Raw genomic sequence first — 57,472 nt, 5'->3', positions numbered from 1 at the left:
GTCGCCCAGGGTGATGGTGTCATTGCCGTCGCCGCTATAGACCTGGTCGTAGCCTGCGCCGCTGAAGATGATATCGTCGCCGCTGCCGCCGTCGATATGGTCGTTACCCTGGCCCCCGCTCAAGGTATCGCTGCCGGCGCCGCCACTCAGCGTGCTGTCGTCGTCGCCGGAGGTGATGACGTCGGTGCCGTCGCCGCCGTTCAGGTCGTCATGGCCGGCGCCGCCCTGGATGGTGTCGTTGCCGGCGCCGCCGTCGATATAGTCGCCGCCCTCTTCGCCGAAGAGGGTGTCGGCGCCTATGCCGCCCAGAATCGTGTCGTCGCCGGTGCCGGCGTGGATCGTGTCATTGCCGATACTGCCGTCGATCGTATCGTTACCGTCGTCGCCGGTGATCGTATCGGCGCCGTTGCCGCCGTGGATGTCGTCGTCGCCCGTGCCGCCGGAAATCGTATTGCTGCCGTCGCCGCCATCCAGCGTGTCATTACCGTCGTCGCCGGTGATGGTGTCGTTGCCTGCGCCGCCGTTGATGTAGTCGTCGCCGGCCAGGCCCTGCAGGTTATTGACGCCGTAATTGCCCAGGATGACATTATCGAGGGCGTTACCGGTGCCGGCCAGCGGCGCGGTTCCGGTCAAGGTCAGGTTCTCCAGCGCGGCGCCCAGAGTCCAACTGACCGTGGCCACGACCGTGTCATAGCCGGAGCTATCGATAAGGGTATCGCCGGCATTGTTGACCATATAGGTGTCATCGCCGGCCCCGCCGTACATGACATCGGCCCCGGCGCCACCATCCAGCGTGTCGGAGTCGACCGTGCCGAAGATCGACTGCGTCCCGTCCAGCGTCGCTGTTTCATGAAAGACGCGTTGTTCTATGCCATAGCCCGAAGCATCGCCATGACTGTTGTGCCATGTGACGACAAAACCGCCATCGGCCAGGGCGCTGACATCGGGATCCCCTGACAGGTCGCCCGTGGTGTCGACCTGCCATTCCGGCCCGACCTTGTTGCCGTTGGAATCCATGACCTGTACATAGATACCGGCCAAGGTGGCGGTCCCGGCCGACCAGACGACGACATAACCGCCGTCGCGCAATGCCGCTACTGATGGCAGGTCGTCGCGCGGCGTGGTCGTCGTGTTGATCTGCAAGTCGCCGGTAACCGCCGCACCCGAGGCGTCGAACTGGCGGGCCATGAGCCCCGCCGTGGTTACCCATGTTGCGACATAGCCGCCGTCGTGCAAAGCCGTAACGGCGATGTCCTGGGTCAAGTGGGCAGTCGCGTTGAGAAGGACCTCGCCGCCGATCTTGACATTGTTCCAGGCATATCTTTGCCCGTAGACTTTCTGGCCGCCATCCCAATAGGTCACGACGTAGCCACCATCGTCGAGGGCAGCGACCGCGGGCGCAACGCTGCTCGGTATGCCGGAAGTGCTGACCTGGAACTCGGCGCCGATCGTGCCGCCGCCGCCAGCGTACTTCTGTGCCCAGATACCGGTATGGCCCGACGCCGTGCTGTTCCACACGAAGATATAACCCCCATCCGACGTGCCGGCGACGGACGGATTGATCTGGTTGCCGGTGTTGAAGGTGTTGACTTGCATCGTCCCGCCGGCCTGGCCGCCATTGGCGTCAAAACGTTGCGCGACGATATTGTTGCTGCTGCTGCCGGTCGTGTCGGCGGCTTCCCAGGCGATGACGAAACCGCCGCCGGTCAAGGCCGTGATTGTCGGCAAGGTCTCGCTGATCGTGCTGCTGGAGGCGTTGGTATAGTGGTATTCGGGGAAAAGTTTCTGGCCGCTGGCGGAATATTTCTGGATATAGATATCGAAGCCCCCGCCTCCGGTCACCGCACCCTGCCAGGTGACAATATAGCTGCCGTCGGCCAGGGTGGTAACCGACGCGTCCAGTTGGCCGCCGGTCGTGGTGGTGTTGACGTCGGTTTCGGATCCGATGTTGAGACTGTAGGTCATGGCCGTCCCCTGGCTGAAAGGAAGGTCTGTCAAATATCACGTAGCGTAGGGCAAAACTGTTTCATTTGAAACGTGATCAAAAATGTTCCACTTCATGACAAGTCTTGTAAACCCCCTGAACAGGGGTTGCGGTGCGGGCGACTCTGAGGGAGCACTTTTCCATGTTATAAAGGCTGGGTCATAAAGGCTGCGGGGAGAGTGGGTTGCGTTTCTCAAACTTGTATATGGCGATAGGCCTGATCCTGGCCTGCCAAATCGTGGCGGTTCAGGGCGCCCTGGCCGCCGATAAGGCGCCGTCGGCCTATGACGGTTCGCGCGACAGCGCTATCGACAACGGCCATCAGAACATGCCGTTCGTGCTGTATGGCGTGGCGATCAAATGGGATGCCGCTTGCCGTGGCGGCGACACGGCGCAATGCCTGCATCTCGGCGAAGCCTTCCGCAATGGTGAAGGTGATTTAAAGCCCGACCTGCGCGTCACCCTCGGTTATGCCAAGCTCGCCTGCGCGCAAGGGAGCGGCGATGGCTGCGCCCGGGCGGCGGCGATCATCCTCGACGGCACCGCCAATTTCAGCGACCCCAACCTGGCGCTGACGACGGCGCGGCGCGGCTGCGACCTCAAGAACCAGACGGCGTGCGCCCTGGTTGCGGCGGCGCTCAAAGCCGGCGCCGGTACGGCCGATGAACAGAGCCAGGCCGGGCAAATGATGCAATCGTCCTGCGATCAGGGCGCCGACGAAGGGTGCCGCCTGGAGGCCCGTGCACTGTTCTACGACAGCAGCGACGCGGCCTCGCGCGCCCAGGCCATTCCCCTGTTTCAAAAGGCCTGCGCAGCGAAACGCGCCTGGGGCTGCAACGGCCTGGCCGATGCCTATGACAGGGGCTGGGGTGTTGCCGCCGATCGCACCCAGGCCATGGCCTATGCCAAGACCGGTTGCACGGAGGGGCAGGGGAGCCTGCTCGAGGTCTGTCGCCAATATGGTACCTATCTGACCTATGGCAGCGACAAGGCCGGTATCAATAAGGGCGAACAGTATCTCAATACGGCCTGCATGGCCGGCGACGCCGGCGCTTGCGTCTGGCTGGGAAAGTTGGGTCTGCGCGACAAACAGGGCGCCACGACGACCATGCTGGAGGGGTTATTCTATGAACGCCGTGGCTGCGATCTCGGCGACGCGGCGGGCTGTGACGAACTGGCCCTGGCCTATAGCCTGGGCAACGGTATCAATCCCGATTCGGCGGTCGCTATCGCACTTTACGACAAGGCGTGCCGGATGGGCCTCAGCGATTCCTGCCAGGCGGCCAACGACCTGTTGCAGCAGGATCCCGGCGCCCGGGCCGCCATACCGGCCATCGATCCGTCGCTTCCGGCCATGCAGCAGATCGGCCTCGGCATCCATGAGGTCGACAGCGGGGACCGCATGCTTGGCGTGACCACGGTCTACCGCCTGACCCAGGAGGGCAATGACGAGGCCGAATGGATATTGGGCGGCTGGATGTATTACGGCCTGGACGGCGTCTTCGACCCGCCGCGCCAGGACGATGGCGTCATCCTGATCGAAAACGCTGCCCGAGTCGGCCATGTCGAAGCGGCCATGTGGATGGGCATGGCCTATTGGTATGGCGATGGGGTACCGGAAGACCACGACAAGGGTGAACACTACATGGCGATCGCCTCGATGCGCGGCAGCGACGAGGCCAAGGCCATCTATCGTTCGATGCTGAACGAACCGGCGCGTCAGGAAATGGCCGAACGCCAACGCCGCATGGAAGAGGCCATGATCGACCACCGCAGCGTCTGGGAAAAAGCCTTCGACGCCTGGGACGCTGCTTTGGCCAGCGGCGCCTGGACATCGAGTTACGCGCCGTCCTCCGCCTATTCCGGCCCCAGCACCTCGGACATCATGCGCGAAAGCAACTGGAACCAGGCCTTCAACTACCTGTCGGGTTCGACCACGGCATGTCCGCAATCCAATCCCTACTGCAACTAATTAGGAGGAGAGCCGATTTGAAAACGATACTTTTGGCCGGCATGGCCGTGGCCACGATGCTGGCTGCTGGCGCAGCGACGGCGGGCGAACCAGAAACCTACGCCTTTCAATTCAGCCTGGGCAAAACCACCTGCACGGTCGACTATCCGCGTTCGGACGACACGACCTTGTCCTTTCTGTACCGGCCGTCGGACGGCCTGTTCAATGTCAAGGTAACGCGGCCGCGCTGGGAAATGGTCGACAACCAAAACCTCGACGCCGAGGATATGCCGGTCACCCTGGACTTTAAGGATGTCGGCAAAACATCGGCCGCCTGGGGCGGTTACCAAGACGGCTATGTCCAGGGCGTCTGGTCCAGTTGGGATGCCAAGGCCAGCGGTGCGGGATCGACAACCGAGGCCATGGCTCTGCTGCAAAAAGGGCAGGTCGTCACGGTCATATTCAAAGGCGAAACGCTCGGCACTTTCGACATGAAACAGAAGGGTCTTGCCTTCAATTTGCTCAAGGGTTGTCAGCCGACGGGTTAGGTTCACAGCGGCGCCTTGCCGCGCGAGTCGCGGTAACGGGATTCGCTTCAGATGGGAGCGCTAACATCGTTATCCTCCATCACGGCGTGCATGGTCTGGAAGGATTTCCCCTACGGAGCGATGTTACGTCAAAAAAACGCATCCTTATGAAAAATTTTTTTAATCACGGTATGAAACAGCTTGTGACCAATATGTTGGATTAACTATCGGACATGTTTGAACTTTTGCTTCACACTTTTATAAGGACTTATCTTTATGGGTCGCTCCGGCTCGAAAAGTCTGTAACTGACACCTTGACGTTTCAGGCTTTGCCGGATCATTTAGGCCCAAATCGCTAGGTTAAGGGATTAACTTCCGTTAACAAAGAGATCGCCTTTTGAATCGTAATGGTTCATAATGGCAGAGTTTGTGCTCTGGCGCAGAGCGATATGGACGTTAGATCCGTACGCACGGTTTTCAGGCACGAGAGGGCCGCTCAGAGACGATCCGGTAAGACGGACGATTTGGCGGTTCTATGGTTTTAACATGGGGTAAACGCTTCCCCTTTAGTCCTTGGTCAGCCCTTCGGTGGGTAAGGTCCATATTCAGGAATTGGCGAAAAATGCTCGAACACAAGAAACACAATCCTTTCATTGCTCTGCTGGGTGCCGCTGCACTGCTGATGAGCTCCCCGGTCATGGCCCTGGCGGCCACGTCCGCCACACCTGCGGCTTCCGCCGCGGCTCCGACGGCAGCCCCCGCGGCCTCTGCTCCGGCTGACGAGAGCAGCTCGTCCGCTGCCGGCAAGAAGGCCGATGTCGACATCGATTTCGTCAGCATGTTCGTCGGCGCCTCGATCGTCGTCCAATGCGTCATGACCCTGCTGATCGTCTGTTCGGTCATCTCCTGGGTCCTGCTCATCATGAAGCTGATGGACTTCGGTTCGCTGAACCGCGTCACCACCAACTTCCTGGAATCGTATCGCGCCGCGCGCTCGATCGCCGACATCAACCGCATCGCGGTTTCGGATGAATTCGCAGGCAACCCGCTCGCCGATATGGCGGCCGTGGCTACTGAAGAAGTTCAGTTGTCGAAGCAAGCCGGCCTGTCGATCTCGGGCGAACACCGTGAAGCCACTCTGCACCGCGCCGAAGCTTCGGTTGGTGCCGTTCAAGCCGGCCTGGCCAAGCGCCTGTCGGGCGGTCTGTCCTTCCTCGCCTCGGTCGGTTCGACCTCGCCGTTTATCGGTCTGTTCGGTACGGTCTTCGGGATCATGCGTTCCTTCATCGGTATCGCCAACTCGCACACCACCAACCTGGCCGTCGTCGCCCCGGGTATCGCCGAAGCCCTTATGGCTACCGGCCTGGGCCTGATCGCCGCTATCCCGGCCGTTGTCATGTACAACATCTTCAACTCCAGCATCACCAACTACGGTACGCGTTCCGAGCAATTTGTCTCTGAACTGATGAACTCTCTGTCGCGTCAACTCGACAAAGGGGCGTAAGCGATATGGGAGCCAAGCTATCAGGTGGTGGCGGCTCGAAGTTTCACGTCGAGGCCAACGCGGAAATTAACGTTACGCCGTTCGTCGACGTCATGCTGGTGTTGCTTATTATTTTCATGGTCGCGGCTCCGCTCGCTACCGTGTCGGTCGAAGTAACCCTACCTAAAGCCGTCGCCAAAGCTCAGAATAACCCACCCAAGCCGGTCTATATCACGCTCAAGCAAGATGGGAGCGTCTATATCGCCAATAATGAGACGTCGCTGGACGAACTGGGGGATGACCTCAAGAAGACCATCGGCGCTCGCAACCCCGACGAAGAACGTATTTTCATCCGCTGCGATAAACAGACGCGTTATGCCGAGTTTATGAAAGTGATGAACAAGCTGCAGGACAATGGTTTCTACAGCGTTGCGCTCGTCGGCGAAGACAATGCTCAGTAAGAGGGTCTGATATGGAAGAAACTCCCCATAGAAAACGTGACCCTATTCTTGATCCGCCGGAGAACAATAATAAAAGTTCTCTCTGGATCGGGATCGGCGTTGCCGCTGCTATACACATAGGCGTTGGCTATTATCTGCTGAAGACCAAGTTCGAACAGCAGGAAGTCAAGTTCGTCGACGAAAAGGTGAAGGTCGATCTAGTCGCACCGCCACCTCCGCCGCCGCCACCTCCGCCACCTCCGCCGCCGCCCAATACGCCGCCGCCCCCCGTGGTGCAGCCGCGTGTGACGCCGCCGACGGATATCGCGCCGCCGCCGCCGATCCCCGTGCCGCCTGTTCCGCAGGAAAAGCACGTCGATTATACGGCGCCGCCCGTGCAGATGAATACCGGTACACCGCCCCCAGTGGCGCCTCCGGGACCTCACTACGTGGCCGGTAACTGGACCTATCCGGGTCAGGATCAGATGCAAGATCTGTATCCAGACCGGGCGCTGAACGACGAAATCGAAGGCTCGGTCACGATCGACTGCGCCGTTAATTCCGCCGGACGCGTCACCTCCTGCGACATTATCAGCGAAACCCCCAAGGGTTACGGTTTTGGTGCCGCGACGGTCAGAGGCTTTATCAAAGGCGCTCGCGTCGACCCGAGTTCGGTCGGTGGCCAGCTCCAGGATGGCGCCCGCAAGAAGTTTATCTATAAGTGGCAGCTATAAGCTTTCACGGACTGCAAAACTGAAAACGCCCCGGTTCATCCCCGGGGCGTTTTTTATTGTGCTCCCAACAGCAGGCTGGAAAGGGCGAGTTGGAATCGGTGAGAACGCCTCGCAAAAACAATCTGTTGTGAAATGGCAAAAAGGGCGTATGCTACCCTTACAATAAGAAAAGTTATCGCTCCCTACTTTTGATGCAGGTGAAGTACAGCTTTCTTGACTGGGTGTGAAAGTCTGTAACCGCTTCTGCGTGATGTAATGTATCATGGAGGAGACAAAGTATGACTGATGCTGTTCACAGCTTCCACGCGCCAATCTATGCCGACACGTCTATTAAACGTCTGCCGCCGTCCTTCTATTGGGGTGTCGGATTCGCTATCCTGCTGCATCTCATTCTTGCCTATTACCTTCTCCAGCAAAATTTTACAGGACCCACGGTCGCCGAGCCGGAGGATCCCCGGATTATAGGGACGATCTATAATCCGCCTCCGCCGGAGCCGCCGAAGCCCGACCAGCCCCTGCCCAAAAAGGTCATCGAGGTCCATAAGCCGGTGTTGGAGACGCCGCCTCTCGTGCCGACGACGCCGCTCGCTCCCGTTGAGACCGACCATGCCTCCGGCAGTACCTCGACACCGCCGGCCATCGGCACCGCGCAAAGCAGCGCCGGCACCACGTCCTCTACTTCTGGCGGGGGCTTCGTCAAGGCGCGTTGGACCCAATTTCCGGACGGCAACGCCTTGGCTGAATATTACCCTGCCAAGGCCGCGGATGGCGAGCGCGAAGGCGTAGCCACCGTGCAATGCACCGTGCTGGACGCCAAGGGCCATGTCGGCTGCACGGTCGTGTCCGAGACGCCGGGCGGTTTCGGCTTCGGCGCCCAGACGGTGAAAATGGTCCAGGACAAAGGGCGCGTCGACATCACCCAGGGTGACGTCAAGATCGGCTCGGTCCTGCGCACCACGGTAAAATGGCAACTGGGCTAAAACTCGTCATCATCCGAAAAAGAAAAGGACATCCCGGACCGGAAGGTTCGGGATGTCTTTTTTATTTGCCTCAGTTTAGGGTGGCGGAACCTTTCACGGCGGAGATATTGAACTTATGACGCGTTTTTGGATCAAACCTGTACTGTGCCTGACGCTTTTGAGCGCCGGCCTGGCCATAAGCGGCTGCGAAACCAATGAAGCGCTCGGGCGCAAGCAGCTCATCCTGGTCGACGACAGTGCGCTCGAAGCAAGCGCCATGGCGGGCTGGCAGCAGCAGTTGAAGACCGCCAAGGTTTCCCACGATCCGGTGCTCAACAAACGTATTCAAACCGTCGGCGCGCGCATCGTCGCCGCCGCCGGCATGGGTAACCGGTCCTGGGAATATGTCCTGTTCGACGACGATCAACCCAATGCCTTCGTCATCCCCGGCAACAAGGTCGGCGTCAATACCGGCCTGTTCAAGGTCGTCAAGAACGACGATCAACTGGCGGCCGTCATCGGTCACGAAACCGGCCACGTCATCGCCAAACACGCCGCCGAGCGCGCTTCCCAGACCATGGCGACCCAAGGCGTGCTCGAAGCCGCACAGGGCGTGACCAAAGGCAATGTCCAGAAGGCCGTCGCCAACTATGGCGGCCTGGGCGCCGAACTCGGCATCCTCTTGCCCTATTCGCGCAAGCAGGAATCCGAAGCCGACCGTATCGGTGTCGACCTGATGGTCAAGGCCGGCTACAAGCCTAAGGAAGCCATCAATCTGTGGCAGAACATGATGGCGCTGAATTCGGGCGCGCCGCCTGAATTTATGTCGACCCACCCGTCGGACAAGACACGGATCAAGGACCTGCAGGACTATATTGCGTCCAAGGGATACAAGTAGGGGAAACCATGACGGTCGTCGCAGGCTATATTATCGCGGGCCTGCTGGTGGCCGGCACCACAACCACGGAAGACTATTATCCGGCGCGCGCCCTGAACGAAGAAGTTCAGGGCGTCGCGACGATCGACTGCGTCGTTCAGCAGAATGGCAGTCTGGCTCTATGCATTATCGTCAGCGAAGGCCCGCGAGGCTACGGTTTCGGTGCTGCGACGATCAAGGCGTTCAGCAAAACCTATAACGTCAAAGAGCACCCTGAACTGACTCAGCCCCATGATCCCGGTGATCACATTCAACTCACCTACCATTGGACGCTCTGATATGGTGTCCGTTGATCGGTTGCTTCAATCGAAACCGCGATATCGCATATTTTCCGGCATGGGGACTTGATAATCCCGTGATGTCGCGTTAGAGACTGCCCCCTCGCGATAGTGTGCCGCCTTAGCTCAGTTGGTTAGAGCGCCGGTTTGTGGAACCGGAGGTCCTCAGTTCAAGCCTGAGAGGCGGTACCATCGCCAGGCTTTATGCCGCATAGCCTGACCTTGCGGAATCGCGTAGGTCCACGTCATGGCAGAGACAAGCTCAACATCCTTGATCGTTATCGGCGCCGGCATTGTGGGCCTGTGTATCGCCGTGGTCGCGCAGGCAAGGGGCCATGCCGTCACGATCGTCGCCCGTGACAAGGCGGAAGATACGGCATCAGGCGTCGCAGCCGGCATGATCGCGCCGGTTTTGGAATCGCGCACCGACCCGTGGAACCCTGTCGGCCTTGCCAGGATGCGCAGGGCGCAGGACGCCTGGCTTAATCTGACCGACGCCTGGCCGCGGACTCTGACTCTCGCCTTGCGTCAGCAACAGGACAGGGCCCGCAGCGTCTTTATCTGGCGCGGAGATCAAACCGAAGACGATCATGATTTTCTTGGGTTTGCGCTGCAAACGGCGCGGTCGGATGCGCTCGACAGAAACGCCTTGCAAGACCTGCACGTTTCGCCGGCCTATTCGGGCGAACCGGTGCCGGGAGACTGGCTGATCGATGCTACCGTCACCTTGTCCGAGTTGGAAAGCGCCTTCCGCGCCCGCGGTGGCCAGTGGCTCGACGCCGAAGCGATCTCCGTCGCCAGCCATACCGTCCGTCTTGACGACGGCGCTACTCTGACGGCGGACCATGTCGTCCTGGCCGCCGGGTTCGGGACGGTCGCCTTCGCTGACGCCATTCCGCTCCTCGAACGGCTACACCCTATCAAGGGGCATATACTGGACCTCTCCGCCGATACGCCAGCCGGCGTCATTCGCGCCGCCGAAGGCTATCTGGCGAGCTATGGCGGTTCGGCCAAATTCGGCGCCTCGATGGAAGCGGGCAGGGATGATCTCGCCGTCGATCCAGCCGTTGTCGCCGATTTGAAAGACCGCGCCGCAACGATGTTCCCTGATCTGGACCTTAGCCCCGCCGTGCCGCGGACAGGCATTCGCGCCGCCACGCCGGACGGCTGGCCGATAATCGGGATGGACCCCACCTCCGGCGTCTATATCGCCACAGGCATGCGCCGCAACGGCTATGTTTTTGCGCCATTGGCAGCCCAAATCATCGTCGATCTGATCGAGGGCGTGGCCAACCCGGACGCGCACCTCTATCGCCCGGATCGCTTTTAAGGCGATATTAACCACGTATGGGGCAAAATCTGCCTATGCGTTTGTTCACAGCCCCAGTACCCGATCCCGCCCCATTCTTGAAGCAGATATCTGGCCTGACTCAGATGTCGAATCAAGTTGGCCGTTCCTTGCAACACGGGGCGCAAGGTGTCATGGGCTCGCTTCAGCGCGCCGCCAACGCTACCGGCGTCGACTTTGGCTACTTGGTCAAGACGGCGACCCGCGAAAGCTCTCTTAATCCCAACGCCCACGCGCCCACATCGTCGGCGGCCGGCCTGTTCCAGTTCATCGAGCAGACCTGGCTCGGCATGGTCAAGAACAGTGGCGCCAAGCACGGCTATGGCTCCTATGCCGATCAGATCGTCAAGGGACGTGACGGCCGCTATTCGGTGCCCAATGCCGCCGTGCGCAAGCAGGTCCTGGGCTTGCGCTACGATGCCGACGCCAATGCCGTCATGGCGGCCGAAATGACCGCCGGCCACGCCGCCTATCTCAGGGGCCGTATCGGACGCAACGCCACCCAGGGCGAACTCTATGCCGCCCATTTTCTCGGCCCCGACGGCGCCGCCGACCTGATCAATGCCAGCCAGACCCGCCCGCAGGCGACGGCGGCGAGCCTGTTTCCATCTGCCGCCCGCGCCAACCGCAGCATCTTCTACAGCCATGGCCGCGCCTTGAACGTCACCGAGGTCATGGCCAATCTGACGCGGACCGGCGGCTCGGCACCGATGGCGATCCCGGACGCCGAGCCCAAGATGGAAACAACGCCTTTGCTCATGGCGCGATGGGACAAGGTCAAGGCCGACGAGGCCGTGATGCAGATGGTGTTCGGCGGACAGGGCCAGGAAGGCCTGCTGTTTTCCACCCAGTTGATGTCGGCTTTTGGGCCCGGTGACGAAGCCAAACGTAAGGACGGCGGCGACGATGCCGACAGCGCTCTCAGCAAGATGTTCGGTGGCGACAACGCGTTAGGGTAACCGTGCTTAAAAGCTGGCCAGGGCCCGTCCGAGACTTTCTCGGCTTTGAGGCAGCAATAGCGGCTGAACCCCTAGGGCCTGCAGGTCTTCGGCCTGATCGCCGGCCGGCAACAGGGCCAGGATATTGAGGCGCGCCTCGGCCTGGGTAGAGCGCAGATTGCCGAGGAACTGATCCAGCTTCGTCCGGTTGTCCTGGTCTTCCAGGTCCTCGAACGCCCCCGTCGAAATCAAACAGGCATCGACAGGCGCCTTTTTCGCCAGGGCCAGGGCCCGTTCGCGTGAGGTCGAGGTCAGGCATTTATGGCCCAGCTTCTCCAGCGAATCGCGTAGCTGCGCCGAGCGCAGGCTGTCATTGGACAGCAGCAGGATGCGCAGCGAATGCTCGCTGACCCATTCGGTCTCTTCGACTTCCACCGGACGCGCCGGGGCGGTAGCCGTGGCGTCGAAGGGCAGGTCGAACCAGAACTTCGACCCGACATCGGGGGTGCTTTGGCCACCCATCCGGCCGCCCATCAATTCGCTGAGCGATGTCGACAGACTGAGGCCCAGGCCGGCGCCGGAATGGCCGGCCGATGTTCGCGCCACGCGCATGTGCGGCTGGAAAGCCTGCTCCAGTTCTTCGGCGCTCAGGCCGGGGCCGGAATCGACGACTTCGAGACGCAGGAAGCCGTCCGGAACCATGGTCAGTTTCACTTCGACCCTGCCTTGTTGCGTGTAAAGGACCGCATTACCCACAAGGTGCGACAGGATCTGTTCGACGCGGTGTTCGTCGCCCATGGCGGCGCCTGTAGTCGGCAGGCCCTGAACCGTCAGCGACAGGTGAAGCTCCTTGCCATGCGCCAGGCCAGAGAACGACGCAATCGTCTTCTGACACAACAGCTCGATATCGAGCGGCTGAATATTCAGTTCGATCTGGCCGGCTTCGGCGGTGTCGTTGTCGAGTGTCGTCACCAGGATCGTCTGCAAATGGTTGATTTCACTCAAGGCGGCGTCGACATATTGCCGCGGCGCCGGCGCGCGCGTCAGGACGGTCAGGCACTGAGCCAGGGTCTGTTCGACGCCTTTCAGGCCGGTCTGGACTTCGCGCGACAGGGTCTCCATCAGGGCGATCTTGGCATCGTTAAGCGCATCGGAAGCGGCGCGGGCGGCTTCGCGTTCGGCGGCGATCTCGCTTTGCCGGTACTGCAGCAAATAGTGCTCGCGCATATGGCGGTTGAGCACGAAACCCATGGCCAGGCCGAGCGCCAGGCCGCCGGTCATCAACTGGCTGAGTTCGGGGCTTTGGCCGAGGCCGTTCAGGGCCAGGATCGGTCCGGCAACGGCGAGGGGGCCCAATATCAGGAGATAGATCAGCACGGGCGACGAGAAGAAGATGATACCAACGGCGGCGCCGGCGCAAATCATCAGCAGGATTTCCGGCGTGACGCCCCACTGACCCGCGGTCAGCGAGATGGTGAGCAAGACCGCGGTCCATACTGCGCCGGCAATGCCCTGGCGATGGAGGCGCGACTTGATATTGGCAGCGCGATCGCCGTCGTGCCGGTCTTGCAGACGCTCGCACTGTCCCTTCAAGACCATGAACACGGTCCAGGCAACGACGAATAAAGGCAGGTAGAGCGCCAGCCACCATGGCGACAGGCTGTGGCTGGCAGCCCACAGGAAGATCGGCAAACCGATGCCGAAATAGCCCATGACATAGGGCGACAGTCGCGATTGCGCCATCAGGCCGTAATCGAGCACGATGGCATCGACGGACAGCGGCGTGGAAGCGGGGGGATCTTGCACGGGCGAAGTCTTCATGCTGCATGTCTTAACACGCAGACCTTGCTGTGGGGTTACCTTTGCGTGTGCTCACGCGAAATTGTCCGCCAAATCGCTGCTTTTTCACGGTAAACGGCGACTTAAGGGCGTCGATAAAGGATTCATTAGGACTCACGCGCGACACTGGAAAATCAAGGTTTTATTAGCAGGATTCGCACCCATGTCCGCCGCCACCACGATACCTTCGCGCACCGCCCTGTCGGACGTCGATATCAAGCGTCTGGTCAAGAGTGAAAACGCCGACGACCGTGCTGTCGCAACGCACAAAATCTGCCGCGTCATGGAAAAGAGCGATATGACTGATGCCGACCGCATGGCGGCTCAGGAAATCATTCGCATGCTGGCCCAGGATGCCGCCGAACTGGTGCGCCGCGCTTTGTCGGTAACCTTGCGTACCTCCGACCTGCTGCCGCACGACGTGGCTCTTAAGCTTGCCCAGGACGTGACGACGGTCGCCGTACCCGTCCTGACCCATTCGCCCTTGTTCAGCGATGAGGACCTTAGCGTCATCATCCGCTCCGGCGGACCGGTGCGCCAGGTCGCCATCGCCAAACGCGAAGCCTTGTCCGAAGTTGTGACCACGACCCTGGCCGAAAGCGCCGTCGAAGAGGCCGTGGTCATCGCCTGCGCCAACGACAATGCCAAGTTCAGCGACGGTGGCATGAACCGTGTCATGGACCGCTTCGGCACCTCCGAAGTCCTGCACAGCGTCCTGGTCAACCGCAAGCTTTTGCCGGTTTCGGTCAGCGAGCGTCTGGTCCATATCGTCAGTGCGGCGCTGCGCGAACAACTGATCACCCATCACGCCATCAAGCCGGAAACCGCCGTCGAAATCGTTCAGGCGACCCAGGAACGCGCCACGCTCGACATGGCCGACCAAACGGGCGCCAGTATGGATCCGCAAGGTCTGGCGCGCCACCTGATGGCGACCGAACGCCTGACCGCTTCCTTGATCCTGCGTGCCCTGGCGCGCGGCCATATGGGCTTCTTCGAACACGCTCTGGCCGAACTGTCCGGTGTGCCGCACGAACGCACCTGGCTGATGGTCCACGACGCCGGCAGTCTCGGCCTGCGCGCCATTTATGACCGAGCCGGTCTTCCGGGCCGTCTGTTCCAGACCTTCCGCATCGCGATCGATACCTGGCACGGCCTGATGAGCGAGGCCGGCCATCTCGAACCCACACGTTTCCAGGAGCGGTTGATCGAGCGCTTCCTGACCCAGGTACCGTTCGCGCCGCGCGAAGACCTGATCTATCTCTATGAACGTCTCGACCGCGACTCCAAGGGCAAGCGCTGGAACAAGATCAGCGAAGCCACGGGCGGCGATATGTTAGCCGCTTAGGCGCCGCAACGGCGGCGGGCAGTCGTCGTTGCCAAATGCCAAAGCATTGGGACCTCGTCATTTCAGACAACAAAAAGGGTGGCCGCATCATATGTGGCCACCTTTTAATTTTGTACCTAATATCAAGCCGCTTTTTCGAGCTTGTCGAGATGTTCCTTGACCCGGGCTTCCAGGGTCTCGGCCAGGATCTTGCCCATCGGATGGCCTTCTTCCTTGATCTGGTCGCGGACGACCGCGCGGATCGCGTCGAGATGGGCGTCTACCAGCAGGCGCGGCGCCGCCATGCGCTTGTCTTCGTCGTCGAGCATCTTACACAGTGAACCGGCGATGCGCGTGATCAGCGGATAGCCGTAGGTCGTGCCCAGTCCCTTCAGATCGTGGGCGCGATAGAACAACTGCTCGCTATTGACCAGGTTCAGACCTTCGGCCTTGATCAGGATCTGGACATCTTCCAACTTCTTGACTTCGTCCTGAAGCCATTCGCCGAACTGGCTCGACAGGTCGGCCAGGGCCGCCTCCGCCTTGGCGATCGCTTCCTGGTCCAAGGCGCCCAGCCGGCCGCCGACCTTAGCGCGCAACGTGTTGGGAACCTGAATGATCTGGGCTTTTTCCGACATGGACGAACCTCGAAGAACTATTTGACGCGACTCTTTGAGAGTCAATCTATTCGGAGGTGATTTAAGAAGCCCTAATAAGATTAACAGAAGTGCAAAATTTAAGAGGTGAACTGTTCGGCCAGCACGCGTTCGTCATAGCCGTTGCCGGCGTCGAACAACAAAGTCGCTTTCAAGGTCTCCGCCTCGCTGATATCGACACTGACGACGTCGCGGACATCATAGCTGTCGGCGGCCGCGCTGATCGGGCGCTTGTCGTATTCCAAAGCTTCGATACGCACCTGGGCGGTGTGCGGTAGGATGGCGCCGCGCCAGCGCCGCGGCCGGAAAGCGCTGATCGGCGTCAGGGCCAGGGCCTTGGCGGTGAGGGGAATGATCGGCCCGTGCGCCGACAGGTTATAGGCTGTCGACCCTGCGGGCGTCGCCACCATGGCGCCGTCGCACATCAACTCATCCAGCCGCACCTTGCCATCGATCAAGATGCGCAGCTTGGCGCCCTGATGCGATTGCCGCAGCAAGGAGACTTCGTTGAAGGCCAGCGCCTTGTGTTCATGGCCATCGCGCGACCAGGCGTGCATTTTCAACGGGCTGATCAAGGTGCTCTCGCTCTTCAGGATCCGCTCCATGAGGTCGTCCTCGGAGAAATCGTTGAGCAGGAAGCCGACACTGCCGCGGTTCATGCCGAAAATTGGAACCTTGTCGTGAAGGTATTTGTGTAGGGTTTGCAGCATGAAGCCGTCGCCGCCCAAGGCCACGACCACGTCCGGCGTGCTGGCGGAGCCATAAAGAGCCTTCAGGCGAGCGCAGGCCGATTGGGCTTCGGGGCGGTCGGATGCGGTGAAGTCGAGTTTCAGGGACATGGCTTGGTCTTTAGCTCAGGCAAGACCCGCTTGTAACGCCTTTACAGCGAAAATGTCCAAAAGAATCCGGCCCTAACCGCCGCCAATCTAACCGACTAAAGCGGCGAGGCGATGGCGGGCGGCGTCGGGCGACAGGGTGAAGACCGACAGCACCGTCGGCCGGTGGGCTTCATTGACCACGGCGAGGCCCTGTCGCGCCGCCTGCCAGGGCGGCAGTATGCCGAGAAAGACAGCGCGGTCGATGCCGAGCGCGCAGCACAGCAGGGCCAGCGGCACGGCGGACACGACCCCGACGGCCCGGTTCAGCTCCAGCGGATCGAGCTTGACGCGACGCGAGGCTTCGAGGACGAAGCGCTCGGTTTCACCGGCTTGCAGCAATTTGACCAGTTTCAGATTGTCATGGCTGATCGTATCCTGCGGCGACAGGTTGAGATGGCTTTTGGCCAGACGCAGCGACGGCCGGGCCAAAATCGCAGCGCGCAGGGCAGGGCGATCCTGCGCCAGCCGCGCCAGGCGAACCTCGTCCTCCTCGTCGAAATCGAGTGTCTCGTTTTCGACCGCGGTGATAAAGACGCTGTCGTGGTTGGACTTGAGCAAGGCCTTGATGACGCGCCAGTCGAGGTGCGAACGCTGGGCGATCAAGCCGTGGTGGGCTTCACCAGTGGTGGCGATGACGGCCAGCAGGGCGTGAGCGTCCAAGGCGGCCAGATTGGAGCGCAGTAGCGGGGCGGCCAGGTCGATCGGCATCTCGCCGAGGGTGACAACAAGATTGTGATCTGACCACCCTTGGTGATCCGGTCTGACCAAAAGGCGCGTTTCACACAGCCGTTTGACCGGCGTACGGAAGTCGGGCACGGCCGGTGCGGGCGGCAGGCGCAAGGTAAAATCAACCGCGGCCTTGTCAACAACAGCAAGGGTTTTCTGCTTAAGTGCCTGCACCAAAAGTGTCCGCTCAAACCTTGAAAAACGAGTCGATAAAGTGAGAGTCTGACGCGACAGGGTGAACACTTGCTTAATGCGCCGTTCTCTTTACGGTTGCTGAAAATAATGGCGAAAGTAAAAAAGGTCAGCCGTGTTAATCTTGTTTCAATGGACCCCGCCTAATCTGACCGTCAGTTCAGTAGCCAGAAGGGCAGTCTATGTCCGAGTCCGCTCAGGGGTTCCCGGAGCCACAAACGTCAGGTTCGGCCGTGCCCAGCGGCACAGCGCGCGCCGTTGGACGCGAGCCCTTGATGCTTGAGCACGAAGATGCCGTCATCGTGGTCGAGCGCTTGCGCGAAACCCATGTCGACGTCAACGGCCATGCTTTCCTGCTCAAGCTCGACACCTTGATCGTCCGCCTCGGCGCCCGCTGGGAGGCCAAGCAGGAGTTGGTTTTCGAACACCTTAAGACGGCGTTCGAGCGCGATTTCCCCGAACCCAACTGGTGCATTTCCCTCAATGGGGACGCCTGGCTGGCTATGCTGCCGACCGCAGGTTCGCGCAAAGGCGCCCTGGCTATCGCCGACATGTGGCGCGATCTGTGCGGTTTCTTCGTCGGCGACATGTCGGCCCTCGAAGTGCCGATTTATGACGTGCTGGTCGAAGATGTCGATCGCTTCTCGCTGAAAAAGATCGACCTCAACACCTATTACGGCCCCAGCGAGAGTGAAAACGCGCCCATCAAGGCACGCAACGGCGGTTTCCACGGCGAAGATGCGGCCCGCGCCGCCGGTGTCGCGCCCGCAGCCACGCCTTTGCAACGCCCCGTCATGGTGGCAGCGACCGTGTCCTATGGCGGCCGCAATCTCAAGGTCGCCAGCTCGATCGAACCGCTCTTCGAGATGAAAAAGATGGCCCTGATCGGCCATCGCCTCGAAGCCATGGTGATGGAGACGATCGACAACGCGCTGCTGGACCGCAAGACCCTGTCTAATCTCGACTGGAATCTGCGTGAACAGGTCGATGTCGTCAATATCGAGCAGGGCCTGATGCTGTTGCGCATGCGCACGCCCGAACAACGCAAGATGATGATGGTCGTGCCCGCGGCATTCTCCACCTTCGCCTCGGCGCGGGCCCGGCAGAAAATTACCCAGGACGTTGCCAAGGCATCCGCCGAGATGGGCCTGAAGGTGCTGTTCGAAGTGCGCGGGCTCGATGGCGTGCCGCCGCACCGCGTGCTGGAAATCGTCAGCCTGATCAAGCCTTACTGCATGACGGCCGTGGGCAGCGTCAGTGCTGAACGCAAGGCCATTTCGGGGCTCGCCAAATGCGGCCTGTCTGGGGTCTGTATCGAATATGACGGCGCCAAGCGCGACGAAGCCGTCTTGCAGGACTATCTCGGTCAATTGGCGACGGCTGCGAAGATGGCGGCCGGTGCCTGCATGGTTCAGGGGTTCGACAACTACCGCCAGATGGCGATCGCGCGTCTGGCCGGCGTGACTCACGCCAGCATGAAGACAGCAGCCCTGATGTCGCCCAAGGGCGCGGCCCATGTCGCGGCCCGCACGGCGGAGGTTCTGCGCGAGACCGAAACGGCTTTCCCCAGTATTCTGCCGGAATCCTGATCAGGCGTCGGACAAGTGTCCGACTTTCCTTCACCGGTCCGAGCCATACCAGTCTCCGCAGGATTCAATCCACAGATCAGCGAGATGAAGAGGCCACTAACGCGGCCCGATGCGGCTGTGGGTGGATCGTAATCTGACGCGAAGCGTCTTTCACCCATTCGTCATTGACCCCGCGCGTCAGAAATAGCGCCATTATGCGTTTGCCGGGCCGCGGTAGCGGCCTGTTCATCTGGCTTATCTGGCTGATCTGTGGATCAAACCTTACGACGTCAGCCCCACGCGCCAGGCCTTTCCCCGGGACCTTTACAACTCAGGCCCTTATCCCAAAGACGATCCAAACGTATCGCACTGATTGGGATCGCCTGTCGTGAAGCCGGCCTGGAACCAATGCATGCGTTGCGCCGACGTCCCGTGGGTAAAGCTGTCGGGCACGACCCGGCCCTGGGTTTCCTTTTGCAGCGTATCGTCGCCGACCGAGGCCGCCGCATTCAGCGCTTCGTCGGCGTCGCCGGCTTCCAGCCAGTGCTTTTCGTCATTCGAGCGCTTGGCCCAGACGCCGGCATAACAGTCGGCCTGCAGTTCCAGCTTGACCGACAACGCATTGGCGCGCGTCCGGCTCAGCCCTTGTTCCTGGCGTTCGACCGCGGCGCTGACCCCTAGCAGGTTCTGCACATGGTGGCCGACCTCATGGGCGATGACATAGGCGCGGGCGAAGTCGCCCTTCGCCCCCAACTGTTGTTCCATGGTGTTGAAGAAGTCGAGGTCGAGATAGACGCGCTCGTCCTCGGGGCAATAGAACGGCCCCATGGCGGCCTGGCCGTCGCCGCAACCGGTTTGGGTGTCTTCGGTGTAGAGGGTGAGGGTGGAGGGGCGGTAATCCTTGCCCTCGGCCTTGAAAATTTCCGCCCAGGTGTCGTCGACCGAAGCATGGATGGTGGCGGAAAACTTGCACGGCTCGTCGCCTTCGGGGCATTTCGAGCCGGGTGTGCCGTCCATCTGCCCGACCTGAGCGGCCGGCCCCTGCACCTGGTCGGCGGCGCCGAGGATTTTCGACGGGTCGATATGGAAAAAGAAATAGCCGATCAGGGCGACGATAACGACCGCGATGCCGCCGCCGCCCACCACATGTTGCGGGCCGATGCCACGCCGATCCTCAACTCCGCCTTCGCGTCCGTCCTGCCATCTCATGGTGCTCTCCCTCAGCTATGAACCCACTGTGACGCCGATTAAGCATGTTTTCAAGTCAAAGGACGATGTGGATTATCATGGCACCATGCTGACAGTTTGCTGTCGCTGGACGTGCTGTGGTGCACAATCTTCGCTGACGTGGCGTGTTCGACACGGTTTTGACAGCGATTGTGAACGATTTTTCATGTGGCTTTCGTTGACTCAGGGAGATGTGCACTTCATCATGTATCAAAAGAAAATATCACCCTCATGCCGCGAAGCGGCAGGGCAAACATAATAGGATCAATGGGCATGACCTCGGGGTTAAAAGGCGTTTCACGGCCGCTGTTCGTAATAGCCGGTCTGGCGGCGGCAGTGACGATGACGATCGGGCTTGACGCCTGTTCCAAGAAGCCCGCGGCCGAGAAGGACGCCAAGGCTACCGCTGCGGATCACGCCTCCCTGGTCAGTTATGCCGTCGTGCAACAAACGACCGCACCCGTCACCGTGACCGGGACCGGCACGGTCAGTGCCTGGCAGGAGGTGCCGGTCGGTGCCGAAACCGGTGGCCTGACCGCTGTTGCCCTGCTGGTCGACGAAGGCCAAAGCGTCAAGCAGGGGCAACCTTTGCTACGCATGAACGATGTCCTGCTCCAGGCGCAGTACAAGCAAGCCAAGGCCAGTTACGATCAGGCCAATGCCGCCTATCAGCGCGCAGCCACCTTGAACAAGCAGGGCTACCTGTCGACGGCCGGGCTCGAGCAGGCCCAGGCCTCCATGCTGACCACCCAGGCCGGGATGGAAACGGCCCAGACGCAATTGTCGCTGGCGACCGTGCGCGCGCCGGTGTCGGGCATCGTCACGGAACGCAAGGCCGTGCTGGGCCAGATCATCCAGCAGGGCGCGGAGCTGTTCAAGATCGTTCGCGATGGTCGCGTCGAGCTCAACATGGAAGTCGTCGACACCGATCTGCACGCTATCAACCCCGGCATGACCGCGACGGTCAGCAGTGATTCGACCGGTCCGGTGACCGGCACGGTACGTATCGTGACGCCTCAGATCGATCCGTCGACACGCCTGGGCTATGCCCGCATCAGCGTGCCTTGGACATCGGGCCTGCGCCCCGGCATGTTCGCCTCGGGCATGATCGATGTCGGCAACCAGTCCGTCTTGCTGGTGCCGCAGAGCGCTATTGTCTATAACGAGAATTCGCCTGGCGTTTACGTCCCGGACGCGGCCGGCAAGGTTCACCTGCGCAAGGTCGTCGTTGGGGCTACCACGGCAAACAAGTCGGTGGTGATCAAGGAGGGCGTGGTTGCCGGCGACAAGGTTGTCACGACGGGTGCAGGCTTCCTGAACGACGGCGACAGCGTAACCCTGCAGGCGCAACCGCAAGCGGGCGGAGAGTAACATGGCTGGTTCGCAAGGTTACGAGTCGGAGAAGGAAAAGGGCGGCGGCTTCCAGATTTCGTCCTGGTCGATCCGCAATCCGATTCCCACAGTCGTCTTCTTCCTGGTCATGACCCTGGTGGGCATACTGGGCTTCCAGCAGATGCGCATCAACAACTGGCCCGACATCGACTTCCCGATCGTCGTTGTGACGGTTGTCCGTTCCGGTGCCGCGCCCGAAGAATTGCAGAACCAGGTGACGCGGATCGTCGAAGATTCGGTCGCGGGCCTCGGCGGCGTCCGCCACACCCAGTCCTATGTCAACGAAGGCGCATCGACCACGGTCATCACCTTCCAGCTCGATACCGATCTCGAAAAAGCCACCAATGACGTACGGAACGCCGTGGCAGGCGTGCGCGGCAACCTGCCCGGCGACGTCCAGGATCCGATCGTGTCGCGGGTGGAAAACGCCCAGGGCCAGGCCCTGTTGAGCTATATTATCCGCTCCGACAACATGACGCCGGAACAATTGAGCTGGTATGTCGACAACGACATCGCCAAGAAGGTTCTCGCGGCCAAGGGTGTGTCCTCGCTTACCCGTGACGGCGGCGTCAGCCGCGAAATCCGCATTGAGCTCGACCCGTCCAAGCTCGCGGCCCAAGGCGTCACCGCCGGCGACATCAGCAGTCAGTTGCGCTCCTTCAACGTCAACATGCCCGGCGGCCGCTTTAATTCCGGCACGTCGGAACAAAACATCCGCACCGTGGGTGGTGCCGAAAGCATCCAGGAACTGGCCGACAAGCGCATCACCTTGTCCAATGGCGGCAGCGTCCGTCTCGGCGATCTGGGAACGGTCAGCGACACCTGGTCTGAGCCACGCGCGCGGGCCCGCTTCAATGGCAATGAAGCCGTCGGTTTCGGTATCCAACGGACGCGCGGCACCTCGGAATGGAAGGTCGCCGAAGGCATCAAGCCGATTATCGCCCAGATCGGCAAGGACAATCCCCATATCCAGATCGTGCCGGTGGCATCGTCGGTCGATGAGGTCAAACGCAGTTACGACAGTTCGATGGAAGCCCTCTTCATCGGCGCCTTGCTGGCCGTTTTCGTGGTCTGGCTGTTCCTGCGCGACTGGCGGGCGACCTTCGTCTCGGCTATCGCTATGCCCATGTCCTTGCTGCCGACCTTTTTCGTCATGCATGCGACCAATCAGTCGTTCAACGTCGTCACCCTGCTGGCCTTGTCTTTGACCGTCGGGATTCTCGTCGACGACGCCATCGTCGAAATCGAGAATATCGTCCGCCATATTCGCGAAGGTAAGAAGCCCTATCCCGCGGCTATCGAAGCCGCCGATGAAATCGGCCTCGCCGTCGTGGCGACAACCGCCACTCTGATCGCCGTCTTCGCGCCGACCGGGTTCATGCCGGGGATCGTCGGGCAATTCTTCAAATGTTTCGCCATCGCGTCCTGCGTCAGCGTCTTCTTCTCGCTGGTCGTGGCACGGACTCTGACGCCTCTGATGGGCGCCTACCTGCTGCGCGTCAATCCGAAGCATGACAATGATAAACCATTCTGGATGGACGGTTATCTCAAGGCCCTGACCTGGTGCCTGACGGGCCACGTCAAGTGGCGCTGGAGCATCCTGTTCCACGCCATCATCGTTGCCGTCGTCCTGGTTGTTCTCGGCACCAAGGGCGCACCTGTCATGTATGCCGTTGCGGGCGTTGTCATGGTCGTGGCTATCCTGCTGGTCCTATTCGTGCGCGAACCCTATATGAAGGTGCGCTGGGCCATCTTGGAACTCGGGACACTCGTCGCCCTGATATTCGCTGCTATCGGCATGGGGATGATTACCGGACCCAGCATGATGGCCGCCAAGGCGGCCGCCGGCCAAAGCAAGGCGGCGATCAAGGCTGCCGTGGAGGCAGCCGCTCACGCTCCCAATCCAATGGCGACACCGGGTATGGTCATGGCTGTCATCGCCATCATTCTGTTGATCGGCACGATTTTCCTGACCATTAAGTTCAAGAAGTCCTATTTGGCTGCGCGGTGGGCGGTCGTCATTTCCGGCACTTTCTTCTTCATCGGCTCGATCGCCCTGCTGGCCACCATCCCGCAGGATAATATCCCTGCCAGCGACGATGGCATGTCGGTGATGAGCCTGTCCCTGCCGCCTGGCTCGACCTTGGCCGAGACCGATAGCGTCGTTCTACGCGCCGTCAACGACCTCAAAAAGCGACCCGAGGTCGTCAGCACCTATGCTTCGGAAAACATGGAGTCGGCGACCATCATTGTCAACCTGACCAAGAAACACGCTCCATGGTGGGGCAACGGTCCGGACGGCAGGTTCTTCTTCCATCCCTTCGCGCCGCCAGCCCGCCAAAGCCAGGCCAAGTTCGAACAGGACTTTTCCAAGGTTCTGAAAACCTATCCCGGCGTTCGCGCCAGCTTCGGCCAAAGCGGAGGCGGCGGCACCGGTGTCGCCTATATCCTGGCATCTGACGACGAAAAGGCCTTGAACAGCGCTGTCCAGGAACTGACACGTGAAATGCAGGGCCTGAAGGAACTGTCCAATGTCCGTTCCGCCGACAACCTGTCGCGGCCGGAAATCAAGATTACGCCGAAGGCCGACCAGGCCGCTCTGATGGGCGTCTCGACGACGACGATTTCGTCGGCGGCGCGCGTGGCGACGATCGGCGATATCGATCAAATTCTGGCCAAGTATAATCAGGGCGACCGCCAGGTGCCGATTCGAGTTCTGTTGAAGGCCGACGCCCGCAACGATGTCAGCAATCTCAGCACCCTGATGGTACCGACCAAGTTCGGCACCAGCGTGCCCTTGTCGGCTGTTGCGGACATTACCTTCGGCTCGGGCCCGATCCAGATTAACCGCATCGACCGGACGCGTGTCGCCACGGTCAATGCCGACCTGACCGTTGCCAACGGCCTCGCCGACAAGGCGATCAAGGACTTGCCGATCATGAAAAAGATCAGCGACGGCAAGTTGCCGGGAGTCCGCATCATCGTCGACCCCAACAACGAAGACTTCGTGGAAATGGTGCCGAATTTCATCTTCGCCATCCTGACCGGGGTCGGCCTGATGTACGTCGTCCTTGTCCTGTTGTTCGGTTCGTTCAGCCACCCGTTCACCATCCTGGGCGCCTTGCCGCTGTGTTATGGCGGGGCCTTCATCGGCCTGGTCGCTTGCGGCATGACCATATCCATGCCGTCCCTGATCGGGTTGATCATGCTGACAGGCATCGCCGCCAAGAACTCGATCCTGTTGGTCGAATATGCCATGGTGGCGATGAAGAACGGCATGCCGCGTTACGAAGCCCTGATCGAATCCGCCCATAAGCGGGCCCGCCCGATCGTCATGACCACCGTCGCCATGGCGGCCGGTATGATCCCGGCGGCTATCGGTGACGACAGCTTCCGTCAACCCATGGCCGTGGCCGTTATCGGCGGTTTGATCACCTCGACCCTGCTGTCTCTGATGTTCATTCCGGTCCTCTATACGATCGTCGACCAGATATCGAACTTCTTCGGCCGGATGATCTCGCCCTTTTTCCACGCCCAGGGGCGCGAAGACGAAGACGTCCAGCGCGAACCGCACCCTCAGGAGGCGGAGTAGCTTTCTCCCCTGTCATGAGATACTTAATGCCCTCCGGCAACAACCGGAGGGCATTTTCGTTAATCGATAAGTGGTAATATAATGCCGTGAAATTGCCACGCCATCTTCATTCGGAGTGCCGGTTTTCCGTGAATAGGGCCACGGCTACTCCGAATCGCGGCAGCGGCAATTTCCCGGCCCTATGGCAAGCGTCAGGCACTGCCACCGCCATCGCCCTTCGTTCAATAATCCGACGGCGTGCGCACCGGAACTGGCGTCACCTTGATCGCCGTGATCTGGTTGCGCTGCTTGCGCATGATCTGGAACTTGCGGCCGTAGAAGATAAAGGTCTGGCCGGGTTCGGGGATGGTGCGGGCTTCATGGATGATCAGGCCGGCCACCGTTACGGCGTTGTCGTCGGGCAGGTCCCAATCCATGGCGCGGTTGAGGTCGCGGATGCTCATGTCGCCGTCGACATGTATCGAACCGTCCGACTGCTTGCGGATGGCGGTCATGACGGCGTCATGCTCGTCGTCGATCTCGCCGACGATTTCTTCCAGAATATCCTCGAGCGTCACCAGGCCTTGCAGGGCGCCATATTCGTCGACGACCAGGGCGAAGTGCGACTTCTGCTTCAGGAAGGCGGCCAACTGATCCTTCAGATTGGTTGTGTCGGGGATAAACCAGGGTTGGCGGACGATCGACATGACATCGACACTGTTGACGTCGCCCTTGGAGCGGGTCACGGCCGCCATCAGGTCGCGGGCGTGCAGGATGCCGATGATGTTTTCGGTATTGTCGCGATAGAGCGGAATGCGCGTGTGGCTGAAATTGAGCGCCGCTTCGATAATGTCATTGGTCGACAGGTCGGCATCGATCATGTCGATCGACTTGCGGTGGACCATGATCTGGCTGACATCCAGTTCCTGCAAATCGAGCACGCCGCGGAACATGTTGCGGTCGCCGGCCTCGACCGCGCCTTCGTCGTGGTGGTATTCGACGGCGCCGCGGATCTCCTCGTGGGCTGCCAGGACATCGACCTCCATCGACAACCGGACGCCGAACAGGCCCAGCACCTTGCGCACGAACCACTGGACGCTGTCGATCACCGGCCCGAAGGCGTAGACGATCCATTGGACRGGCCGCGACATGAAACGCGCTGTGTCTTCCGGCCGCATGATGGCCAGGGTTTTGGGCAGGACTTCGGCGAAGACGAGGACCAGCACCGTCATGATGGCGGTCGAGATGGCGGCGCCCCACGGCCCGGGAATCGCCTGATCGATCGACAGGGTGGCCAGGGCCGAGGCGCCGATATTGAGCACGTTCTGCAGCAGCAGGATGGCGCCGATCATCTTTTCCTGATTGGTCAGTAGCTTGTTGACCCGGGCGGCGGCACGATCGCCGTCGCGCTCCAGCTGGTGCATCCGTCCGCGCGAGGCGGCGGTCAGCGAGGTCTCGCCGGCGCTGAACAGGGCGGAGACGCCAAGGATGACGACGAGGATGGGGACGAGGGCGATCAGGGCGGCGCCGAGCATATCGGAATCCTTAAATGGCTAGAGATCTGACTCTACAGTTGTTCGCCGAAAAGTTCAGCCTTCAATCGGGGTTGTGCTGCGCGTCGAAGTAGCGCCGTCGAGGACGAGGAAATCGGCGATCTTTTCGCGATCGACCTTCTTGGCGACATAGGCCCGGCCGATGCCCTCGACCAAAACGAAGGTCAGGGTTCCGCCCTCGGCCTTCTTGTCGTGGCCCATATGGGTCAACAGGCTGTCGGCGTCGAAAGCCGCGTTTCGGATGTCCGACATCTGTGTCGGCAGGCCGGCGTGTTTAATGGCGGCCACAGCGCGGGCTTCGTCGTCTTCACTGCAATCATAGCTCAACGTGCTGAAGCGGAAGGCCTGGGCCATGCCGATGGCGACGGCTTCGCCATGCAGCAGGGTATCGCCGAAGCCGACCTCGGCTTCCAGGGCGTGGCCGAAGGTATGGCCGAGATTGAGCAGGGCGCGCTTGCCGCCCTCGCGCTCGTCGGCGGCGACGATCTCGGCCTTCATTTCGACCGAACGTGCGACGGCGTGCAGAATGGCGTCGTGCTCCAGCGCCAAGACACGCGTGTCATTGGCTTCGAGCCAGTTGAAAAACTCGGGGTCGCCCAACAGGCCGTACTTGATGATCTCGGCATAGCCGCAACGAATCTCGCGCGCCGGCAGGGTTTTGAGAATGTCGAGATCACATAGCACCAGCCGCGGCTGGTGAAAGGCGCCGATCAGGTTCTTGCCCTTTTCGTGGTCGATGGCGGTCTTGCCGCCGACGCTCGAATCGACCTGGGCCAGGACGGTGGTCGGGATCTGGATGAAGTCGATGCCGCGCATATAGACGGCGCAGGCGAAGCCGGTCAGGTCGCCGATGACGCCGCCGCCCAAAGCCACGACTACGTCCTTACGGTCGAGCCCACAATCGAGCAGGGCGTCGAGCACGAACTTCAGACCATCGAACGACTTGCTCTGTTCGCCGGCCGGGACGACGATCTTGTGCGTGTTGTGTCCGGCGGTTTCGAACTGCTTGAGGATACCATCGGCGTGCAATGGCCCGACGTTTGAATCGGTCACCATGACGACGCGCTTGTTGCTCAGGAACGGCCCGACCCAGGTTTCGGCCTGTTCCAGCAGGCCGGCGCCGACAATGACCTCATAGGGTTTGAAGCCTTCACCGGAGACGGGGATACGTCGGACGTCAATCATGTCAGGCTTTCTACGTGGGCTTTGAGCGCGGCCAGCACCATATCGACGGCGCGGCCATGGGGTTGGTCGCCGGTATCGACTACGACATCGGCGATTTCATAGAAGGGGTAACGCGTCTTGACGTGATCCTTCAGGACATCCATCGGATTACGGTCCTTCAGAAGCGGGCGGTGCGGCCGGTTGGCGACGCGCCGCGCCAGGACCTTCAGGTCGGTCTTCAGCCACACGGTGATAGCCTTGGCCTTCAGCCGTTCGCGGGTCAGGGGGTGGATGAGGGCGCCGCCGCCGGTGGCCAGGATGTGTACGGGTGCGTCGAGCAGGCGCGAAATGACGCGCTGTTCGCCGTCGCGGAACCCCTTTTCGCCGTACTGAGCGAAGATGTCGGCAATGCTGCGTCCGGCTGCCTTCTCGATTTCCTCGTCGGCATCGGTAAAGGGCAGGGCGAAATGTTCGGCCAATCGCTTGCCGATCGTCGTTTTGCCAACACCCATCAGACCGACGAGCGCGACGGTTTTGGGCAGGATAAAATGCGGCCGCGGCGCCGGTTCCGGCGCATGGGCAGGTTCAGTGGCCGTCATCGTGCTCAGCCGTACTTTCGGCGAACTGCGGTGAAGGTGGGGGAGGAAAACATCGTCATAAGGAAACTTTACACGATATTAGGGGGGCTTTGCCAGAGTGAACCGTAATTTAAGGATAGAAGACCATGGCCGGCGCGCGTTTCGATCCCTTGCGGCAGTTTCTGCAGATGATGGCGGTCGAACGCAATGCCGCCAAACCGACGCTTGAAGCCTATGGCCGCGACATCACCGACCTGGCCGATTCCTTAAGCGTCAGCGGCACCGGCCTTCTCGATTTAGGCGAAAACGACGTGGCGCGCTATTTCGAAGGTTTGAGCGAACGCGGCCTGTCGTCGGCATCCCTGCAACGCAAACGCTCGGCCGTGCGGCAATTCTATCGTTTCTGCGTTGCCGAAAACCTGATGACCGCCGACCCCAGCCGCAAGATTGCCGCGGCGCGCAAGGGTCTGAAACTGCCCAAGATTTTATCGCGCGACGAGGTTGACGCCCTTATCAAGGCGGCCGACGAAAAGGATGCCCACCAGGCGATCCGCCTGCAATGTCTCATCGAGATGGCCTATGCCTCGGGCATGCGCATTTCCGAATTGGTCGGCTTGCGGCTCGATGCCGTCGTGCGCGATCCGGCCTTCCTGATCGTCAAGGGCAAGGGCGGCGTTGAACGCCTGGTGCCGCTCAACCCCTCCGCGCGCCTGGCCATTAAAGACTATCTCGACATCCGCGACCTGTTCGTCGGCGCGAAAGACAAGAACAATGTCTTCCTCTTCGCATCGCGCGGCGCCGAAGGCCATCTGACGCGCCGCCGCGTCGGCCAATTACTCGACGAAGCCGCCGACAATGCCGGCATTGATCGCGCCCGCGTCAGTCCGCACGTCCTTCGCCACGCCTTCGCCACCCATCTGCTGGAAGGCGGGGCCGATCTGCGCGTGGTGCAGACCCTGCTGGGTCACGCCGATATCTCGACGACCCAGATCTACACCCATGTCGCCGGTGAGCGCCTGCGCGAAGTCGTCGAAAGCCACCATCCGCTGGCCAAAAGCCGAGCGGGCTAAAATTCCACATTGCAAGAATCCACTTTGACGCCGCGAAACTTGCTGTTAAAGGCGATCTCCCTTATTCGGTATTGGAAATTAACGCCGCAGGCGCACAATTAGGGCTGGTGAGAGCGATCTGATGCGACATTATCTCGAATTCGAGCGGCCGATTGCCGACCTGGAAGCCAAGATCGAAGAGTTGTCCGCCCTGTCACAGAGCGGTGGCGCCGATCTCGAGGTCGAACTGCAGGCCCTGCGCGATCGCACCGAAGTGCTGCGCCGCGAGACCTATGCGCGTCTGGAACCCTGGCAAAAGACCCAGGTCGCCCGCCATCCTGAACGCCCGCACCTGGTCGACTATATTACCGGCCTGATCACCGAATTCGTCGAATTGCGCGGCGATCGCAAGTTCGGCGACGATCAAGCCATTGTCGGCGGCTTGGGCCGCTTCCGCGGTCAAGGCGTCGTCGTCATGGGCCACGAAAAGGGTTATGATACGGCCACCCGCCTGAAGCACAATTTTGGCATGGCCCGCCCCGAAGGCTACCGCAAGGCCGTGCGCCTGATGGAAATGGCCGAACAGTTCGGTCTGCCGGTCCTGACCTTCGTCGACACCGCCGGCGCCTATCCCGGCATCGGCGCCGAAGAACGCGGCCAGGCTGAGGCCATTGCGCGCTCGACTGAAAAGGGCCTCACCCTGCGTGTGCCGATGATTGCCACGGTGACGGGCGAGGGCGGCTCAGGCGGCRCCATCGCGCTGGCCGCCGCCAACCGCGTGCTGATTCTCGAACATTCGATCTATAGCGTCATCTCCCCCGAAGGCGCCGCCTCGATCCTGTGGAAGGACGGCGCCCGCGCCAAGGATGCCGCCGACCGCATGAAGATCACGGCGCCCGACCTGTTGAAAATGGGCATTGTCGACCGCGTCGTCGAAGAGCCCGCCGGCGGCGCCCATTCGCATCCCGACACCATGATCGACGCCTTGGGCGATATCTTGGAAGAAGAACTGAAGGCGCTCAGCTATCTGTCGGCCGATCAATTGGTCGAACAAAGGGCGCAACGTTTCTACGATATCGGTCGCAAGGGCATTTAACCCTCTTATGCGCTCCTGATTTTTGTGGGCATAAATCAAGCTTGTTCCTGACAGAGGGATTTATCTACCCTCCGGCGAATCCCGAAACCGGAGATTTGTCATGCGCCTTTCCCTTATTGCCACCACCTTTTTAACGGCGCTGGACGTTGCCGCGTTGCTTCCCGTCACAGCGTCGGCCGCTGAGCCCGATTTCGCAGGTGTGCGCGCCAGTACCCTGGGGCTTGGCGCCGAGTTCGGCCTCAAGCTCAACGACCATGTCACCGTGCGCGCCCTGGCCAATGGCTACAACTACAATTACGATACCACGACCGACGACATCCACTACGATGGCAAGCTCAAGCTGGGTTCCTTTGGCGCCCAGGTCGATTATCGTTTTGTGGCTGATGGCCCGCTCTATGTCACGGCCGGCCTCTATGCCAACGACAACAATATTCGGGCCCGCGCCCGGCCGACCCAGGACACCGACGTCGGCGGAGTCACCTTTACGCCGACCCAGATCGGCACCTTGACCAGCGACGCCAAGTTCAAGGATACGGCGCCCTACCTCGGCATCGGTGCCCGATGGCCGGTCGGCGTCGTCGAAATCAATCTTGAAGCCGGCGCCTATTTCCAGGGCAAGCCCAAGGTCACCCTGACCTCGGACGGTACTTACGCCAACAATTCCACCTACCAAGAAGCGTTGGAACGCGAGCGGCAGAACCTGCAGGACGATGTCGACGACTTCAGCACCTATCCGGTCGTGGCGTTGGGCCTCCGTTATAAATTCTAGGACTCTTTCGTAATCGCCACTTGATGCGGGTAGGGGATGTCGATCCCCGCCTGATCCAGCGCCTGTTTGATGGCGATGATCAGTTGCGTCCGCGCGTGCAGGGCATTGGCAGGCAAGACCCAGATCCAAACGCGGACCGTAATGCCGCTGGCGGCAAAGTCGGCCAGGCTGACCTGCGCTTCATGGGCCGACATCTGGTCGGGTTGCGCCTTGGCGACATCCAGCAGCAGGGCCAGGGCCGCGTTCAAATCGCTGTCGTAACCGATGTCGAAACGCAGATCGATCTTGACGGCGGCATTGGTCGAAACGTTGATGATCTCGTTGGCGAACACTTTCGAATTGGGTACGAAGACGCGGACATTATCGGCATTATTGATCTCGGTACTGAACAATCCCAGACGATGAACCCGCCCCTGGACTTCACCGATATGGACATTGTCGCCGATGCGATAGGGCTTGGTGAACAGGATCATCAATCCCGCCGCGACATTGCCGAGCGTACCCTGCAAGGCCAGGCCGATCGACAAAGACGCCGCGCCCAACACGGTAATGAACGACGCCGTCTCGATTCCCAGACGGTTCATCACGGCCACGAAACCGAGCGTCAGAATCATCCAGCGCACGACCTGGGCCATGAATTCCGGGAAGGTGCGGTCGGCGTCATTGGGCACGAAGCGTCGCGCCAGCTTCTTGACGCCATTATAGACCCAGGTCGAGACAAACAGGGTGACGACGAGAATGATCAGCGCCGTAATGACGTGGGCCAGAAAATCGGATCGCGATGTCGCGGTCGCCCACCAGGCATGGGCTTCGTCGGCGGTCTTGTTGAGGTCGGTCTTCATGCCGCCCAGGCCCAGGGCTTTGGTCATCATGGCTTGGCGCGCCTTTCCTTGAAAAATGCCTTGAGCAGGTCGCGGCTGTCGTCGCTTAAAACGCCCGATATCACGTCGGGGCGCCAATGACAGGTCGGTTGCGTGAAAAATTGCGGACCATGTTCGACGGCGCCGCCCTTGGCGTCGGGCGCCCCATAGATCAACCGTGCGATGCGGGCATGGGAGATGGCGCCGGCACACATGGCGCAGGGTTCCAGGGTGACGTAGAGGCTGAGACCCGTCAGGCGATAATTGCCGACGGCCTGGCCGGCGGCGCGCAAAGCCAGGATTTCGGCATGGGCGCACGGGTCGTTTAACCCTATTGGCGAATTTCTTGCTGCCGATATGACGGTTTTACTTGACGGATCGAAGATTAAAGCGCCAATCGGCACTTCACCGGCCAAGGCAGCTTCACGCGCCTTGTCCAGCGCCGCCTGCATGTAGGTTTCGTCGTCAGTCATATGGACTAAAAGACGGCCTTCGCTCCCGGCGTCAAGTACATTTAGGAAGATACACCGTGACCCAAGACAGTAACGCTGGAGAGCGTAACGACGACGAATTCATGCCGCAGGGCGATCAAGAGCCGGCTCGGGAACCGACCGAGGCCGAGCTTGCCGCCGCCAAGGTGGCGCAGGAAATCGCTGACGGCCACCGCTATATGCCGCAGGACATGCGCGACGCTCGCGAGGCTGCCGGCAAGAAGCCGGAACGGCCGAAAAAGCCCGAACGTTCGCTGAAATCCATGACGCCCAATGCCGGCGAGCGCATCGCCAAGGTCCTGGCGCGTGCCGGCTTGGCCTCGCGCCGCGAAATCGAGCGCCTGATCGGCCTCGGCAAGATCGCCGTCAACGGCCGCATCCTCGAAACGCCTGCCGTACTGGTCAATGCGTCCGACGTCATCACCGTCGACGGTCAGGAAATCGGCAAGGCCGAACCGACTCGCCTGTGGCGCTACCATAAGCCGGTCGGCCTGGTGACCACCGAGCGCGACCCGGAAGGCCGCCCGACCGTGTTCGACAAGCTGCCGTCGGACCTGCCGCGCGTGCTGAAGGTCGGCCGCCTCGATCTCAATTCCGAGGGTTTGCTACTCTTGACCAATGACGGCGAACTGGCCCGTGCCCTGGAACTGCCGTCGTCGGGCTGGGTGCGGCGCTATCGCGCCCGTGCGCTGGGGCACACCACCCAGGCCCGTCTTGACAGCCTGAAGGACGGCACGACCGTCGAAGGCGTCATCTATGGCCCCATCGAAGCCACGCTCGACAAGATGCAGGAAAAGGCCGACGGCCGCGCCAATGTGTGGATCACGGTCGCCATCACCGAAGGCAAGAACCGTGAAGTCCGTAAGGTGCTGGAATCGATCGGCTTGAAGGTCAACCGCCTGATCCGCCTGGCCTATGGCCCGTTCCAACTCGGCAATCTCGAGCCCGGTGAGGTCGAAGAAGTCGGCCCGCGCGTCATTCGGGAACTGCTGTCGGAAGTCGTGCCGTTGAAGAACCTGCCGCCGGAAGGCGCGTCGCAAACCCAAGCCCGGCCGGCCTCGCGTTTCTCGCGCGACAAGACCGATACGCGTTCGGCGCCGGAAGGCCGCCGCGGCGGTGGCGATCGGTTTGAGAAACCGAAATTCGGTGATAAGCTCAGATATGGCGACAAGCCGGCCTTCGGCGACAAGCCGAGATTCTCGGACAAGCCGCGCAGGGACTTCGCTGAGAAGCGCGAATATAAGGAACGCGATTTCGACGCCCGTCCGCGCTTCGAAGGCGATGGCGAGGCGCGCGACCGCAAGCCGACCAGCGAACGCGATTTCGTAGCCAAGCCGCGTTATGACAATGACCGGCCCAAGCGCGACTACGGTGACAAGCCAGCGTTCAAGAAGCCCTATGCGTCGCGCGACGGTGCTGCCGCCGGCGAACGCAAACCCTATGGCGACAAGCCGGGTTTCAAAAAGCCCTATACGCCACGCAGCGACGTGCCGGCCGGCGAGGCGGGCGCCTATGAGCGCGCCAAGCGTGAATTCGGCGGTGATCGTCAACGCGACGCCGGTTTCAGAGACGATAGGCCGAAGCGAGACTACGGTGACCGTCCGAAGGGAGATCATCCCGCCTTCAAGAAGCCCTACGCGCCGCGTGAGGGCGCCGAAGGCGGTGAGCGCCGTTCGTACGTGAAACCCAACCGCGAGGGCTCAGACCGGCCCTCCGGTGGCTTCAACAAGCCTTATGCTTCCAGGGCTGAGGGCGGCGAGAGAAGCTCTTACGCCGACCGTCCTCGGGACGAACGCCCGAAGCGCGATTACGGTGACAAGCCGCAAGGCGCCCGATCGAGTGAAGGCCGGCCAGCCTTCAAGAAGCCCTATGCCTCGCGTGACGGGGCTGAGCGTACCTCCTACGGCGATCGTCCGAAGCGCGACTATGGTGATCGTCCGCAAGGCGCCAACGCTTCAGAAGGTCGCCCGGCGTTCAAGAAATCCTATGCGCCGCGTGACGGAGCGGCGGGCGGTGAGCGCAAGCCCTATGGTGACAAGCCGGGTGGTTACAAGCGTGAAGGCGAAGCGCGCGGTCCCAAGCGCGAATACGCCCCGCGTGAAGGCGGCGAACGCAAGAGCTATGGTGACAAGCCGCGCGCCAGCAGCGGTCCGCGTCCCGCCGGTGGTGGTTATAAGGGCAAGCCGTCAGGTGACCGTCCATCCGGCGCCCGTCCTTCTGGGGCCCGTCCTTCTGGCACTCGTCCGGCGGGTGGCAAGCCCCCGTTCAAGCCACGCCGCGACTAAGCGATGCGTATCGTCGGTGGCCGGTTTAAGGGGCGCACCCTAGTGACTCCGGACGGGCAAAACACCCGTCCGACGTCCGACCGTGCCCGCGAGGCCATATTCAATGTGTTGGCCCATGCCGAGTGGGCGCCGGACCTCGATGGCGCCCGCGTCATGGATGTCTTCGCCGGCTCCGGCGCGCTGGGGTTCGAAGCCCTGTCACGCGGCGCCCGCTTCTGCCTGTTCGTCGAAACCGACGATGCGGCGCGTGGCGCAATTCGGGACAATGTCGAAACCTTCGGCCTGTTTGGCACAACGCGTGTCCATAGGCGGGACGCTACGCAGTTGGGACCACGTCCCGGTTCCCAAGCCGAAGCTTTCGACGTGGTTTTCCTCGATCCGCCCTATCGCAAAGGCTTGGGCGAGAAGGCTTTGGAGGCCTTAATCAGTGGAAATTGGTTGTCGGAAAATGCCATAATCGTCTTTGAAAGGGCGGCCGACGAGGATGATTTTGTCACAGGGGTGTGGGATAAAATCAACACCAAAATCTATGGCGCGGCGCAGGTTTTGTTTCTGAAACAAAAAATTTTTAATTCCTAAATATCTGTTTTTATTAAATAAAAATACCATAAAGAAAGCGCAAGTGGCAAAATGGGCGCATTGGTTAAAATTATATATTGACGCCTTTGGGTTCTTATCCACAATATGTCCTTAACAAGGCGTTAAGTGCAAATCGAGGCATAAAAATTGCTCGGCGCCTGGTAAGTGAAACTACAAAAACTAGGGGTCTAAGTGATGGAATACCAAGCTGCTCATGCGGTAAAAACCAAAGCGTCGAAGAGACGTCCCGATGCGTTGAAGCTTCTGCTGATCGCGGGTTTGAGCGTCCAGGCATGGGGCGTTGTAATGGGCCTCGGTCTCATCATCCTCAATCTGACACATTAAGTTACTGTCCGCCTGCTGCCCTTCGGCCGCGGGTTTTTTTGTAATTGTTTCAGGTTGAAAACCGCTCGGCTCGTAATGCGAGCCGGCGGTTGCTGTTTATGACGATCAACGAACGGTTTCTGCTCTGTGGCGCTGCCGAGGCGTAATCTGCAGACATGCCAAAGAGCGCTTTCCTGCCTACCGCTCTCTATTCGGAGCGTCGGTTTTCTTTGAATAAGCTTCAGCTGCTCCGAAAGCCGCCAGCAGCCATATCGGACACGGATGGCGATGAGGTGAACTCATGCGCTGTCGGTATCAGTCCTTCGTTTTGCAACTGTCTTGTGCGGTCACGCCTGCTTGGCCATGGCGTTGACTTGCGGCAGGCGTGCGTGGCGAAACGCATCGCCGACACCCATCAGAACCGGGCCCTCGAAGGCGGCGGCCTTGACCAGGCTCGCCAGCTCATGCAGGCAACCGCCCAAAGCCTTGGCATTGGCGCGGCCGGCGTTTTCGATAATAACCACAGGCGTCCGTGGTGACCGTTCGGCGCGCAGCAGATGGGCCTGGATATCGGCGGCATTGTGCGACGACATGTAGAAAACCAGGCTGGCTTCCGGATCGTTGAACAGGCTGTCGCGGAAATCGATCGAGCCGTCACGCGTCCGTCCGGTGACGAAGGACACCGAGCGCGCCTCGCCTCGGTGAGTCAGGGGAAATTCGAACTGCGCCGCCGCCGCCGAGGCCGCCGTTACGCCCGGAAGGGTCTTGTGGCTGATGCCGTGGGCATCGAGATATTGCCGTTCCTCTTCAACACGGCCGAAGACCGACGGATCGCCGCCTTTCAGGCGCACGACATGCAGGCCGCGCTGGACCAGTTTCACCATCAAGGCATTGGTATTGTCCTGGCTAATGCTGAGACGGTCGCCGCGCTTGCCGACGCAGATCTTGACGCAGCGCGCCGGCGCCAGGGCCAGGATGTCTTCGCTGACCAGGGCGTCATACAGCAGGGCCTGGGCCGATTTGAGGGCTTTGAGGGCGCCCAGGGTCAGGTGGTCGGCATCGCCGGGGCCGGCGCCGACCAGGGTGACCGAACCGCGGGGGGCGAAGAGATTATGCAGCATGGGCGTTCTCCTTGGGAGTGGCGGCGTACCTGACAAGGCATTGTTTCAATTCGCCCTTGCACGAGCCACAGGCCGTGCCGGCGGTGGTGGCGTCGCCGATGGTCTCGACGGTGAGGGCGCCGTCATGGATGGCGGCTTCGATGGTCTTTTGACCGACGCTGCGGCAGGCGCAGACGATTTTGCCCTTGTCGGCTACGCCCGGCAGGCGGCCGATCAACAGGGCGGCGCGGTCCTTGCCGTCCAGCACCAGGTCGCCGAAGCGCTCCAGCAGCCAATCGCGCGGCGGCAGGCGCTTATCGATGGGAGCGACAAAGGCGACGCCGGTCAGGCGGCCGTCCTCGAGGCGGACGCGGCGGCTGACGCCGGTCTTGACATCGTCGAGGCTGAGGACCGTGCCCGCGATCAGGCGGCTGACCGCGACGGCGTCGATGCCGGCGATCTCGACACAGTCAGCGAAGTCGTGGCTTGACCGGCGCCATACGACGTCCGGGCCGAAGTCGGGCAGGGCGGCGTCGAAGTCGCGCGGCGTCATGACAAACCCGTGCCAGGCTTCGTTATAGGCGCTGACCTGCGCAGGCGTGTGCTTGAATTCCGGCTGGCCGGATTGGGCGTCGACTGCCGGATTGATCAGCTGGTTCGAACGGCCGAAGGGGGCGAACGATTTCGTCCAATGCATGGGGACGCTTAAACTGCCTTCGCGGACATCGTCGCTGACGCGCGCCTTCAGGATCGCCTCGCCATAGGCCGTGGTGACGCAGGCCAGGCGGCCGTCCTTGATGCCGAGACGCCGCGCGTCCTTCGGGTGGATGTCGAGCAGGGGCTCACTGATATGGCGGTTCAGTTCCGGCGCCAGGGCGGTGCGCGTCAGGGTATGCCAGTGATCGCGGACACGGGCGCTATTGAGGCTGAACGGAAAATCCGGCGTCGTGGCATTGGCCGGACCGACCGACTTGACGCCGATCAGGCGAGCGCGGCCGGACGGCGTAGCGAAACGGCCGTCGGCGAAGAGACGATTGGTCGAACCGCTCTGGGTAAACGGCCAACGGGTCGGCGCCAGATTGTCATATGTTTCGCGCGTCAAGCCGGCAAAGCCGCTGAGATTGAAGAAGCGCTGGCCCGTGTTTTCAAAAGCGGTCAAGCGGGCATGTTCGGCAAAGACCTCGTCCGGGCCATGCCAGTTGAAGGCTTCGTCCCAGGCGCTGTTCATACGGCGGGCGACCTCGGCGATGATCGCCCAATCGGGACGGACATTGCCGGGCAGGATGGTCATGCGGCGTTGACGCGAGATGACGCGCTCGGAATTGGTGACGGTGCCGTCCTTTTCGCCCCACGCCGCGGCCGGGAGCTGGATATGCGCCATGTCCATCGTGTCGGTGCGGGCGATAACGTCGGAGACCACGACCAGTTCGCACAGGCTGAGGGCCTCGTGGATCTTGTTGGTGTCGGGCATGGAGACCAAAGGATTGGTCGCCATGATCCAGATCGCCTTGATCTTGCCCGTGCGCACGGCCTCGAACATGTCGACCGCCTTGAGGCCGGGCTTCGGCGCGATGGTCGGCGATTGCCAGTAGCGCTGGACCAGGGACTTCGAGGCGTCGTCGAAATCCATATGCGCCGCCAGCATGTTGGCCAGGCCGCCGACCTCGCGGCCGCCCATGGCATTGGGCTGGCCGGTGATCGAAAACGGCGCGGCCCCCGGCTTGCCGATCTTGCCCGAGAGCAGGTGGGCATTGATCAGCGCCAGCCCCTTTTGCACGCCCTGGGCCGATTGGTTCGAACCCTGGCTGAACAGGCTGACCACTTTCGGCGTGTGCAAAAAGGCGTTGTAAAAGGTCTTGAGATCGGCCGGCGAGATACCGCAATCCTCGGCGATCGCCTCCAGGCTCTGATCGTCCTCGCTCAGGCTGGCGACCAGGCGGCTATAGCCCTGGGTGTGCTGGTCGATAAAGTCGTGATCGATGGCGTCGCGGGCGATCAGGTGGGCGCACAGCCCGTTCCACAGCCGGACATCGGTTTGCGGCTTGATCATCAGGTGCAGGTCTGCGGCCTTGGCAGTATCGGTGCGCTTGGGGTCGATGCAGATGCGCATCTGGCCCTCGCGCGCCTCGATCCGGCGATACAGCACCGGGTGCGTCCAGGCGGCGTTGTGGCCGGAAAAGACGATCAGGTCGGCTTCGGTCAGGTCGTCATAAGTGCCCGGCACGAGATCGGCGCCGAAGGCCTGTTTGTGCGCCGCCACGGCCGACGACATGCACAGGCGCGAATTGGTGTCGACATTGGCCGTGCCGATATAACCCTTGGCCAGCTTGTTGACGGCGTAATAGTCTTCGGTCAGCAGCTGACCCGAGACGTAGAAGGCAACCGCGTCGGGGCCGTGCTCGTTGATGACGGCGTTGAACTTCTGTGCCACGGTCTCCAGGGCTTCGTCCCAGGCAACGGTTTCGAATTGCCCATTCCGGCGCATCCGGGGTTCCAGCAGCCGGCCTTCGAGGCCGAACGTATTGCCGAGCGCAATGCCCTTCGAACACAGCCGCCCGTGATTGGCCGGGTGGCTTTCGTCGCCCTTGACCGTCATGGTGCGGCCGCCGCTCAGTTCCGCCTTCACGCCACAGCCGACCCCGCAATAGGGGCAGGTCGTCTTTTTCGTGACGGTGGTGGCGGACTCAAACATGGCTTAGAAATTCAACCCCAACAAAATGCGGCCTTCGTGGATTTGCAGCGGCACGGTCGGCGTGCAGCCCTTGCCGGCGTCTGCCCCCAGGGCCTCACCGCTTTCCAGCGAGATCGACCAGTTGTGCAGCGGGCAGGCGATGGCGCGGCCGTGGACGATACCTTCCGACAGGGGGCCGCCCTTGTGCGGGCACTTGTCGAAGACGGCGTAATATTCGTCGGCGACGGTACGAAAGACCGCGATCGGTCCCATGATCGTCTCGACGCGGCGGGCGCTTTGCGGAGCGACTTCGATGGCGGCGCCGACATCGGTCCAGTTTATGATGACGTTGGCGTTCATTCGGCGGGTTCCGGTTGCATTACGCCGTCACGAAGGTCGGCGAGCGGTGAAAAGACCTTGGCGGGGGCGGACATGGGCGCATGTTCGGCCCACGGATCGACCTGATAGATGGCTTGGGATTCGAGGAAGCGGGCGACCAGGGCGGCGCGCGTTTCAGGTTCGGCAAGGCCGTCCTTGACGAACTGCAAACCGACACGTTCGATCCACGGCGCCGTGCGTTCCAGATACCAGGCGTCTTCGCGATAGAGCTGGACGAAGGCCATCGACCAGTCGATCGCTTCCTGCTCGGTCGCCACCTTGGTCAGCAGATCGGTGCCACGCAGGTGGATGCCGGCATTGCCGCCAACATGCAGCTCATAGCCGCTGTCGACGCAGACGACGCCGAAGTCCTTGATCGTCGCTTCGGCGCAGTTGCGCGGGCAACCCGATACGGCCATCTTGAACTTGTGCGGCATGTAGCTGCCCCAGGTGTGCTGCTCCAGCTTGATGCCCAGTCCCGTCGAGTCCTGGGTGCCGAAGCGACACCATTCCGAACCGACGCAGGTCTTCACCGTACGCAGCGCCTTGGCATAGGCGTGGCCGGAGACCATGCCGGCAGCATTGAGGTCGGCCCAGACGGCCGGCAGGTCCTGCTTCTTGATGCCGAACAGGTCGAGGCGTTGACCGCCCGTGACCTTGACCATCGGCACGTCGAACTTGTCGACGACGTCGGCAATGGCGCGCAGCTCCTTGGCAGAGGTTACCCCGCCCCACATACGCGGCACGACGGAATAGGTGCCGTCTTTTTGGATGTTGGCGTGGTTGCGTTCATTGACGAAGCGCGAGCGCGGATCGTCATGATATTCGCGCGGCCAGGCGCACAGCAGGTAATAGTTGAGCGCCGGGCGGCACGACGAACAGCCGTCGGGCGTCGTCCAGGCCATGGCCTGCATGACGTCGGGAATGGTCTTGAGTTCCATCTCGATGATGGCTTCGCGGACGCGCTGATGGCCGTGTGACGTGCACTTGCACATCGGCTTGGGACCGGTCTGCGCCTTGAAGGCGTCGCCCAGCGTGCATTTCAGCAGGCTTTCGACGATGCCGGTGCACGAACCGCAACTGGCGCTGGCCTTGCAGCCGCCGCGCACCTTGTCGAGGCTGTCGGCGCCACCGCAAATCGCTTCAACCACCTGGCCCTTGGAAACGCCATTGCACCCGCACACTTCGGTGTCGTCGGGCCATGCTGCAATGGCGCTAGAAGGGTCCTGGCCGGCCAGGGCATGCGTGACGGCCTGGCCGAAGATCAGGGTGTCGCGAACGTCCGCGACGCTGTCGCCCTTCTTCATCAGGTCGAAATACCAGCCGCCGTCGGTGGCTTCACCGAACAGGACCGTGCCGACCAGCTGGTCGTCCTTGATGACGATGCGTTTGTAAACGCCGCGCGCCGGATCGCGGAAGACGATGTCCTCGCAGCCTTCGCCGCCGCCGAACTGGCCGGCGGAGAACAGGTCGACGCCGGAAACCTTCAGGCGGGTCGCCATTTGCGAACCGGTATAGGCGGCCTCGACATTCTTTTCCGTCAGGACGTCGGCGAGGGTGCGGCACATGTCCCAGATCGGCGCCACCAGGCCGTAGCATTGGCCGCGATGCTGGGCGCATTCGCCGATGGCGAAGATGTCGGGATCGGAGGTGCGCATCTGGTCGTCGACGACGACGCCGCGTTCGACCACCAGGCCGGACGACTTGGCCGGCTCGACGTGGGGGCGGATGCCGACGGCCATGACCAGCAGCGAGGCGGGAATGATGCGGCCATCCTTCAGCTTCAGGCCCTCGACATGGGTTTCACCGACAATGGCTTCGGACTGGGCGTTGAGGACCGAGATGACGCCGCGGTCCAACAGAGCCTTTTCGAGCAGGCGGCCGGCGGCTTCGTCGAGCTGGCGTTCCATCAGCACGTCGACCAGATGGATAACGGTCGATTTCATGCCGCGCTTGGCCAGGCCGTAGGCGGCTTCGAGGCCGAGCAAACCGCCGCCGATGACAACCGCTTCACCGCCGCGGTTGGCCGCCGCGGTCATCAGGTCGACATCCAGCAGGTCGCGGAAGGCGACGACGCCGTGCAGGTCGGAGCCGGGCAGGGGCAGGCGGATCGGGTCGGAGCCCATGGCCAGGATCAGCTTGTCGTAAGCAATGGTCTGGCTGTCGTGCAGGACGACATGTTTGGCAACGGTGTCGATCGACTGCACCCAGTAACCGAAGTGGGTCTTGACGCGATTGGCGTCGTACCAGGCCTGGGAGTGGGTGACGATGTCGTCAAAGGTCTTCTCGCCGGCGAGGACGGGCGAGAGCTGGATGCGGTCATAGGTGGCGCAGGCTTCGGCGCCGATGATCGAAATCTCGAACCGGCTGTCGTCGCGCTTGAGAATTTCCTCGACGATACGGCCGCCGGCCATGCCGGCTCCGATAACCACTATGCGCTCTTTGTGAACGGTCATGTTGAACCCTAAAGCAAAAAAAAGAGCCCCGAACCGCGCCACTCAATTGCTTGAGCGGCCGGTTCGGGACTCCATTGTCCTGATGGTGCATCGCAAAACCGCCATTGGTCTTACAGATGCGAATGTGGTTGATCGACAGTGATCAGATCTTGAAGGCTATTACAAATTCAGTATTTGTCAACGGCGGAGTGAAGATTTTGCGCTGCAATAGCGTGGTTTAAATCTTCACTCCCGTTGCGCCGAAAGCGTGCCAGGTCGTGCGCCAGCGCTTCTTGACGAAGGTAACACCTAACAGGGCGACCAGGGCGAGGGCGGCAAAGCCCAGCAGGCCTATCTGATAGCTGCCGGTGATCTGCTTCGACAGGCCGAGGCTGGCGGCGAGATAGAAACCGCCGAGGCCGCCGCACATACCGACCAGGCCGGTCATGATGCCGATCTGGTTACGGAAACGCTGGGGGGCCAGTTGGAAGATAGCGCCATTGGCCATGCCGAGTGCGCCCATGCCGACGATGAGAACCGCCAGTGTGCCATAGAGGCTGGGGATCTTGAAACTAAGGATCACCAGGGCCGCGGCGGCGACGCTGTACATTATGCTAAGCGTACGGATGCCGCCGATGCGGTCGGCGATGCCGCCGCCGATCGGACGCACCATCGAGCCGGCGAAGACGCAAGCCGCGGTAAAGAAGCCGGCGGTGACCGGCGGCAGGCCGAATTCACCGTTGAAATAGATGTTGAGCGACGAGCTCAGGCCGACGAAGCCGCCGAAGCTGACGCCATAGAAGAACATGAACCACCAGGCATCGGTTTCCTTGAAGATCGTCAGGTATTGGCTGAACGTCTTGGCGGGCGGTTGATCCGGAGCGTCCTTGGCCAGCAGCATGAAGATGGCGAAGGTGATGAGGAGCGGGATGGCGACCAGGCCGAACACGGATGTCCAACCGAACGCCTTGGCCAGGGACGGCGCGAACAACGAAGCCAGGACCGTTCCGGAATTGCCGGCGCCGGCAATGCCCAGCGCAATCCCTTGATATTGCGGCGGATACCAGCGCGAGGCGAGCGGCAGGGCGACGGCGAACGACGCGCCGGCAACGCCTAGGACAACGCCGAGGGCCAGCACGCTGCCGTAGGAATTGATATGGAACAGCCAAGCCAGCAGCAGGCCAGCGATGACGATTACCTGGCTGATGGCGCCGGTCTTTTTCGGCCCGATGCGGTCGACGAGGACGCCATTGACCATGCGCAGCACGGCGCCGGCCAGGATCGGCACGGCAACCATGAAGCCTTTTTCAGCGGGCGTCAGACCCAGCGAGGCGGCGATTTGAACGCCCAGGGCGCCGAGCAGCACCCAAACCATGAAGCTCATGTCGAAATAAAGGAAGGCGGACAGCAGCGTCGGCGCATGCCCGGCCTTGAGGAAATCCTTGGTGATCATCGTTTACCCAATTCCGCGTTTGTCTTGCAAAAAGCAAAAAAAAACGCCTCAAGCGCGGGCATCCGGAAACCGGAACTGCCTGTCTTGAGACGTCATTGTCTGGTGAAAGTGCCGCCGCCGCCATCCTTGGCGCCAACAGGCAGAAGCCGGGCGATCGCCGTTGACCGCGCTGATGCCGACTATCATCTGCGCGGGCGGTTTCGTCAATGGCAGGGGCGCGAAGCCTGGGCTGCCATGGCTCAGCCTGTCTCGCGGTGCAGCATATTTATCACAAAAACGCCGCTCCGGCGCCATTTCAGCGCCGAAAGCAGGTTTCATTTGAAAGTGGCTATCCGGTTACGTTTGTATCTATCAGGCAGGCTCCGGTTCTGGCTGGGCGACCGAATCGTGCGCCTGAAGGAAGCCGACGATCTCCTGGCGGCACCGCAGGAACTCCGGTTCCTGGTGGGCGGTGATACGGCTGCGTGGGCGCGCCATTTTGACGTCGATGATCTTGCCTATATTGGCCTTCGGGCCGTTACTCATCATCACCACGCGATCCGCCAGCAAAACGGCTTCGTCGACATCGTGGGTGATCATGATCACCGTCGCCTTGATCCGGCTGTGCAGGGCCATGACCGTGTCCTGCAAATGACCGCGCGTCAGGGCGTCGAGTGCACCGAAGGGCTCGTCGAGCAGCAGGACCTTGGGCTCCATGGCCAGCGCCCGGGCGATACCGACGCGCTGCTTCATGCCGCCGGAGATTTCGCCCGGCCGCTTGTCCTTGGCGTGGGTCATCTTGACCAGGTCGAGGACCTTCATGGCGCGGGCATTGAGCTGCGTCATGTTCTCGTTGCGGCCATAGATCTTGTCGACCGCCAGCCGGACATTTTCGTAGACCGTCATCCACGGCAGCAGGGAGTGATTCTGGAACACGACGGCGCGATCGGGACCAGGGCCGGTGATTTCCCTGTTTTCCAGGATAGCGGCGCCCAAGGTCACCGGCACCAGGCCGGCGACGACGTTGAGCAGGGTCGACTTGCCGCAACCGGAATGTCCGATGACCGAGACATATTCGCCGGGCATCACTTTCAGGGTGACATTGTCGAGGACGCTGGAAATGACGCCGTCGCGTTCGAAATCGACATAGACGTTTTCCAGAGAGAGGATGGGCTTGGTCATGGTTGGACTCCGAATACTGAATAAGAAATCTGACGGGGGCTTATTGAAGACGAGCATACGCCTTCTTAAAACATCACCCCGCCGTTGTGCCCCGCGACACCCAGTTACCAACCCCTGCCACCAGACGGTCGAGGATGTAACCGACCATGCCGACATAGACGAGGGCGACGATGATGTCGGACATGTGCGAGGAATTATAGGCGTCCCAGATAAAGAAGCCGATGCCGACGCCACCCAGCAGCATTTCCGAGGCGACGATGGCCAGCCAGCTCATGCCGACACCGATGCGCAGGCCGGTAAAGATGTGCGGCGTGGCGGCCGGCAGCATGATCTTGAAGAAGTATTCGACCGGGTGCAGGCGCAGGACGCGCGACACATTGATATAGTCCTGCGGAATATTGCGTACCCCGACGGCGGTATTGATGACCACCGGCCAGATGGCGGTGATGAAGATAACGAACAGGGCCGACGGCTGGGCTTCGCGCAGCATAGCCAGCGAAATCGGCAGCCAGGCCAGGGGCGGCACGGTGCGCAACACCTGGAAGATCGGATCCAGTCCCTTGCGCGCCCAGCCGACGGTTCCGATAAAGGCACCCAGCAAAACGCCGACGACCGCGGCGGCGCCGAAGCCGATACCGACGCGGCTGAGGGAAGTCAGGACGTGCCAGGCCAGGCCCTTGTCCGTGCCGCCATGATCGAAGAGCGGATCGGTGATCAGATCGTGCGAGTCCGTCCACACCTGAGACGGCGCCGGCAGGCCGCCGGGGCAGAGGCGGGCGATGATTTCCCAGGCTACAAGACAGACCGCCAGGGTTAGGGCCGGCATGCTGAAGACGGAGGCCGCGCCAGCGACCTTCTTGGCGCGCGCCGCTTCGATCTGGCGTTTTTGCGCGGCCTTCAGCAGGGCGCTGCGGTCGATGTCGGGCGCCGTGGTCGGCATGGTTTCATCCTGTGGCACGGTGGAAAATTTCTTGAAGACGTCGAAGGCCATGGCGGTGTCCTTGTTTGGGCCTTGTTGGAAAGCGCAGGCTTGGAAAGTGGGCGGGAGCGCGACCGGTCGCGCTCCCGCAGGTGTCGCATCAACCCAGCTTCTTGATCGCCAGGCTGTTCAGGTAGGCGTCGGGATTGGCCGGGTCGAAGACCTTGCCGTCGAAGAACTTCTCAGGTCCGCGCGAATCCGTGGCCGGGGTCGGGATGCCGTACTGCTTGGCGACTTCACGCCACATGTCGGCGCGATTGACCTTGTCGACTAAGGCCTTGGTGTTGAGCGAGGCGCTGAAATTGCCCCAACGCTTGTTTTCGGTGATGAACCAGGCGTCGTGCGACTTGAACGGGAAGGCGGCGAAGTCGGACCAGAACTTCATGATGTGCGGGCTGTTGGTCACCTTGCGGCCGTCGCCGTAATCGATCGTGCCTTGCAGACGCGGTACGATATCGTTGATCGGCACATTGATGTATTGCCGGCCGGCGGAGATGGCGCACATGGCGGCGCGGTTCTTTTCGCACCACATTTGCGCTTCCATGGTGGCGGCGATCAGGGCCTTGGCTGCATTCGGATGCTTGTCGACCCAGTCGGCGCGCATACCCAACGCCTTTTCCGGGTGGTTCATCCAGATTTCCGACGTCGTGGTGGCGGTGAAGCCGACCTTTTGATCGACGGTCTGGCCGTTCCACGGCTCACCGACGCAGAAGGCGTCCTGGGTGCCGGCCTTCATATTGGCGACCATCTGCGGCGGCGGGATGACGATGGTCGAGCAATCGGTATCGGGATTGATGCCGGCGGCGGCCAGCCAGTAGCGCAGCCACAGGTCGTGGGTGCCGCCGCGGAAGGTCATGGCGACCTTGGCCATGTTGTTGGCGGCCTTCATCTGGGCGAACTTGGCCTTCAGCGGAGTGGCGTCGAGCCCGACCTTGACGGCCTTGAGATCGTTGCCGACGCTGATCGCCTGGCCGTTCGTATTGAGGCGGGCCAGGATGTACATCGGCGTGGCGGTGGCTGCCTGGCCGGTCGCGATCAGATAGGGCAGGGGCGACAGCATGTGGCCGCCGTCGATACCGCCGCGCGCCGAGCCGAGCACGAGGTTGTCACGGGTGGCGCCCCAGGAGGCTTGTTTCAGCACCTCGACATCGGGCATGCCGTATTTGGCGAACAGGCCGCGTTCCTTGGCAATGATCAAAGGCGAGGCGTCGGTCAGGGCGATGAAGCCCAGCTTGGCGGCGGAAACTTCCGGGCCGCGCCCGGCGGCATGGGCGCCGGCGGGCAGGACGGCGCGGGCGGCGGCGAGGGTCGCTGCGGCCCCGATTAACGCCTGGCGGCGAGAAAAGCCCTTGGTGGAAATCGTGTCGGACATGGTCTAAATCCTTGAATTTTTTATGATTAAAGCTTGTACTGGAACATGATCCAGGTCTTGGTGCGCGACGCTGGCATGGTGGGATTAGCGCGCTCGAAGTCGGCATATTTCAGCGTCAGCGACAGGTTTTTGGTGATGCCGGCGGTGACCATGGCGTCCCATTCCTTGCCGACGTCCTGGTTCAGACGGGCCGCCGACAGGTCGTGATAGATGACAGTGACGGTCGGGTTCATGATCCACGGCGCCCACGGCTTGGTATGACCGGCGATGGTCAGGCCGTAGCTCATGTCGTCGATGCCATTGACCAGGGTCTTGTTACCGCCACTGGCGGCGAAGACGTCGGCCCAGCCCTGGAAGGCGTGCGTCGTGCCGATCGGGGTCACGAAACCGACCGTGCCGTTGCCGCCCAAGGATTCATAGTTCACCTTGGCCGTATAGATGTCGTAGGTCGCATTGACCTCGGCCATATATTCATTCAGCGTGAATGAGTTGGGGTTGAGGCCGGCATTCTTTTCCTGTGCTGTTTGCAGGACGTAGCCCAGCTTGAAGCTCGACACCCAGTCGCTGCCGTAGGCGCGCAGACCGACGATCGATACCGACGAGGCCTTGGCATTGGTGATATCGACGGGGGTCGGCGCCGTAGCGGCTGTGCTGAACTTCAGCATATAGTCGAAGGCGGTGAATTTCAGCGCCTCGTTGACGCTGTAACCGGCATTCAGCAAATAGCTGTTGGAATTCCAGTCCTTGGCGTCGCCGACGACACGGTTGACGCGGCTGATATAGGCCGTAGTCAGTTTGACGCGCCACAAAGTCGTGTCGAGGCGCAGACCATCCAGGGTTTGCTCATCCTGGCGCCAGCCGGCATTGCCGACGAAGCGGGCGTCATCCAAGATGACGCGTTGGCGACCGAGGGTGAGGGTGGTGCTCTCGTTCGGCGTCCAGGCGATCTGCGCGCGATTGATTTCCGTGACCGCTGGGTCCAGCACGGTTGGATAGGTCGTCTTGCCGTTCAGGGTCGAATAGTAGTTAGCGGTCAGTACGCTGGTATTGTCGACTTCGACCAGCAGCTTGAAGCCCATGAAGTCGCCCGACTGGAAGCCCAGGCGGTTGCGCCAGGTAAGGGCGTCGGCCTTGTTGGCGATGCCGAACTGATCGACCCCTTCGGCGCGCAGGCTCGATTCCAGGATTGGCTTGGAAGCGCCGAGGGCGTCGGCAATCGTGTCTTCAGCGTGGACGCTCGCGGCGCTTAATCCCAGGCCCAGCGCCGCGCACAAGGCGCCGCCCAACCAGGTTGTGTGTTTTCCGTAGGTGCTGCTCACGTCATATCCCCATGTGTAAAAAGCAAAAAAAAACGCCTCAGGACAGCCCGCCGGAAACCGGGGCGGTGTGTCTTGAGACGTCATTGTCTATGTATGGCCATCCGGCGCCATCTTTGGCGGAACGACCTGTGGTAAGCCTCCATCATTGGCGGCAAGTCGAGACTTATCCAGGACCGGGGTTTCGTCAACGGCCGTTGATCGAAATGGGGGTTATGTTGCGTTGCGAAACGGCTGTTGCGCCAATTTTACAACGAAAATCCGCCTTTGAGGGGCATTTGGTATTGCGACGCACGCGAATTTCAGAAGGCGCAATTTGGTTTCCGTTGAAATCACATTTCCGTGATTACGCGCAACGGAAGACACCGCCATCGAACAACCGGCTGGGGGGCATCAGGATATCGTGCGGCTTGGCAGGCAGGGTCCAGGGTTCGGGCTGGCCACCCTCGGTCTTTTCGTCAGCGATCGGACAATTCAGTCCCAGACCGCCGGCGGCTTCGCGCCACAGGTCGGGGCGGTAAACGTGACGCGCCAATTGGTCGAAGTCGTGTTCTGCCGTCAACATGCCCCAACGCACCATCTGGCCCATGAACCACTTGGCATGGCTGAGCCACGGGAAGGTGGCCGTTTGTGGATCGAGGACCAGGCCCGAGCTGCCCAGACTGGCACCGCCCGGCGCCAGCGCCATTTCGATCGCCCGCCACGGCGCGTTGACATAGGAGCGCCGCGACAGGATGCGGATCAGATCCTCGGCGTTGGCCGGGTCGCACGCCCACAAACCGGCTCGCAGCAGTGCCCGGGTTAAGCCGACCGTGGCTTCCGGATTGGCCTCCGCCCAGGCGGCCCGCACGCCCAGAATCTTTTCCGGCTTCAGGCTCCAATAGTCGGGATCGGCAAACAGGATTTCCCCCTGACCGTTCAGCTGCGCTGTCTGCGGCCACGGCGAGCCCGAGGAGAAGCCGTCGATGACTCCGTCCTTCAGCATGGCGGCCATACGCGACGGCGGCAGCACCACCCACTGGATCTGACGTTCCGGATCCAGTCCGGCGGCGGCTACCCAATGACGGAGGACGAAATGGTGCGGCGACCAGGTAAAGGGCACGGCGAAGACCAGCCGCCCCAGACCTTCTCGGCGGCGGCGTTCGACTTCGCGCGACAGCAGGCGCGCGCTGCCCATAAGGGTCCTGGCTGGTTCGCCGCCCTCTTCGAGGCGGGCTTTCAGAGCGGCCGAGACCAGCACGGCATTGCCGTTGGCGCCTAAGGCCATGGGGGCGATGATGCGGCCCATGGACGGCCCTAAGCCCAGGGCGGCGGCGAACGGCATGGGCGCCAGGATATGGGCGGCGTCGATCAGGCCATAGGCCAGCTTGTCGCGGATGTTCGACCAGTTGGCCTCGCGGCTGAGCGTCACGGTCAGCCCTTCGCTGTCGTAGAAACCAAGCGCCTCGGCAACAAGGATCAAGGCCGCGTCGTTCAACGGGCTGTAGGCGATTTTTATATCGGTCATTGGTCGCCTCCCGGCTTCAGCAGGCCGGAGACGGCCAAAATATCGGCGGCCACGGCGTGGATAGGTCGTCCCGTATCCATGGCATGTTTGCGTAGCGCCTTGTAGGCGTCTTCTTCGGAAAGATTACGCGACGCCATCAACACCCCCTTGGCGCGGTCGATGGTCTTGCGTGCCGCCAGGTCGGCTTTGGCCTTGTCAAGATCCTTGCGCAGGTTTTGCGTCAGGGCGAATCGCTGGGCCGCCACGTTCAGGATCGACGACATGCGTTTTGGGTTATAGCCATCAACGATATAGGCGGCGACACCGGCCTCCAGCGCCTTGGCGGTCGCATTGTCGTCGGAGCGGTCGACAAACATGACGACCGGCCGTGGCACCTGCTCGTTGGCGACCTGAAGCGCCTCCAGCATGTCACGGTCCGGGCTTTCGCAGGCGATGATGACCATGTCCGGGTCGAAGTCGCGCAGCATGCGCAGTTCGAATCGCGCACCCTGGCGAATGACCGTCTCCTGATCGCCGTGATCGGCGCGTATGCCTTCGGCCACCAAGGCGGCGCGCGCGTCGTCGGGATCGATGATAAGGACATTCATGATCCTTAGAGGTAACTCAACGGACACTTATTCCGCAAGTGCGAAATAAAAACCCTCGACGCCGCGCGGTCACATTCAAGTAACATCCGTTCAGGTGACACCTAAGCTTTTAACCTTGCCGGTAGGAAGCGGCTGTTGCGCAGTAAGGCTGCCGAGACCAGTGACACTAAGACACTAACGGGCAGGGGTTCGAGGAAGGCCGTGAACAAGCGATAAAACGGGTTGGCATAATCGCTCTTGAACTTGTTCATTTCGGCGGTGACCTTGGCCAGTGCTTCGCCGCTGACGCCCTGGGCGCGCTGCTGGGCGAGGTAACTGTCGGCATAGCTTTCCGCGAACTGCATATGGGTCAGGTGCAGGGTCAATTCCCAGGCAAAGGCATAGATGACACCGGCGACAAGGCTGACGCCCAGCCCTAGCCCAAGAGCCGGCCAAAAGCGGATAACGCCACCGAGGTCTCGGTCGCGGTGCGTTTTGATGGCGACGAAGACGGCGCTCAGGCCGATCAGCATGGTGAGATAGCCGACGGCCATGCTGTAGACCATCGGCAGGTGATGGTTGAAAGCGACTGTCGAGACGGACATTGGAATGCCGACGATAAGCCCGGCGATAATGCCGTATATCAGGATCTTGCGTAACATGGTGGGTCTCCCTGGTTTGAGTTACGCCCGCATCCGTCTGTGTTTCACTGCCGCAGGCAATCGCCCGAAAGGGTGATTGTGACGAACGGTGAGGGGCTTACGGCAGCAGACCCAGTTCGCGCGCCTTGTTGACGGCGTCCGTCCGGCGCCTGGCCTCGAGCTTGTCGTACAAACGCGCCACGTGCGTCTTGACCGTGTCGGGCGAGATATGGAGCCGCGCCGCGATCTCCTTGTTGGCGTGCCCGGCCGCCAGTTCCTGCAACACGGTCAGCTCACGCGCGCTGATGCCGAGTGCGGCCTGCGCCTTGGGATTGCCGTCGAACTTGGCGGGTTTCGCGCCGCCGATCATCCGCGCCCCGACATAGACGCCCAGAGCCAGGCACCCGGCCGCGACGAGGAAGACATAGATATCGCCGGAATAGACGCGCACCAGGCGCATATAGTCCAGCCCCTGCAGGAGCAAGGTCCCACCGGCCAGCAGCGCTCCATAAATGATGGCGAGTTTCCACATCGCTTGATCTCTTCCCACACCCACAGTTCCTTTCAATCCACGTCTTTTGTCAACTGAAAACAGAGTCTTATGGCAGGGGCGGCGGCGTTCGGAGCGATTCGGAGTAGCAGTTGCCCTATTCACGCCAAAACCCGCACTCCGAATGGAATTTTGCCCATCATCTGAGGCCCCATAGCTCCGCTCTTGACACTTCCGACACTGTTCGCTATACACTGTATATCGCACAGTATATGCCATACAGTGTACGCGAACCAGTACGAGCCGGAGCCCCATGGACGAAGAGGTCGACCTTTATGAAAGCTTGCGCGCGGAACTTCGCCGCGGCTCGCTGGGCTTGGCGGTTCTGGCCCGTCTGCGTGTCGAGCGCTACGGCTATACTCTGCGCCAGGCCCTGGCCGACGACGGCCTCGAGATGGAGGAAAGCACGCTTTATCCGTTGTTGCGGCGCCTCGAGACCAAGGGGCTGCTGATCAGTGAATGGCGCGAGGAAGACAAACGCAAGAAGCGCTTTTACGTCCTGTCGCCGGCCGGTGAGGACATGCTGCAACGGCTCAGCCGGGAATGGCGGACGATCAACGCCTCCCTTGAAAAAATTATCGGAAACTGACGAAGAGTGGGGTTCAAAATGGACATGTTGGAAGACTATTTACGGGCGGTATCGCGCCTTCTGCCGCGCGCCAAACGCGACGACATCATCGCCGAACTGCGTGACGAGATCCTGACGCGCATTGAGGCCAAGGAGGCTGAACTCGGGCGTAAACTGAGCGACAGCGAAACCGAGCAGCTACTGCGCGATTTCGGGCACCCGATTGTCGTGGCGGCGCGATACCGCGACGGCCCGCAATATAGTGTCGGTCCGGCTCTGTATCCATTTTGGATCTTCGCGGTGCGCTTTGCCATCATCCTGGAGGTCTGCGTCTCGTCCATCGTTTTTATCGTCCGCGCCATCAGCGGCGGCAATATCCCTGAAGCCTTCGGCCAGGCCATCGGTTCGGGCATTACCGGCGTCATGACCCTGATCGGCTTTGCCACGATCGCGGCGTGGCTGATAGAGCGCAAGGGCATTACCATCGACTATTTCAACACATGGCGCGTTCGCGACCTGCGCTTTCTTGATTTCGCCGTTTGGGACTGGGCGGATGTCCATGAGTGGGTATCGTCCAAAGGCGCGTCGCGACGCTGGCGTACCGAGCCCGGTTCGGGCGAAGCCGCAGCCTATGATCTGGCCTATCGCAGCGGTTACAGCGGCTGGATGATGCGTCAATCCTCGGCCGGGAGGGGCGTCGGCGCTGTCGTCGTCGGCGTCGTCTTCATCATGTGGTGGATGGGCCTGCTCAGCTTCGGGCTGGCGCCGGTCCCGGTCGATTATTCGGCGTTGAACATCGATCCCGGCCGGTTGGGCAATGTCGATTATGCCGCCTTCAAATCCGCCCTCTACTGGCCCGTCCTTGCCTATTTCGCCGGTCTGATCGTTTTCGGCGCCTCGGTCCTGGCCTTTCCTCGTGGCGTGCGTTTGCGCGGCTTGATCGACATCGTCATTGGCATGTCGGTCATGGCCCTGGTCGGCTGGGTATGGACGGCATCGCCGATTGCCGACGCGGTCCGCGTCGATAGCGGCGAGGCGTTGCTGGGCCGCATCAGGGCTTTCGCCGAACATCCTGTGCCGGTGCCGCTGGAATTGTGCGCAACCGTCTTCCTGATCGTGACAGCCTTCGGCGGTTTTTGCAGGGCGGTGGGTGGACTGTGGGAGGTACTGACCGGTGCGCCTCGTTATGTCGGGGATACGTAATCAGCGGCACAACCATACTTCTTCCTTATTTCCGCTTAACTACCCTTTAACCCTAAAGGCCAAAGATTCGGTCAACTGCACTTGAGCCCGGCGGATCAAACTCAGCAGGATGCAGACGCAGAATGCGAGTAAAAGGACGCCGAAAATGTTCGCCGAAAATCAAGATAAACCCTGCCGCCGCGTGCTTGTGGTCGACGATAACGAACCGTCGGCCATGACGCTCACCTGGATGATGGAATTGCAGGGGTACGAAGTTCGCACCTGTTTTGACGGCCGTTCGGCGGTCAATGTCGCCGAGGACTTCCAGCCGGAAATTGTCCTGCTCGATCTCGGCATGCCGGTTATGGACGGCTACGAGGTCTGCCGCAAATTACGCAGCAATCCGGCGCTGTGCGGCACCCAGGTCGTGGCCCAGACCGGCTGGGGCGATCCCGAAACACGCCGCCGCACGTGCGAAGCCGGTTTCGATTTCCACCTGACCAAGCCGGTCGACATGAGCGCCCTGATGGACTTCCTGGCGACACATTAGGTGGATTTACCTCCGCCTTATTTAACCCAGCCCCGGTCGTCATCGCTTTCACCGCATCGCACACGCTAAACAAGGGTCATCAACCGCCTGCCGCCGCGGGCCCTTATGCGAAAGCCAAAAGCCATGTCCAGCTACGACACCGATTTCGACGCCATCGACCGCGATGCCGACCAAACCCAACGCGACCTGAAGGCCGGTCTACACGACACCGCCAAGGACGCGGAGCGCGCCGCGAAAGAGTTCCGCGCCAAGGCTTCGGACTATGCCGATGACGCCGGCAAGAAGATCAACGACTTTGCCGACAAGGCACGCTCCGAACTGAAGAAGGCCACCGACAGCCTGGAAGGTCATGTCCGTTCCAATCCGTTGCCAGCCGCCGTAGCGCTCCTGACAGCAGGCTTGGTCCTGGGTGCCTTGATGCGCGGTTCGCGCCGCTACTCGTAAATTTTTATCTTTGTGAAGATGCCGCGCCGGTCCGACCGCCGCGGCATTTTTATGCCGGGGGCACATCATGACGATCCGTTACAAACTCGGCTGCGAACTGACCTATGAGGTCAAGGCGCCGACCGTCTTTATCTTCAATATCGAAGTCGCCAGGCTGGTCCGCCACCACGACCTCGTCGAGCGCCTGACGATAACGCCCGATCTGCCGCGCAAAATCCACACGGTTCCCGACCTCAACAACCGCTATATCGGGGTCGATGCGCCCGCTGGCTCCTTGCGCGTTCTCTATGAAGCCGAAGTCACCCTGACGGAATTTCGGGCCGATCCGACGACGATTGCCGAGACGCCCCTGGCCGACCTGCCGCTCGACATCATGCCGTTCCTGCTGCCGTCACGTTTCGTCCCGTCCGACCGCCTGGCCGCCTTTGCAATTCGCGAATTCGGCCATCTGGTGACCGGCTACAATCGCGTTACCGCCATCTGCAACTGGATTTACGACCATATCGACTATCGCCGCGGCGCCTCGAACGAGCAGACGACCGCCACAGAAAGCCTGATCCTGCGCGCCGGTGTCTGCCGCGACTTCGCCCACCTGGGCATCGCGTTCTGCCGCGCGCTTAACATTCCGGCGCGCTTCGTCAGCTGTTATGCCTACGGCTTGCAACCCTGCGATTTCCACGCCGTCTTCGAAGCCTATATGGGCGGCCGCTGGTGGCTGTTCGACGCGACGCGCCAGGCCAATCTCGACGGCCTGGTGCGCATCGGCGTCGGTCGAGACGCCGCCGAAATCGCCTTTGCCACGCCGTTCGGCCCCTACGATCCTGGCCTGGTCAATATCACCATCGATCACGCCGACGGTTCACCCGAACTACCGGGGCGCACGCTTGACGCCATTTCCACTGAAGAACCCGCACCCAATGGTGGTGCGACCTGAGTTCAACTGAAATTCTTCAGCTCCGGCCATATCTTAGCCAGATCGACCTTCAGTCCACGGCAATAGGCGATCGTCTTGCCGTTCTCGTAGGCCATGGCATTGGGCGAATTCGTCGTTCCCAGAATAATCGCTTCCTGACAATAGGGTGTCAACCGTTCCGGATGATCTTGCACCACCAACAGATTGACCGGATGCTGGCCGCGCAGTCCCCACAGGTAGTACTGGTTATGCCCGCTTAATGCCGGTGGCAAACCATAGCTCTTGCCATACACATCGAGAGCGCCGGCCTCGCCATAATTGTCGAGCTTGATCCCCGTGCGGGCGCGTTCACCGGCCGGTATCTTCGCCCACGCCGCGCCGACCTGATCGGTGAAATCATGCCAGCCCACCTGATCGGCGAACAGCTGCGGCAGCAGCGTGCCCTGAAAGCTCTTTTCCTGCTGTTGCGGCTTCAACGGAAAATTCTCCATATAGGTCTTCAGCCCTTCGACCGACAAGACGGGCAGGGCCATAGGTGATATCAGGACGGTAAACGCGGCGGCGAGGGCGCCCCAGCCAGCCAGCGCCACCCGGCCCTTGGTGCCCTTTACCCAATGCGCCATCGCGACGGCGCCGACGATGAACATCGCCGGGTAGGTTGCCGCAATATAGTAGTCCTTGCCGTGGGTCAGCAGGACCAGCGCGAGACTGGCCAAAAAGGCGATCGACAGGAAGCGCACGGGCTTGAGTTGCGCCACGGTAAACGGCGCGACTATACCGGAGATCCACAGGGGCGCCAGCAGCGGGTTCATCACCAGAACCTGGTTCAGCACGAAGCTGAGCGGTGGCGTGTCGGCATTCTTGTCGCGCGCCGCGGCGGCCAGGTCGCGGAAAGGCAGGCCGTGCAGGCCTTGCCAGATCAGCGATGGCAGACCGATGACCGCTGCCAGTCCGATTCCCAACCACAGAAACTTTTCCTTGAACACCCTGCGTTCCGGCGTCGCGAGCAACCCGATTACGAGGCTGGCGAACCAGAAGACCAAGGCATATTTGATCTCGAAATCGATGCCGGCGACCACGCCGCACCACAGCAGGGCGGTGCGATCCTGATCCTTGACGGCGCGGACCAGCAGATAGGCGATCAGGGTCCAGGCCAGCGGATCGAACGCCGTCGTGTTCAGCGTCGCCATCATGCCCATCAACATCGGCGCGATGACGACCGCGATCCCGGCGCCTGCCGCCGCGAAGCCGTCTCCGCCCAGCAAACGGGCAAAACGGACGCTTAGCCAGGCCAGGGCGCCGGCCGCCAGGGTGACCGGCAGACGCAGCAGCCAGACGCTGTGGCCGAGGCTATAAAACCCGGCCGCCAGCAATGGCGCGATGGGCGGCTGATCGGCATAGCCGAAAGCCGGATGGCGGCCGCACACAATGAAATAGAGTTCATCGCGGAAGACATCGTAGCGGCCGGCAAAGAGCGCGTGCAGGCATAGAGCCGCCAAGCCGGCGCCGATAGCGATATAGTCGCGGCGCACAGTCGGCATTGTCGACAGAGATTCGGTCATGGCGCACCCCGGTGTTGCTTCATGGCAATCCAACCCAAAATTTCATGCCTGTCAAATAGCGGCTCGACAGGCGGAGTTCCGATTGGATGTTGCGATGCAGCGAATGCGTAGACCCGGCACACATTCGCACCGGTGTTTCGTTGAAAAGATTGAATTTTATCCCTAACGAATGTGTGGGTGGGCTGGGCATCATGATACCGTTTAGTAATTACGAAATATCAATTTAATTATTATTTATCGTAATTTTTGTTGACAAGGCAGGGCAAGCCGGGCATGGTTGCGACAGCATCGCGAGATGCGAACGGACGACATCAATGACAGCACCAAGGTTCCAGCCGGCGGGGCTTTTTCTATGGAGGTTCCCATGTCCAATATCGTTATGACACGCCGGCGCCCGACCGGCTATTCCCAGGCGGCCTCGGAC

The 57,472-nt window shown here is 61.2% G+C and carries 50 protein-coding genes and 1 tRNA gene (1 of these 51 cut by a window edge); 26 read left to right on the top strand and 25 right to left on the bottom strand.

The genetic code is table 11. The annotated features are described in order from the left end of the window. Positions 1-1,965: the 5' portion of a beta strand repeat-containing protein gene (locus AC1DX3_RS22925; RefSeq protein WP_476991677.1), read on the bottom strand. The gene continues 1,542 nt to the left of window position 1, outside the view; only the first 1,965 of its 3,507 coding nucleotides appear in the window; it begins with the start codon at positions 1,963-1,965; its stop codon lies beyond the left edge, outside the window. A gap of 203 nt (positions 1,966-2,168) precedes the next feature. On the opposite strand from AC1DX3_RS22925, the gene AC1DX3_RS22920 reads away from it, so the two are divergent. The 11 genes from AC1DX3_RS22920 (at position 2,169) to AC1DX3_RS22870 (ending at position 11,600) form a co-directional block, all read left to right on the top strand. Further along, positions 2,169-3,956 (top strand): tetratricopeptide repeat protein, encoded by a 1,788-nt coding sequence (locus tag AC1DX3_RS22920; protein WP_476991676.1) that lies wholly within the window; start codon positions 2,169-2,171, stop codon positions 3,954-3,956. A gap of 17 nt (positions 3,957-3,973) precedes the next feature. Further along, the gene (locus AC1DX3_RS22915; protein WP_476991675.1) at positions 3,974-4,483 is read left to right on the top strand and encodes a hypothetical protein; all 510 of its coding nucleotides are present in this window, start codon (positions 3,974-3,976) and stop codon (positions 4,481-4,483) included. Between the two features lie 601 nt (positions 4,484-5,084). Continuing rightward, entirely contained in the window at positions 5,085-5,966 is an 882-nt protein-coding gene (locus AC1DX3_RS22910; protein ID WP_476991674.1) for a MotA/TolQ/ExbB proton channel family protein, read from the top strand. 5 nt (positions 5,967-5,971) lie between these two features. Continuing rightward, positions 5,972-6,406: a biopolymer transporter ExbD gene (locus tag AC1DX3_RS22905; RefSeq protein WP_476991673.1), complete on the top strand. Its 435-nt coding sequence runs from the start codon at positions 5,972-5,974 to the stop codon at positions 6,404-6,406. Between the two features lie 11 nt (positions 6,407-6,417). Next, a complete protein-coding gene (locus AC1DX3_RS22900) occupies positions 6,418-7,119 on the top strand; it encodes a TonB family protein (RefSeq protein WP_476991672.1) in 702 nt (233 codons plus the stop codon). A 278-nt stretch (positions 7,120-7,397) separates the two neighbouring features. Then, on the top strand, positions 7,398-8,099 hold the full coding sequence (locus tag AC1DX3_RS22895) for an energy transducer TonB (protein WP_476991671.1): 702 nt from the start codon (positions 7,398-7,400) through the stop codon (positions 8,097-8,099). Positions 8,100-8,214: 115 nt separating this feature from the next. Further along, positions 8,215-8,976: a M48 family metallopeptidase gene (locus AC1DX3_RS22890; protein WP_476991670.1), complete on the top strand. Its 762-nt coding sequence runs from the start codon at positions 8,215-8,217 to the stop codon at positions 8,974-8,976. Between the two features lie 8 nt (positions 8,977-8,984). Then, positions 8,985-9,293, top strand: a complete 309-nt coding sequence (locus AC1DX3_RS22885; protein WP_476991669.1) for an energy transducer TonB — start codon at positions 8,985-8,987, stop codon at positions 9,291-9,293. 115 nt (positions 9,294-9,408) lie between these two features. Next, a tRNA-His gene (locus tag AC1DX3_RS22880) sits at positions 9,409-9,485 on the top strand. 55 nt (positions 9,486-9,540) lie between these two features. Then, the gene (locus AC1DX3_RS22875; protein WP_476991668.1) at positions 9,541-10,623 is read left to right on the top strand and encodes an NAD(P)/FAD-dependent oxidoreductase; all 1,083 of its coding nucleotides are present in this window, start codon (positions 9,541-9,543) and stop codon (positions 10,621-10,623) included. A gap of 104 nt (positions 10,624-10,727) precedes the next feature. Beyond that, a complete protein-coding gene (locus AC1DX3_RS22870; protein WP_476991667.1) occupies positions 10,728-11,600 on the top strand; it encodes a transglycosylase SLT domain-containing protein in 873 nt (290 codons plus the stop codon). 6 nt (positions 11,601-11,606) lie between these two features. On the opposite strand, the gene AC1DX3_RS22865 is transcribed toward AC1DX3_RS22870, so the two are convergent. Then, positions 11,607-13,400 (bottom strand): ATP-binding protein, encoded by a 1,794-nt coding sequence (locus tag AC1DX3_RS22865; RefSeq protein WP_476991666.1) that lies wholly within the window; start codon positions 13,398-13,400, stop codon positions 11,607-11,609. A 181-nt stretch (positions 13,401-13,581) separates the two neighbouring features. Here AC1DX3_RS22865 and spbR point away from each other — a divergent pair, with 181 nt between their 5' ends. Further along, positions 13,582-14,763 (top strand): SpbR family protein, encoded by a 1,182-nt coding sequence (gene spbR / locus AC1DX3_RS22860; protein ID WP_476991665.1) that lies wholly within the window; start codon positions 13,582-13,584, stop codon positions 14,761-14,763. Between the two features lie 122 nt (positions 14,764-14,885). Here spbR and AC1DX3_RS22855 read toward each other — a convergent pair whose 3' ends face one another. From AC1DX3_RS22855 to AC1DX3_RS22845, 3 genes are all read right to left on the bottom strand, one after another. Then, a complete protein-coding gene (locus AC1DX3_RS22855) occupies positions 14,886-15,380 on the bottom strand; it encodes an Hpt domain-containing protein (protein ID WP_476991664.1) in 495 nt (164 codons plus the stop codon). Positions 15,381-15,478: 98 nt separating this feature from the next. Next, positions 15,479-16,237: an NAD kinase gene (locus AC1DX3_RS22850; RefSeq protein WP_476991663.1), complete on the bottom strand. Its 759-nt coding sequence runs from the start codon at positions 16,235-16,237 to the stop codon at positions 15,479-15,481. 87 nt (positions 16,238-16,324) lie between these two features. Continuing rightward, the gene (locus AC1DX3_RS22845) at positions 16,325-17,176 is read right to left on the bottom strand and encodes a DUF2336 domain-containing protein (protein WP_476991662.1); all 852 of its coding nucleotides are present in this window, start codon (positions 17,174-17,176) and stop codon (positions 16,325-16,327) included. A gap of 200 nt (positions 17,177-17,376) precedes the next feature. Here AC1DX3_RS22845 and AC1DX3_RS22840 point away from each other — a divergent pair, with 200 nt between their 5' ends. After that, positions 17,377-18,783: a hypothetical protein gene (locus AC1DX3_RS22840; RefSeq protein ID WP_476991661.1), complete on the top strand. Its 1,407-nt coding sequence runs from the start codon at positions 17,377-17,379 to the stop codon at positions 18,781-18,783. Positions 18,784-19,101: 318 nt separating this feature from the next. Here AC1DX3_RS22840 and ypfJ read toward each other — a convergent pair whose 3' ends face one another. Then, positions 19,102-19,971, bottom strand: coding sequence for a KPN_02809 family neutral zinc metallopeptidase (gene ypfJ / locus AC1DX3_RS22835; protein WP_476991660.1), 870 nt, complete (start codon positions 19,969-19,971; stop codon positions 19,102-19,104). A 291-nt stretch (positions 19,972-20,262) separates the two neighbouring features. Between ypfJ and AC1DX3_RS22830 the strand changes: the two genes are divergently transcribed. Then, positions 20,263-21,360 (top strand): efflux RND transporter periplasmic adaptor subunit, encoded by a 1,098-nt coding sequence (locus AC1DX3_RS22830; protein WP_476991659.1) that lies wholly within the window; start codon positions 20,263-20,265, stop codon positions 21,358-21,360. A 1-nt stretch (position 21,361) separates the two neighbouring features. Beyond that, entirely contained in the window at positions 21,362-24,973 is a 3,612-nt protein-coding gene (locus AC1DX3_RS22825) for an efflux RND transporter permease subunit (RefSeq protein ID WP_476991658.1), read from the top strand. A gap of 221 nt (positions 24,974-25,194) precedes the next feature. Here AC1DX3_RS22825 and AC1DX3_RS22820 read toward each other — a convergent pair whose 3' ends face one another. From AC1DX3_RS22820 to AC1DX3_RS22810, 3 genes are read right to left on the bottom strand one after another with little or no spacing between them, the layout of a single operon-like run. Further along, positions 25,195-26,487: an HlyC/CorC family transporter gene (locus AC1DX3_RS22820; RefSeq protein ID WP_476991657.1), complete on the bottom strand. Its 1,293-nt coding sequence runs from the start codon at positions 26,485-26,487 to the stop codon at positions 25,195-25,197. A 54-nt stretch (positions 26,488-26,541) separates the two neighbouring features. Beyond that, entirely contained in the window at positions 26,542-27,690 is a 1,149-nt protein-coding gene (aroB, locus tag AC1DX3_RS22815) for a 3-dehydroquinate synthase (RefSeq protein WP_476991656.1), read from the bottom strand. Further along, complete coding sequence (locus AC1DX3_RS22810) at positions 27,687-28,268, bottom strand: shikimate kinase (RefSeq protein WP_476991655.1); 582 nt, start codon at positions 28,266-28,268, stop codon at positions 27,687-27,689. Before AC1DX3_RS22810 ends, aroB begins: the two co-directional genes overlap by 4 nt. A gap of 125 nt (positions 28,269-28,393) precedes the next feature. On the opposite strand from AC1DX3_RS22810, the gene AC1DX3_RS22805 reads away from it, so the two are divergent. The 3 genes from AC1DX3_RS22805 (at position 28,394) to AC1DX3_RS22795 (ending at position 31,161) form a co-directional block, all read left to right on the top strand. Continuing rightward, positions 28,394-29,317: a site-specific tyrosine recombinase gene (locus AC1DX3_RS22805; RefSeq protein ID WP_476991654.1), complete on the top strand. Its 924-nt coding sequence runs from the start codon at positions 28,394-28,396 to the stop codon at positions 29,315-29,317. A gap of 118 nt (positions 29,318-29,435) precedes the next feature. Further along, on the top strand, positions 29,436-30,392 hold the full coding sequence (locus tag AC1DX3_RS22800) for an acetyl-CoA carboxylase carboxyltransferase subunit alpha (protein ID WP_476991709.1): 957 nt from the start codon (positions 29,436-29,438) through the stop codon (positions 30,390-30,392). Between the two features lie 100 nt (positions 30,393-30,492). Further along, positions 30,493-31,161, top strand: a complete 669-nt coding sequence (locus tag AC1DX3_RS22795) for a hypothetical protein (protein ID WP_476991653.1) — start codon at positions 30,493-30,495, stop codon at positions 31,159-31,161. On the opposite strand, the gene AC1DX3_RS22790 is transcribed toward AC1DX3_RS22795, so the two are convergent. Together AC1DX3_RS22790 and tadA are read right to left on the bottom strand one after the other, a co-directional pair. Further along, a complete protein-coding gene (locus tag AC1DX3_RS22790) occupies positions 31,158-32,033 on the bottom strand; it encodes a mechanosensitive ion channel family protein (protein WP_476991652.1) in 876 nt (291 codons plus the stop codon). The two genes, AC1DX3_RS22795 and AC1DX3_RS22790, sit on opposite strands and share 4 nt — an antisense overlap. After that, positions 32,030-32,494, bottom strand: coding sequence for a tRNA adenosine(34) deaminase TadA (gene tadA, locus AC1DX3_RS22785; protein ID WP_476991651.1), 465 nt, complete (start codon positions 32,492-32,494; stop codon positions 32,030-32,032). The genes AC1DX3_RS22790 and tadA overlap by 4 nt, the downstream gene beginning before the upstream one ends. 56 nt (positions 32,495-32,550) lie before the next feature. Here tadA and AC1DX3_RS22780 point away from each other — a divergent pair, with 56 nt between their 5' ends. The 3 genes from AC1DX3_RS22780 to AC1DX3_RS22770 all read left to right on the top strand — a co-directional run bounded on the left by AC1DX3_RS22780 (position 32,551) and on the right by AC1DX3_RS22770 (position 35,721). Then, the gene (locus tag AC1DX3_RS22780; RefSeq protein WP_476991650.1) at positions 32,551-34,797 is read left to right on the top strand and encodes a pseudouridine synthase; all 2,247 of its coding nucleotides are present in this window, start codon (positions 32,551-32,553) and stop codon (positions 34,795-34,797) included. Between the two features lie 3 nt (positions 34,798-34,800). Further along, the gene (rsmD, locus tag AC1DX3_RS22775) at positions 34,801-35,376 is read left to right on the top strand and encodes a 16S rRNA (guanine(966)-N(2))-methyltransferase RsmD (protein ID WP_476991649.1); all 576 of its coding nucleotides are present in this window, start codon (positions 34,801-34,803) and stop codon (positions 35,374-35,376) included. A 195-nt stretch (positions 35,377-35,571) separates the two neighbouring features. Beyond that, positions 35,572-35,721, top strand: coding sequence for a hypothetical protein (locus tag AC1DX3_RS22770; RefSeq protein ID WP_476991648.1), 150 nt, complete (start codon positions 35,572-35,574; stop codon positions 35,719-35,721). Positions 35,722-36,047: 326 nt separating this feature from the next. On the opposite strand, the gene cobA is transcribed toward AC1DX3_RS22770, so the two are convergent. The 13 genes from cobA to AC1DX3_RS22705 form a co-directional block, all read right to left on the bottom strand. Then, positions 36,048-36,821, bottom strand: coding sequence for a uroporphyrinogen-III C-methyltransferase (gene cobA / locus AC1DX3_RS22765; RefSeq protein WP_476991647.1), 774 nt, complete (start codon positions 36,819-36,821; stop codon positions 36,048-36,050). After that, positions 36,811-39,492 (bottom strand): nitrate reductase, encoded by a 2,682-nt coding sequence (locus AC1DX3_RS22760; RefSeq protein WP_476991646.1) that lies wholly within the window; start codon positions 39,490-39,492, stop codon positions 36,811-36,813. The genes cobA and AC1DX3_RS22760 overlap by 11 nt, the downstream gene beginning before the upstream one ends. A 3-nt stretch (positions 39,493-39,495) precedes the next feature. Further along, positions 39,496-39,831 (bottom strand): nitrite reductase small subunit NirD, encoded by a 336-nt coding sequence (gene nirD / locus AC1DX3_RS22755; RefSeq protein ID WP_476991645.1) that lies wholly within the window; start codon positions 39,829-39,831, stop codon positions 39,496-39,498. Then, positions 39,828-42,305 carry a nitrite reductase large subunit NirB gene (gene nirB, locus AC1DX3_RS22750; RefSeq protein ID WP_476991644.1) on the bottom strand — a complete coding sequence of 826 codons (2,478 nt, stop codon included), beginning with the start codon at positions 42,303-42,305 and terminating at the stop codon, positions 39,828-39,830. Before nirB ends, nirD begins: the two co-directional genes overlap by 4 nt. Before the next feature lie 217 nt (positions 42,306-42,522). After that, positions 42,523-43,737, bottom strand: a complete 1,215-nt coding sequence (locus AC1DX3_RS22745; protein ID WP_476991643.1) for a nitrate/nitrite transporter — start codon at positions 43,735-43,737, stop codon at positions 42,523-42,525. A 351-nt stretch (positions 43,738-44,088) separates the two neighbouring features. Beyond that, positions 44,089-44,898 (bottom strand): ABC transporter ATP-binding protein, encoded by an 810-nt coding sequence (locus tag AC1DX3_RS22740; RefSeq protein ID WP_476991642.1) that lies wholly within the window; start codon positions 44,896-44,898, stop codon positions 44,089-44,091. Between the two features lie 73 nt (positions 44,899-44,971). Then, the gene (gene ntrB / locus AC1DX3_RS22735) at positions 44,972-45,889 is read right to left on the bottom strand and encodes a nitrate ABC transporter permease (protein WP_476991641.1); all 918 of its coding nucleotides are present in this window, start codon (positions 45,887-45,889) and stop codon (positions 44,972-44,974) included. Between the two features lie 88 nt (positions 45,890-45,977). Next, a complete protein-coding gene (locus tag AC1DX3_RS22730) occupies positions 45,978-47,249 on the bottom strand; it encodes a CmpA/NrtA family ABC transporter substrate-binding protein (RefSeq protein WP_476991640.1) in 1,272 nt (423 codons plus the stop codon). A gap of 26 nt (positions 47,250-47,275) precedes the next feature. Continuing rightward, entirely contained in the window at positions 47,276-48,568 is a 1,293-nt protein-coding gene (locus AC1DX3_RS22725; RefSeq protein WP_476991639.1) for an alginate export family protein, read from the bottom strand. Positions 48,569-48,911: 343 nt separating this feature from the next. Further along, positions 48,912-50,072: an ABC transporter substrate-binding protein gene (locus AC1DX3_RS22720; RefSeq protein ID WP_476991638.1), complete on the bottom strand. Its 1,161-nt coding sequence runs from the start codon at positions 50,070-50,072 to the stop codon at positions 48,912-48,914. After that, positions 50,069-50,659: an ANTAR domain-containing response regulator gene (locus tag AC1DX3_RS22715; protein WP_476991637.1), complete on the bottom strand. Its 591-nt coding sequence runs from the start codon at positions 50,657-50,659 to the stop codon at positions 50,069-50,071. The genes AC1DX3_RS22720 and AC1DX3_RS22715 overlap by 4 nt, the downstream gene beginning before the upstream one ends. A 101-nt stretch (positions 50,660-50,760) precedes the next feature. Further along, positions 50,761-51,300: a DUF4199 domain-containing protein gene (locus AC1DX3_RS22710; protein ID WP_476991636.1), complete on the bottom strand. Its 540-nt coding sequence runs from the start codon at positions 51,298-51,300 to the stop codon at positions 50,761-50,763. Positions 51,301-51,397: 97 nt separating this feature from the next. Next, complete coding sequence (locus tag AC1DX3_RS22705; RefSeq protein WP_476991635.1) at positions 51,398-51,811, bottom strand: response regulator transcription factor; 414 nt, start codon at positions 51,809-51,811, stop codon at positions 51,398-51,400. Positions 51,812-52,082: 271 nt separating this feature from the next. On the opposite strand from AC1DX3_RS22705, the gene AC1DX3_RS22700 reads away from it, so the two are divergent. From AC1DX3_RS22700 to AC1DX3_RS22680, 5 genes are all read left to right on the top strand, one after another. Then, a complete protein-coding gene (locus AC1DX3_RS22700) occupies positions 52,083-52,418 on the top strand; it encodes a PadR family transcriptional regulator (RefSeq protein WP_476991634.1) in 336 nt (111 codons plus the stop codon). A gap of 18 nt (positions 52,419-52,436) precedes the next feature. Further along, positions 52,437-53,600, top strand: a complete 1,164-nt coding sequence (locus AC1DX3_RS22695) for an HAAS signaling domain-containing protein (protein WP_476991633.1) — start codon at positions 52,437-52,439, stop codon at positions 53,598-53,600. A 145-nt stretch (positions 53,601-53,745) separates the two neighbouring features. Continuing rightward, complete coding sequence (locus AC1DX3_RS22690) at positions 53,746-54,129, top strand: response regulator (RefSeq protein ID WP_476991632.1); 384 nt, start codon at positions 53,746-53,748, stop codon at positions 54,127-54,129. 123 nt (positions 54,130-54,252) lie between these two features. Then, positions 54,253-54,573, top strand: a complete 321-nt coding sequence (locus AC1DX3_RS22685; protein WP_476991631.1) for an ElaB/YgaM/YqjD family protein — start codon at positions 54,253-54,255, stop codon at positions 54,571-54,573. Between the two features lie 67 nt (positions 54,574-54,640). Then, positions 54,641-55,507: a transglutaminase-like domain-containing protein gene (locus AC1DX3_RS22680; RefSeq protein WP_476991630.1), complete on the top strand. Its 867-nt coding sequence runs from the start codon at positions 54,641-54,643 to the stop codon at positions 55,505-55,507. A gap of 2 nt (positions 55,508-55,509) precedes the next feature. Here AC1DX3_RS22680 and AC1DX3_RS22675 read toward each other — a convergent pair whose 3' ends face one another. Continuing rightward, positions 55,510-57,048, bottom strand: a complete 1,539-nt coding sequence (locus AC1DX3_RS22675; RefSeq protein ID WP_476991629.1) for a glycosyltransferase family 39 protein — start codon at positions 57,046-57,048, stop codon at positions 55,510-55,512. Between the last annotated feature and the right edge of the window lie 424 nt (positions 57,049-57,472).

This window comes from Asticcacaulis sp. P2_B1 (assembly GCF_056404915.1).
The sequence above is the reverse complement of the archived record's forward strand: the minus strand, read 5'-3'. Positions and strand labels throughout refer to the sequence as shown.

What these genes read in the sequence shown, in the direction of transcription:
- AC1DX3_RS22910 (WP_476991674.1), top strand. Translation starts at nt 5,085, where the DNA reads ATGCTCGAACACAAGAAACACAATCCTTTCATTGCTCTGCTGGGTGCC.
- AC1DX3_RS22905 (WP_476991673.1), top strand. Translation starts at nt 5,972, where the DNA reads ATGGGAGCCAAGCTATCAGGTGGTGGCGGCTCGAAGTTTCACGTCGAG.
- AC1DX3_RS22900 (WP_476991672.1), top strand. Translation starts at nt 6,418, where the DNA reads ATGGAAGAAACTCCCCATAGAAAACGTGACCCTATTCTTGATCCGCCG.
- AC1DX3_RS22895 (WP_476991671.1), top strand. Translation starts at nt 7,398, where the DNA reads ATGACTGATGCTGTTCACAGCTTCCACGCGCCAATCTATGCCGACACG.
- AC1DX3_RS22890 (WP_476991670.1), top strand. Translation starts at nt 8,215, where the DNA reads ATGACGCGTTTTTGGATCAAACCTGTACTGTGCCTGACGCTTTTGAGC.
- AC1DX3_RS22885 (WP_476991669.1), top strand. Translation starts at nt 8,985, where the DNA reads ATGACGGTCGTCGCAGGCTATATTATCGCGGGCCTGCTGGTGGCCGGC.
- AC1DX3_RS22875 (WP_476991668.1), top strand. Translation starts at nt 9,541, where the DNA reads ATGGCAGAGACAAGCTCAACATCCTTGATCGTTATCGGCGCCGGCATT.
- AC1DX3_RS22870 (WP_476991667.1), top strand. Translation starts at nt 10,728, where the DNA reads ATGTCGAATCAAGTTGGCCGTTCCTTGCAACACGGGGCGCAAGGTGTC.
- AC1DX3_RS22865 (WP_476991666.1), bottom strand. Translation starts at nt 13,400, where the DNA reads ATGAAGACTTCGCCCGTGCAAGATCCCCCCGCTTCCACGCCGCTGTCC.
- spbR (WP_476991665.1), top strand. Translation starts at nt 13,582, where the DNA reads ATGTCCGCCGCCACCACGATACCTTCGCGCACCGCCCTGTCGGACGTC.
- AC1DX3_RS22855 (WP_476991664.1), bottom strand. Translation starts at nt 15,380, where the DNA reads ATGTCGGAAAAAGCCCAGATCATTCAGGTTCCCAACACGTTGCGCGCT.
- AC1DX3_RS22850 (WP_476991663.1), bottom strand. Translation starts at nt 16,237, where the DNA reads ATGTCCCTGAAACTCGACTTCACCGCATCCGACCGCCCCGAAGCCCAA.
- AC1DX3_RS22840 (WP_476991661.1), top strand. Translation starts at nt 17,377, where the DNA reads ATGTCCGAGTCCGCTCAGGGGTTCCCGGAGCCACAAACGTCAGGTTCG.
- ypfJ (WP_476991660.1), bottom strand. Translation starts at nt 19,971, where the DNA reads ATGAGATGGCAGGACGGACGCGAAGGCGGAGTTGAGGATCGGCGTGGC.
- AC1DX3_RS22830 (WP_476991659.1), top strand. Translation starts at nt 20,263, where the DNA reads ATGACCTCGGGGTTAAAAGGCGTTTCACGGCCGCTGTTCGTAATAGCC.
- AC1DX3_RS22825 (WP_476991658.1), top strand. Translation starts at nt 21,362, where the DNA reads ATGGCTGGTTCGCAAGGTTACGAGTCGGAGAAGGAAAAGGGCGGCGGC.
- aroB (WP_476991656.1), bottom strand. Translation starts at nt 27,690, where the DNA reads ATGATTGACGTCCGACGTATCCCCGTCTCCGGTGAAGGCTTCAAACCC.
- AC1DX3_RS22810 (WP_476991655.1), bottom strand. Translation starts at nt 28,268, where the DNA reads ATGACGGCCACTGAACCTGCCCATGCGCCGGAACCGGCGCCGCGGCCG.
- AC1DX3_RS22805 (WP_476991654.1), top strand. Translation starts at nt 28,394, where the DNA reads ATGGCCGGCGCGCGTTTCGATCCCTTGCGGCAGTTTCTGCAGATGATG.
- AC1DX3_RS22795 (WP_476991653.1), top strand. Translation starts at nt 30,493, where the DNA reads ATGCGCCTTTCCCTTATTGCCACCACCTTTTTAACGGCGCTGGACGTT.
- AC1DX3_RS22790 (WP_476991652.1), bottom strand. Translation starts at nt 32,033, where the DNA reads ATGATGACCAAAGCCCTGGGCCTGGGCGGCATGAAGACCGACCTCAAC.
- tadA (WP_476991651.1), bottom strand. Translation starts at nt 32,494, where the DNA reads ATGACTGACGACGAAACCTACATGCAGGCGGCGCTGGACAAGGCGCGT.
- rsmD (WP_476991649.1), top strand. Translation starts at nt 34,801, where the DNA reads ATGCGTATCGTCGGTGGCCGGTTTAAGGGGCGCACCCTAGTGACTCCG.
- AC1DX3_RS22770 (WP_476991648.1), top strand. Translation starts at nt 35,572, where the DNA reads ATGGAATACCAAGCTGCTCATGCGGTAAAAACCAAAGCGTCGAAGAGA.
- cobA (WP_476991647.1), bottom strand. Translation starts at nt 36,821, where the DNA reads ATGCTGCATAATCTCTTCGCCCCCCGCGGTTCGGTCACCCTGGTCGGC.
- AC1DX3_RS22760 (WP_476991646.1), bottom strand. Translation starts at nt 39,492, where the DNA reads ATGTTTGAGTCCGCCACCACCGTCACGAAAAAGACGACCTGCCCCTAT.
- nirD (WP_476991645.1), bottom strand. Translation starts at nt 39,831, where the DNA reads ATGAACGCCAACGTCATCATAAACTGGACCGATGTCGGCGCCGCCATC.
- nirB (WP_476991644.1), bottom strand. Translation starts at nt 42,305, where the DNA reads ATGACCGTTCACAAAGAGCGCATAGTGGTTATCGGAGCCGGCATGGCC.
- AC1DX3_RS22745 (WP_476991643.1), bottom strand. Translation starts at nt 43,737, where the DNA reads ATGATCACCAAGGATTTCCTCAAGGCCGGGCATGCGCCGACGCTGCTG.
- AC1DX3_RS22740 (WP_476991642.1), bottom strand. Translation starts at nt 44,898, where the DNA reads ATGACCAAGCCCATCCTCTCTCTGGAAAACGTCTATGTCGATTTCGAA.
- ntrB (WP_476991641.1), bottom strand. Translation starts at nt 45,889, where the DNA reads ATGGCCTTCGACGTCTTCAAGAAATTTTCCACCGTGCCACAGGATGAA.
- AC1DX3_RS22730 (WP_476991640.1), bottom strand. Translation starts at nt 47,249, where the DNA reads ATGTCCGACACGATTTCCACCAAGGGCTTTTCTCGCCGCCAGGCGTTA.
- AC1DX3_RS22720 (WP_476991638.1), bottom strand. Translation starts at nt 50,072, where the DNA reads ATGACCGATATAAAAATCGCCTACAGCCCGTTGAACGACGCGGCCTTG.
- AC1DX3_RS22715 (WP_476991637.1), bottom strand. Translation starts at nt 50,659, where the DNA reads ATGAATGTCCTTATCATCGATCCCGACGACGCGCGCGCCGCCTTGGTG.
- AC1DX3_RS22710 (WP_476991636.1), bottom strand. Translation starts at nt 51,300, where the DNA reads ATGTTACGCAAGATCCTGATATACGGCATTATCGCCGGGCTTATCGTC.
- AC1DX3_RS22705 (WP_476991635.1), bottom strand. Translation starts at nt 51,811, where the DNA reads ATGTGGAAACTCGCCATCATTTATGGAGCGCTGCTGGCCGGTGGGACC.
- AC1DX3_RS22700 (WP_476991634.1), top strand. Translation starts at nt 52,083, where the DNA reads ATGGACGAAGAGGTCGACCTTTATGAAAGCTTGCGCGCGGAACTTCGC.
- AC1DX3_RS22695 (WP_476991633.1), top strand. Translation starts at nt 52,437, where the DNA reads ATGGACATGTTGGAAGACTATTTACGGGCGGTATCGCGCCTTCTGCCG.
- AC1DX3_RS22690 (WP_476991632.1), top strand. Translation starts at nt 53,746, where the DNA reads ATGTTCGCCGAAAATCAAGATAAACCCTGCCGCCGCGTGCTTGTGGTC.
- AC1DX3_RS22685 (WP_476991631.1), top strand. Translation starts at nt 54,253, where the DNA reads ATGTCCAGCTACGACACCGATTTCGACGCCATCGACCGCGATGCCGAC.
- AC1DX3_RS22680 (WP_476991630.1), top strand. Translation starts at nt 54,641, where the DNA reads ATGACGATCCGTTACAAACTCGGCTGCGAACTGACCTATGAGGTCAAG.
- AC1DX3_RS22675 (WP_476991629.1), bottom strand. Translation starts at nt 57,048, where the DNA reads ATGACCGAATCTCTGTCGACAATGCCGACTGTGCGCCGCGACTATATC.